49 protein-coding genes (1 of these 49 running past the window's edge) are annotated in these 57,062 nt (G+C 70.9%); 28 read left to right on the top strand and 21 right to left on the bottom strand.

Annotated elements, in window-relative coordinates:
• Positions 1–221 precede the first annotated feature (221 nt).
• The 3 genes from ABD844_RS21900 to ABD844_RS21910 form a co-directional block, all read right to left on the bottom strand.
• Complete coding sequence (locus ABD844_RS21900; RefSeq protein ID WP_344880777.1) at positions 222–1,469, bottom strand: C39 family peptidase; 1,248 nt, start codon at positions 1,467–1,469, stop codon at positions 222–224.
• Positions 1,470–1,555: 86 nt separating this feature from the next.
• A complete protein-coding gene (locus ABD844_RS21905; protein WP_344880780.1) occupies positions 1,556–2,002 on the bottom strand; it encodes a helix-turn-helix domain-containing protein in 447 nt (148 codons plus the stop codon).
• 436 nt (positions 2,003–2,438) lie between these two features.
• Positions 2,439–2,672: a hypothetical protein gene (locus ABD844_RS21910; protein ID WP_344880782.1), complete on the bottom strand. Its 234-nt coding sequence runs from the start codon at positions 2,670–2,672 to the stop codon at positions 2,439–2,441.
• A 996-nt stretch (positions 2,673–3,668) separates the two neighbouring features.
• Here ABD844_RS21910 and ABD844_RS21915 point away from each other — a divergent pair.
• Entirely contained in the window at positions 3,669–4,265 is a 597-nt protein-coding gene (locus ABD844_RS21915) for a hypothetical protein (RefSeq protein ID WP_344880785.1), read from the top strand.
• A gap of 274 nt (positions 4,266–4,539) precedes the next feature.
• Here the strand turns inward: ABD844_RS21915 and ABD844_RS21920 are convergent, their stop codons facing one another.
• Both ABD844_RS21920 and ABD844_RS21925 read right to left on the bottom strand, forming a co-directional pair.
• Complete coding sequence (locus ABD844_RS21920) at positions 4,540–5,679, bottom strand: acyl-CoA dehydrogenase family protein (RefSeq protein ID WP_344880788.1); 1,140 nt, start codon at positions 5,677–5,679, stop codon at positions 4,540–4,542.
• Between the two features lie 17 nt (positions 5,680–5,696).
• Complete coding sequence (locus ABD844_RS21925; protein ID WP_344880791.1) at positions 5,697–9,053, bottom strand: indolepyruvate ferredoxin oxidoreductase family protein; 3,357 nt, start codon at positions 9,051–9,053, stop codon at positions 5,697–5,699.
• A 173-nt stretch (positions 9,054–9,226) separates the two neighbouring features.
• On the opposite strand from ABD844_RS21925, the gene ABD844_RS21930 reads away from it, so the two are divergent.
• Positions 9,227–9,673 (top strand): Lrp/AsnC family transcriptional regulator, encoded by a 447-nt coding sequence (locus ABD844_RS21930; RefSeq protein WP_344880794.1) that lies wholly within the window; start codon positions 9,227–9,229, stop codon positions 9,671–9,673.
• Positions 9,674–9,675: 2 nt separating this feature from the next.
• Here ABD844_RS21930 and ABD844_RS21935 read toward each other — a convergent pair whose 3' ends face one another.
• Positions 9,676–10,968 (bottom strand): DUF11 domain-containing protein, encoded by a 1,293-nt coding sequence (locus ABD844_RS21935; protein WP_344880797.1) that lies wholly within the window; start codon positions 10,966–10,968, stop codon positions 9,676–9,678.
• A 254-nt stretch (positions 10,969–11,222) separates the two neighbouring features.
• On the opposite strand from ABD844_RS21935, the gene ABD844_RS21940 reads away from it, so the two are divergent.
• The gene (locus tag ABD844_RS21940) at positions 11,223–11,993 is read left to right on the top strand and encodes a class I SAM-dependent methyltransferase (protein WP_344880800.1); all 771 of its coding nucleotides are present in this window, start codon (positions 11,223–11,225) and stop codon (positions 11,991–11,993) included.
• Between the two features lie 67 nt (positions 11,994–12,060).
• A complete protein-coding gene (locus ABD844_RS21945; protein WP_344880803.1) occupies positions 12,061–12,816 on the top strand; it encodes an SDR family NAD(P)-dependent oxidoreductase in 756 nt (251 codons plus the stop codon).
• 24 nt (positions 12,817–12,840) lie between these two features.
• Here the strand turns inward: ABD844_RS21945 and ABD844_RS21950 are convergent, their stop codons facing one another.
• From ABD844_RS21950 to ABD844_RS21960, 3 genes are all read right to left on the bottom strand, one after another.
• Complete coding sequence (locus ABD844_RS21950; RefSeq protein ID WP_344880806.1) at positions 12,841–14,172, bottom strand: glycoside hydrolase family 30 protein; 1,332 nt, start codon at positions 14,170–14,172, stop codon at positions 12,841–12,843.
• Between the two features lie 163 nt (positions 14,173–14,335).
• A complete protein-coding gene (locus tag ABD844_RS21955; RefSeq protein ID WP_344880809.1) occupies positions 14,336–14,911 on the bottom strand; it encodes a hypothetical protein in 576 nt (191 codons plus the stop codon).
• Between the two features lie 259 nt (positions 14,912–15,170).
• The gene (locus ABD844_RS21960) at positions 15,171–16,424 is read right to left on the bottom strand and encodes a lamin tail domain-containing protein (protein WP_344880812.1); all 1,254 of its coding nucleotides are present in this window, start codon (positions 16,422–16,424) and stop codon (positions 15,171–15,173) included.
• Positions 16,425–16,591: 167 nt separating this feature from the next.
• Between ABD844_RS21960 and ABD844_RS21965 the strand changes: the two genes are divergently transcribed.
• On the top strand, positions 16,592–17,230 hold the full coding sequence (locus ABD844_RS21965; protein ID WP_344880815.1) for a GOLPH3/VPS74 family protein: 639 nt from the start codon (positions 16,592–16,594) through the stop codon (positions 17,228–17,230).
• 98 nt (positions 17,231–17,328) lie between these two features.
• On the opposite strand, the gene ABD844_RS21970 is transcribed toward ABD844_RS21965, so the two are convergent.
• Both ABD844_RS21970 and ABD844_RS21975 read right to left on the bottom strand, forming a co-directional pair.
• Positions 17,329–17,547, bottom strand: a complete 219-nt coding sequence (locus ABD844_RS21970) for a DUF397 domain-containing protein (protein ID WP_344880817.1) — start codon at positions 17,545–17,547, stop codon at positions 17,329–17,331.
• Positions 17,540–18,364 carry a helix-turn-helix domain-containing protein gene (locus ABD844_RS21975; RefSeq protein WP_344880821.1) on the bottom strand — a complete coding sequence of 275 codons (825 nt, stop codon included), beginning with the start codon at positions 18,362–18,364 and terminating at the stop codon, positions 17,540–17,542. Before ABD844_RS21975 ends, ABD844_RS21970 begins: the two co-directional genes overlap by 8 nt.
• Before the next feature lie 202 nt (positions 18,365–18,566).
• Between ABD844_RS21975 and ABD844_RS21980 the strand changes: the two genes are divergently transcribed.
• Positions 18,567–19,013: an ATP-binding protein gene (locus tag ABD844_RS21980; RefSeq protein ID WP_344880824.1), complete on the top strand. Its 447-nt coding sequence runs from the start codon at positions 18,567–18,569 to the stop codon at positions 19,011–19,013.
• Between the two features lie 53 nt (positions 19,014–19,066).
• Here ABD844_RS21980 and ABD844_RS21985 read toward each other — a convergent pair whose 3' ends face one another.
• A complete protein-coding gene (locus ABD844_RS21985) occupies positions 19,067–20,560 on the bottom strand; it encodes a multicopper oxidase family protein (protein WP_344880827.1) in 1,494 nt (497 codons plus the stop codon).
• Positions 20,561–20,882: 322 nt separating this feature from the next.
• On the opposite strand from ABD844_RS21985, the gene ABD844_RS21990 reads away from it, so the two are divergent.
• From ABD844_RS21990 to ABD844_RS22010, 5 genes are read left to right on the top strand one after another with little or no spacing between them, the layout of a single operon-like run.
• Complete coding sequence (locus ABD844_RS21990) at positions 20,883–21,884, top strand: LacI family DNA-binding transcriptional regulator (protein ID WP_344880830.1); 1,002 nt, start codon at positions 20,883–20,885, stop codon at positions 21,882–21,884.
• Positions 21,885–21,900: 16 nt separating this feature from the next.
• Positions 21,901–23,166 (top strand): sugar ABC transporter substrate-binding protein, encoded by a 1,266-nt coding sequence (locus ABD844_RS21995; protein WP_344880833.1) that lies wholly within the window; start codon positions 21,901–21,903, stop codon positions 23,164–23,166.
• On the top strand, positions 23,163–24,035 hold the full coding sequence (locus tag ABD844_RS22000) for a carbohydrate ABC transporter permease (RefSeq protein WP_344880836.1): 873 nt from the start codon (positions 23,163–23,165) through the stop codon (positions 24,033–24,035). The genes ABD844_RS21995 and ABD844_RS22000 overlap by 4 nt, the downstream gene beginning before the upstream one ends.
• A complete protein-coding gene (locus tag ABD844_RS22005) occupies positions 24,035–24,841 on the top strand; it encodes a carbohydrate ABC transporter permease (RefSeq protein ID WP_344880841.1) in 807 nt (268 codons plus the stop codon). Before ABD844_RS22000 ends, ABD844_RS22005 begins: the two co-directional genes overlap by 1 nt.
• A 28-nt stretch (positions 24,842–24,869) precedes the next feature.
• The gene (locus tag ABD844_RS22010) at positions 24,870–26,237 is read left to right on the top strand and encodes a sulfatase family protein (protein WP_344880844.1); all 1,368 of its coding nucleotides are present in this window, start codon (positions 24,870–24,872) and stop codon (positions 26,235–26,237) included.
• Between the two features lie 70 nt (positions 26,238–26,307).
• Here ABD844_RS22010 and ABD844_RS22015 read toward each other — a convergent pair whose 3' ends face one another.
• Positions 26,308–28,269, bottom strand: coding sequence for a glycosyl hydrolase family 18 protein (locus ABD844_RS22015; RefSeq protein WP_344880847.1), 1,962 nt, complete (start codon positions 28,267–28,269; stop codon positions 26,308–26,310).
• A 319-nt stretch (positions 28,270–28,588) separates the two neighbouring features.
• On the opposite strand from ABD844_RS22015, the gene ABD844_RS22020 reads away from it, so the two are divergent.
• From ABD844_RS22020 to ABD844_RS22050, 7 genes are all read left to right on the top strand, one after another.
• Positions 28,589–28,945: a luciferase domain-containing protein gene (locus ABD844_RS22020; protein ID WP_344880850.1), complete on the top strand. Its 357-nt coding sequence runs from the start codon at positions 28,589–28,591 to the stop codon at positions 28,943–28,945.
• Positions 28,946–29,135: 190 nt separating this feature from the next.
• The gene (locus ABD844_RS22025; RefSeq protein ID WP_344880853.1) at positions 29,136–29,627 is read left to right on the top strand and encodes a hypothetical protein; all 492 of its coding nucleotides are present in this window, start codon (positions 29,136–29,138) and stop codon (positions 29,625–29,627) included.
• Between the two features lie 58 nt (positions 29,628–29,685).
• Complete coding sequence (locus ABD844_RS22030) at positions 29,686–31,068, top strand: hypothetical protein (protein ID WP_344880856.1); 1,383 nt, start codon at positions 29,686–29,688, stop codon at positions 31,066–31,068.
• A 5-nt stretch (positions 31,069–31,073) separates the two neighbouring features.
• The gene (locus tag ABD844_RS22035; protein ID WP_344880859.1) at positions 31,074–32,423 is read left to right on the top strand and encodes a VWA domain-containing protein; all 1,350 of its coding nucleotides are present in this window, start codon (positions 31,074–31,076) and stop codon (positions 32,421–32,423) included.
• 12 nt (positions 32,424–32,435) lie between these two features.
• The gene (locus ABD844_RS22040; protein ID WP_344880862.1) at positions 32,436–33,551 is read left to right on the top strand and encodes an ATP-binding protein; all 1,116 of its coding nucleotides are present in this window, start codon (positions 32,436–32,438) and stop codon (positions 33,549–33,551) included.
• Positions 33,548–36,325 (top strand): DUF5682 family protein, encoded by a 2,778-nt coding sequence (locus ABD844_RS22045; protein ID WP_344880865.1) that lies wholly within the window; start codon positions 33,548–33,550, stop codon positions 36,323–36,325. The genes ABD844_RS22040 and ABD844_RS22045 overlap by 4 nt, the downstream gene beginning before the upstream one ends.
• Before the next feature lie 276 nt (positions 36,326–36,601).
• Positions 36,602–39,097: a serine/threonine-protein kinase gene (locus ABD844_RS22050; protein ID WP_344880868.1), complete on the top strand. Its 2,496-nt coding sequence runs from the start codon at positions 36,602–36,604 to the stop codon at positions 39,095–39,097.
• Between the two features lie 261 nt (positions 39,098–39,358).
• Here ABD844_RS22050 and ABD844_RS22055 read toward each other — a convergent pair whose 3' ends face one another.
• The gene (locus tag ABD844_RS22055) at positions 39,359–40,411 is read right to left on the bottom strand and encodes a polysaccharide deacetylase family protein (protein ID WP_344880872.1); all 1,053 of its coding nucleotides are present in this window, start codon (positions 40,409–40,411) and stop codon (positions 39,359–39,361) included.
• A 326-nt stretch (positions 40,412–40,737) separates the two neighbouring features.
• Positions 40,738–41,700 carry an alpha/beta hydrolase gene (locus ABD844_RS22060; protein ID WP_344880875.1) on the bottom strand — a complete coding sequence of 321 codons (963 nt, stop codon included), beginning with the start codon at positions 41,698–41,700 and terminating at the stop codon, positions 40,738–40,740.
• Between the two features lie 182 nt (positions 41,701–41,882).
• Between ABD844_RS22060 and ABD844_RS22065 the strand changes: the two genes are divergently transcribed.
• Together ABD844_RS22065 and ABD844_RS22070 are read left to right on the top strand one after the other, a co-directional pair.
• A complete protein-coding gene (locus tag ABD844_RS22065) occupies positions 41,883–42,362 on the top strand; it encodes an RrF2 family transcriptional regulator (protein ID WP_344880878.1) in 480 nt (159 codons plus the stop codon).
• Positions 42,363–42,617: 255 nt separating this feature from the next.
• Positions 42,618–43,745 carry an MFS transporter gene (locus tag ABD844_RS22070; protein WP_344880881.1) on the top strand — a complete coding sequence of 376 codons (1,128 nt, stop codon included), beginning with the start codon at positions 42,618–42,620 and terminating at the stop codon, positions 43,743–43,745.
• A 40-nt stretch (positions 43,746–43,785) separates the two neighbouring features.
• On the opposite strand, the gene qcrB is transcribed toward ABD844_RS22070, so the two are convergent.
• The gene (gene qcrB, locus ABD844_RS22075; RefSeq protein ID WP_344880884.1) at positions 43,786–45,258 is read right to left on the bottom strand and encodes a cytochrome bc1 complex cytochrome b subunit; all 1,473 of its coding nucleotides are present in this window, start codon (positions 45,256–45,258) and stop codon (positions 43,786–43,788) included.
• A gap of 112 nt (positions 45,259–45,370) precedes the next feature.
• A complete protein-coding gene (locus ABD844_RS22080; RefSeq protein WP_344880887.1) occupies positions 45,371–46,021 on the bottom strand; it encodes a hypothetical protein in 651 nt (216 codons plus the stop codon).
• 195 nt (positions 46,022–46,216) lie between these two features.
• On the opposite strand from ABD844_RS22080, the gene ABD844_RS22085 reads away from it, so the two are divergent.
• Together ABD844_RS22085 and ABD844_RS22090 are read left to right on the top strand one after the other, a co-directional pair.
• A complete protein-coding gene (locus ABD844_RS22085) occupies positions 46,217–47,377 on the top strand; it encodes a L,D-transpeptidase (protein ID WP_344880891.1) in 1,161 nt (386 codons plus the stop codon).
• 299 nt (positions 47,378–47,676) lie between these two features.
• Complete coding sequence (locus tag ABD844_RS22090; RefSeq protein WP_344880894.1) at positions 47,677–48,564, top strand: LysR family transcriptional regulator; 888 nt, start codon at positions 47,677–47,679, stop codon at positions 48,562–48,564.
• A 46-nt stretch (positions 48,565–48,610) separates the two neighbouring features.
• Here the strand turns inward: ABD844_RS22090 and ABD844_RS22095 are convergent, their stop codons facing one another.
• From ABD844_RS22095 to ABD844_RS22110, 4 genes are all read right to left on the bottom strand, one after another.
• Positions 48,611–50,656 (bottom strand): glycosyl hydrolase family 28-related protein, encoded by a 2,046-nt coding sequence (locus tag ABD844_RS22095; protein ID WP_344880897.1) that lies wholly within the window; start codon positions 50,654–50,656, stop codon positions 48,611–48,613.
• A 194-nt stretch (positions 50,657–50,850) separates the two neighbouring features.
• Positions 50,851–51,207 carry a hypothetical protein gene (locus ABD844_RS22100; protein WP_344880900.1) on the bottom strand — a complete coding sequence of 119 codons (357 nt, stop codon included), beginning with the start codon at positions 51,205–51,207 and terminating at the stop codon, positions 50,851–50,853.
• 2 nt (positions 51,208–51,209) lie between these two features.
• Positions 51,210–52,247: a hypothetical protein gene (locus ABD844_RS22105; protein ID WP_344880903.1), complete on the bottom strand. Its 1,038-nt coding sequence runs from the start codon at positions 52,245–52,247 to the stop codon at positions 51,210–51,212.
• A 127-nt stretch (positions 52,248–52,374) separates the two neighbouring features.
• The gene (locus ABD844_RS22110) at positions 52,375–52,707 is read right to left on the bottom strand and encodes a putative quinol monooxygenase (protein WP_344880906.1); all 333 of its coding nucleotides are present in this window, start codon (positions 52,705–52,707) and stop codon (positions 52,375–52,377) included.
• A 118-nt stretch (positions 52,708–52,825) separates the two neighbouring features.
• On the opposite strand from ABD844_RS22110, the gene ABD844_RS22115 reads away from it, so the two are divergent.
• The 6 genes from ABD844_RS22115 to ABD844_RS22140 all read left to right on the top strand — a co-directional run.
• On the top strand, positions 52,826–53,143 hold the full coding sequence (locus tag ABD844_RS22115) for a P-loop NTPase family protein (RefSeq protein ID WP_344880909.1): 318 nt from the start codon (positions 52,826–52,828) through the stop codon (positions 53,141–53,143).
• A complete protein-coding gene (locus ABD844_RS22120; protein WP_344880912.1) occupies positions 53,136–53,336 on the top strand; it encodes a hypothetical protein in 201 nt (66 codons plus the stop codon). The genes ABD844_RS22115 and ABD844_RS22120 overlap by 8 nt, the downstream gene beginning before the upstream one ends.
• Complete coding sequence (locus ABD844_RS22125; RefSeq protein WP_344880915.1) at positions 53,333–53,992, top strand: NADPH-dependent FMN reductase; 660 nt, start codon at positions 53,333–53,335, stop codon at positions 53,990–53,992. Before ABD844_RS22120 ends, ABD844_RS22125 begins: the two co-directional genes overlap by 4 nt.
• A gap of 109 nt (positions 53,993–54,101) precedes the next feature.
• Positions 54,102–55,322, top strand: a complete 1,221-nt coding sequence (locus ABD844_RS22130) for an endonuclease/exonuclease/phosphatase family protein (RefSeq protein WP_344880918.1) — start codon at positions 54,102–54,104, stop codon at positions 55,320–55,322.
• Between the two features lie 652 nt (positions 55,323–55,974).
• Entirely contained in the window at positions 55,975–56,802 is an 828-nt protein-coding gene (locus ABD844_RS22135) for a hypothetical protein (protein WP_344880924.1), read from the top strand.
• Between the two features lie 89 nt (positions 56,803–56,891).
• A protein-coding gene (locus ABD844_RS22140; protein WP_344880927.1) for a hypothetical protein crosses the window boundary here: on the top strand, positions 56,892–57,062 show its 5' portion. 75 nt of this gene lie beyond the right edge of the window; only the first 171 of its 246 coding nucleotides appear in the window; its start codon is at positions 56,892–56,894; its stop codon lies off the right edge, out of view.

Below are 57,062 nucleotides of genomic sequence, written 5' to 3' on the forward strand. Positions count from 1 at the left end.
ACCCCCACCCGCCGCAGGACTCGCGTACGGCCCCTGCTGCCGCCGTCGGTCTTGTCGTCTTGGTTTGCCTTGCGCGGCTCCGAGGCCGCGATCGTCGAACCGTTCATGGCGTCCACGATCACCGACCGCCCTGACACCGGGCCGTCGCCGTACTGACACGGCCGCTGACACGACCTCGCCGCAGACCTGATCGCCGCCGGTGCCTGCCCGCGCGGGGCCGGTCACCAGTTGGCGGGCAGCCCGGGCGTCGTCGGGGGCAGCGGGTGGTCCGGCGGGTGGATGACGTACGCCACGCCTCCGCTGCTGGAGCTGCGCAGCCACACGTTCTCGAAGCTCGCGCGCGGATACACGTGCCGCACGGCCGCGTTGCTCGGCGACGCCGGGTCGTTGGCGATCACGTCGCCGCCGGGGGTGAAGCCGACGACCGCCATGAGGTGCCCGTTCGTGCCGTACCCCGCCCCGGGCAGCTCCCCCTTCTTGAACGACTGCGAGGTGATCACCGGGATCCCCGCCTTGACCAGCGCCTCCAGCTCGGTCAGCGAGCGCAGCCGGGTGACGAACCCGTCGAGCCCGTAGCGGCCCGCGTAGGCCGTGTTGAACGGCCAGTTGCCCGCCCCCTGGTAGGCGTGGTCGTAGGTGTGGCGGGCGGCGTAGTCGACCTCGGGGTTCGGGTCGGACGGATCGACCCACGACGTGTCCCGCGCGCTCGGCCACCGGCCCCAGTAGCCCAGCACCATGGTGGTCGAGGTCGGGCTGCACCACGCCTCGCCGCCGCCGTCCCATTCGGGGTAGTGGCCCTGGTGCACGTTCTGGGAGCGGCGCGGCACGGCCAGCTCCGTGCCCCACGCGCCGCCGCCGGGGCTCACCGGCACGGTCTTGCGCTCGGGCACGTTGGAGGTCATCACGCCGGACGTACGCACCCGCGGCGCCACCGACGAGCCCGGCTTGCGGTAGAGGGTCAGCCGGAGCTGGTAGCCGGTCAGAGGCTTGCCCACCGCCGCGACCAGCGTGTCCACCGACACGGAGGCGTCCGCGTCACCTTGGCCGGGTACGGACGTCCGCAGGATGTCGCCCTCGGCGTAGGACCAGCGGCCCAGCGAGTACCACGTGGTCAGTCCCTCGGCGTTCCTGCCCCGGGCCTCGACCTGCAGCCAGCTCCCCTGCGGGACGTCCGCGGTCCAGGACGCGATCAGCTCGGTGGCGGGGAAGCCGATGGCCCGCTCGGGGCCGGTCCAGCGGGCGTACTCCCAGGTCTTGGTGCCGAGCGCGTCGGTGTGGGAGACGGTGCCCGCCGCCGAGCCGAACGCCAGCCCGTCACCCGCCGTCGTGCCTTCGGCGGTGCCGGTGGAGAAGTCGGCCCGTTCGAAGACGACGTCGGACGTGGCGGCCGCCACCGGTTTCGCCCGGGCGGGATCGCCGGTGGCCGTCGTCAGGAGCAGGGCCGAGAGGAACACGGTCAGCACACGCATGAACCCACCTTCTCCGAAACCGCTCGATGCGGCCGACATTAGGCACACCGGGTTCGCAAAACATCGGCAGATCTACGTATCGCGCCCTACCGGGCCAGGGAACGGCTGCACGGGACCACCAGCGAGCTCAGGAAGGACTCCAACCGGCTCGGCTTCTCGCGACGCGGATTCGTCTCCGGCCCCGGCACGCGAAGGAGCGGGAATGGCCAGTGCTTGGGACGTGCGCGTCGCCGCTCGGCCCGCCGCTGGGCGTGGAACGACCGGTAGGTCCAGCCGACCTTGGGCATGGGCCGTCTGTTGCGGCGGATCTCCCGGCTCACGGTCGACGGGCTTCGGCCCAGCTCCGCGGCGACGGCCCGGATGGAGGCACCCTCACGGATCCAGTCGGCGATGTGGATACGCTCGTTCTCGTTCAGGTACCGCGAGGAACGGAAGGGCGAGCCCTCCAGGTCGGCCGGGTGCCCGGCCTGCTCGTGGTGGATAGGGGGTTTCGGTTTGGGACCCTTGCCGGGCGAGTGGTGACCGTCCTTCACTTCGTGCCGGTCCGCAGGTTGATTCCCACGATCCGGGCCGCTTCGCGCGTACTGGAGCCCTGATCCATGAGCCGGAAGTATTCCTCCGCTAACGGACCAGGGCTCGTGGCCCCCGCGGTTTCCGATCGTTTCGGATCTCGAAGGCCATCGCACCCCTTCAAGCTGGGGGTGTTGCGATGACCACTAGAACGGAAGCCTGCCGGGGGCATTGTCATATCCACCGACGGCACCGCAGGGGTGTTCGCACCGGGGCATCTGAGAGAGCTCACGCAGGTCTTGCCGTTCGAGCTGGTGGACGCGGTGCTGGCGGAGACGCGGCATCACCTGCACGATCCCGGAAGGGAGCGACCAGATACGACAAGCTCGCCGTCCGTTACGGAACTACCGTCCAGATCGCCATCATGACCGACTGGCTGACCTGCTGTTGGAACAAACCCTAGTACGCCAGGGCGTAATACTTCTTGCCGGCGATCGTGGTCGTGGTGCAGTAGTAGCCGGGGCCGGCCACGTTGGCGTCGGTGTTGCACTGCCGCGCGCCCGTCGCGGTGTACGAGTAAATCCGGCTGATCGTCTGGGCGGAGGCAGCGCCCGGCAGCAGGGTGACGGCCACGGCGGTGGCTGCGACAGCGGTGGCCATCCCTGCGGACAGGCGCTTAATGGTGGTCTTCATATGTTGGTCCCCTTTTGAACGATAGCTGTATCGAGATCTGGTGATATGGGCACCGGGCACCCATGGGGACAATCTCCGCAAAGCACGTATAGCGCCCGCAAGATCATCATTGGGGATGATATCGGCTTTACAGCTACATGTCAGCAGAGTGTCTCGGGAATCGAACGACCCGAACCCCGCCCTCTATCCGGCCAACTGGTGCTAAACGGTATGAAACTATCTTAAATTGCACAAATATGGCATCAATGGGATATTCTTCGCGGTCACCTTGAGAGTGGCCGCGCGGGCACTGGAGCATGGAGCCTCTCCATCGCATCCGGGATGTGATCTACCGCGAGCGCATCCGGGACCTGGCCTACCGCGAGGACGCCTGCAAAGTGAGGACCGGCGCCGCTTCCCGGACCCCCGCCATGGTCGGCCCCTTGACCCCGACCGGATCAAGTTCCTGGCCACCCCGCGTATCGTGCGCCGTTCGGTCACCGACCGGGCGGCCCTTCCGTCTGCACCCCACGGCACCCTCTGGACACGCACCGTTCACCAGGCCGGCCGGCCTCGCAATCGCAACCTCTCCCGCCGACACCGCAGCTACCCCCGAGCCGTCAAACGCACCCGACGAAGCGGCTGCAGGGAACGCCGCCCCTCCGGCAAGGGCACCCGGCGCGCAGGACCGCCCACCGTCGCGCTCTTGTCGCGGCAACCTCGAACCAGAGCATGATCATTAATTGGACGGCATTGGCACGGCTAATGGAGAACAATTTGTCGATCGGAAACCTCAAGCGTCCAGCCGGGCCGCTCGACCATCTCTAGCAAGCGGCCCGAGGCCCTCGCATACGCCCATCAGTCATTGAAGCGCAATTCCCGCCCTCACAAGCAGCGCAGTATTCATATCATGGCCGGGCCGGGGTCGATGCCCAGCCACGATCAATCCTCATGATTGCGCGGTAAGTTTTGCGTCTGAGCCTCGGAGGTCTCATGCGATATATCGTCAGATCGCTGATGGCGTTCACCACCGCGATCATGCTCATCGCCGGAATCGCGCCCAGCGCGTCGGCAGCGGTGAACCACTACCCAATAATCGGCCTGCCGAACGTGCAAAGCGCCAACAACGGCGTGTCTTGGTTCACCCAGGCCGGTCGGTGCCACCACCAGAGCAAGTTCACGATCGCGGCCGGCGGTGTCGGGACCGGCGGCGGGAGTACGTCGGACCTGTGGGTCTACGGCAAAATGTTGTCCGGGTACCCACGGGCGGCCAACGGCAAGCCCAACTGCCGGGTGTCGGTGGATGTCGAGTTGTACGACTGGACCCGCAACACCTTCGACCAAATCAGCGTCATCATGGAGCCCTATCCAGACCCTAACAACGAATCCACCACGTATACGGATAACTTCAACCTTTTCACCGCCCGGAAGTTGGGCGACTACATCAGGTACAAAGGGCTGACACTGATGGGAGTCACGGTGAGCGTCGTTGACCTCAGTAACTCCCTCTGGAGGACCACGTACACCGGCAAGTGGTATGACACCCGCATGTGCTTGGGCGGCCCGCGGGAGCGCTGGGACTGCGGGCATTGGATGAAGGGAACCCTCCCTTAACCAACCTTGGACAACAGGCCTCCGTCCCGTCGGCGGTGGCCTGTTTTCGTTCTGATGCTGATTGACCTGGCCAGGTTTGCATCATGGCTGATTCGTCTACAACGCCGGGTGACCAGAACTTTCGGTCACCGGACGCTTTGCAGGGAAACGTTCAGATCATGCGTACCGGGCACTTACGGTGAAGAAGCTATCCGTCCCCAATGGCTTCTGCACTTTCAGCACACAGTAAAGGGCCGCCTCCGGTAACCGGAGACGACCTTCCATCTGGATGGGGCTACTCGGCCAAGTGCCTGCTGATCACCAGGCGCTGGATCTGGTTGGTGCCCTCGAAGATTTGCATGATCTTGGCCTCGCGCATGTACCGCTCCACCCGGAACTCCCGCGTGTACCCGTACCCGCCCAGCACCTGCACCGCGTCCGTGGTCACGCGCATCGCCGTGTCCGTGGCGACCAGCTTGGCCACGCTCGCCTGCCGTCCGTACGGGACGCCGGCGTCGCGGCGGCGGGCCGCGTCCAGGTACGTCGCCCGCGCGCTGTCCACCCCCGCCGCCATGTCCGCGAGCAGGAACCCGAGCCCCTGATGGTCGATGATCCGCTTGCCGAACGTGCGCCGCTCCTTGGCGTACGCCACCGCCTCGTCCAGCGCCGCCTGGGCCAGGCCGGTGGCGCAGGCGGCGATGCCGAGGCGGCCCGAGTCGAGGGCGCTGAAGGCGATCTGCAGCCCCTGACCCTCCTTACCGATGAGCCGGTCGGCGTCCAGGACCGCGCCGTCCCAGTGCGCGCTGGTCGTCGGCACCGCGTGCAGGCCCATCTTCTCCTCCGGCCGCCCGAACGTCAGCCCGTCGGCCGCCCCCGGCGCGAGGAAGCACGACACGCCCCGCGAGCCCGTGCCGGTGCGCGCGAACAGGGCGTAGAAGTCGGCGATGCCGCCGTGCGTGATCCACGCCTTGTTGCCGGTGATCCGGTAGCCGGTCTCGACCCGCTCGGCCTTGCAGGTCAGCGCCCCGGCGTCGGAGCCGGCCTGCGGCTCGGACAGGCTGTAGCCGCCGATCAGCCGCCCGGCCAGCATGTCGGGCAGCCAGCGCGCCCGCTGCTCCTCCGTCCCGTACCCGAACACGGGGAAACAGGCCAGCGTGTGCACGCTGGTGGCCACCGCGACGGCCGCCCAGCGCATCGCCAGCTCCTCGACCACCTGCAGGTACACCTCGTACGGCTGCCCGCCCCCGCCGTACTCCTCCGGGTACGGCAGCCCGAGCAGCCCCGCCGCGCCCAGCGTGGCGAACAGCCCCTCCGGGTACGTCTCGGCGCGCTCATGCTCGTCCACCCGGCGGGCCAACTCCTTGTCGGCGATCTCCCGGGTCAGCTCGATGAGGTCCTTGGCGTCCTGGTCGGGCAGCAGGCGGTCGACTGTCACGGTCACTCCTGGGGGTGTCAAGGGACGAGGTTCTCCAGAGCCTTCGCGGCGCGTTCGCGGTAGTCGGCGACTCGGGCGAGCTTGATGTCCTCGTACCCGCGGATCAGCTCGGGCAGGCCCGCGACCTCCTCGACGGCGCCGGCGGTGGCCGGGGTGAGCCGGTCGAGCGCGGTACGCACCAGCTCGCGGTACTCGGCGACCAGCTCGCGCTCGACCCGCCGCACCTCGGCCCGGCCGAACACGTCGAACGCCGTGCCGCGCAGCACCCGCGCGGCCCGCAGCCCGCGGAACAGGACCCCGGCCGAGCGGCGTACCTTGATCTTGCGTTTCATGCCCATCGCGCGCAGCACGGGCGGGTGCAGCAGCACCGACACGACCGCGTCCGCGCCGAACTCGCGCTCGCGCCGCGCCTTCTCGACGGGGTCGAGGTGCAGGCGGGCGACCTCGTACTCGTCCTTGTAGGCCATCAGCTTGTGCAGGCCGCGGGCGTAGGCCAGGGCGATCGCCGTCCCGGCCGCCTCGCCCGCCCGCTCGACGGCCAGGGCCGTCACGTGCCGTACGTCGTCGGCGTACGAGCGGGCGTAGGTCGCGTTCTGGTAGCCGGTCAGGTCGGCCACCCGCGTGGCCACCACGTCGTCGAGGCCCTCGGGCTCCGGCTCGGAGCCGGGCAGCACGGCCCTGCGCACCGCCTCAGGGTCGGCCACGGCGGCCCGGCCCCAGCGGAAGGCGGCCAGGTTCTGCTCCACGGCGGCCCGGTTGAGCGTGATGGCCCGTTCGATGGACTCGGCGCCGACCGGCAGGCAGCCCTGCTGGTAGGCGGCCCCGAGCAGCAGCAGGTTGGCCGGCATGTGGTCGCCGAACAGCGCCTCCGACAGCGCGTGGGCGTCCACGCAGACCTGTTCCCTGGTGGCGGAGGCGACCCGGGCCACCGCGTCGGCGTGCCCCGGCACCGGTACGCGGCCGGTGACCATGGCGGCGGTGGGCACCACGGAGGTGTTCAGCACCGCGACCGTGCGCTCGGGCGAGGCCACGGTCAGCGTCGTCTCGGCCGCCGCGCCCAGCACGTCGAACCCGATCAGCACGTCGGCCCCGCCCCGCGAGGCGCGTACGGACCCGTTCGGCGCGTGTTTGCCGATCCGCACGTCGCTGACGACGGGCCCGCCCTTCTGCGCCAGCCCGGTCTGCTCCAGCCCGGAGGCGTTCAGCCCGTCGAGGTGGGCGGCCATCTGCAGGATCTGGGAGACGGTGACCACGCCGGTGCCGCCGATGCCGGGCATCCTGATCAGTACCTCGTCCGCGGCGGGGAGGATCGGCTCGGGCAGCGTCACCGGCAGGGGCGGCGCCTTCCTGACCTCCTTGGTGCCCGGCTCGACCAGCAGGAACGACGGGCAGTCGCCCTTGAGGCAGCTCAGGTCCGTGTTGCAGGACGCCTGGTGGATGCGGGTCTTGCGGCCGTACTCGGTCTCGACCGGCTGCACGGACAGGCACGTCGAGACGTCGCCGCAGTCGCCGCACCCCTCGCAGACCCGCTCGTTGATCAGCACCTTCTGCGTGGGCGTGGGCAGCTTGCCGCGCTTGCGCAGGCGCCGCTCCTCGGCCGCGCAGCGGTCGTCGTGGATCAGCACGGTCACGCCGCCGAGCGCGGCCAGCTCCTTCTCGACCTCGGGCAGGTCGTCGCGGTGCCGTACGGAGGCGATCGGGGCCAGCCCCACCCCACGGTACGTCTCCGGCTCCGGCGTGGTGACCACGATCCGGCGCACGCCCTCGACGGCCAGCTCGTGGGTGAGCGCGGGCACGTCGAGCCGCCCCTCCGCGCGCTGCCCGCCGGTCATGGCGACGGCGTCGTTGTAGAGCAGCTTGTACGTCATCGACACCCCGGCCGCGATCGCGGCCCTGACCGCCAGGGAGCCGGAGTGGTGGAAGGTGCCGTCGCCCAGGTTCTGGACGAAGTGCCGGTCGTCGGTGAACGGCGACAGCCCGATCCACTGGGCGCCCTCGCCGCCCATCTGGGTGATGCCGACCTGGGTGCCGCGTCCGTGCCCGTCCAGCGCGATCATCGCGTGGCAGCCGATGCCCACGCCGACCAGCGTGTCGTCGGAGGTGCGGGTGGAGGTGTTGTGCGGGCAGCCCGAGCAGAAGTACGGCGTGCGCGCCGCCACCACCGGCAGCAGGCCGCGCCGCGTCTTCGGGCGGGGCCGTTCGATGCCGAGGCAGGCGGCGATCGCCTGGGCCACGTCGTCGGCGCCCAGCGTCCCCCTGGCGGTGAGCAGCTCCCTGCCCACGACGGCAGGAACGCGTTCGCGACCGTACAGGGCCTGCTTGAGCTGCCCCTCCAGGAACGGCACCTTGTCCTCGACGACCAGCACCCGGTCGAGGTCGGCGGTCAGCGCCGCCAGCTCTTCGTACGCGAGCGGGAACGGCATGGCGAGCCTGATCAGCCGCAGGCCGTACGCGTCCCTGGCCGCCTCGTCGATGCCGAGGTCGGCCAGCGCCCGCTCGACCACCGCGTACGTGGCGCCCGAGGCCACGATGCCCAGGGCGGTGTTGCCCGCCCCGGACATGACGCGGTTCAGGCCGTGCGCGCGGGCGTACTCGCGGGCCAGGTCGAGACGGCGGGTGAGCATGTCGTGCTCGGCGTCCAGGGCGGCCGGGCCGAGCAGGATGGGCGCGGGACCCCTGGGGTCCCGCGCGGGCACCGGGACGTCCGCGCGCAGCGGCCCGAGGTCGACCGTGGCGGAGGCGTCGGCGATGTCCGCGACGATCTTCAGGCCCACCCACAGGCCGGTCGCGCGCGACATGGCCACCGCGTGCAGCCCGAACTCGATGATCTCGGCCACCGAGCCGGGCGCCAGCAGCGGCATGGACAGGCTCTGGCACATCGGCTCGCACGAGCTGGGCAGGGTCGAGGACTTGCAGCCCGGGTCGTCGCCGATCCAGGCCACCGCGCCGCCGAGCGGGGTCGTGCCCGCCACGTTGGCGTGCCTGATGGCGTCGGCTGCCCGGTCGAGGCCGGGGTTCTTGCCGTACCAGAAGCCGGTCACGCCGTCGTGGCGGCGGCCGGGCACCTGGTCGAGGAGCTGGGTCCCGGCCACCGCCGTGGCCGCCAGTTCCTCGTTCAGGCCGGGACGGAACACCACGCCCGCCCGCTCCAGGAACCGGGCCGCCCGCCCCATCTCCAGGTCGACCCCCGCAAGCGGCGAGCCCTGGTAGCCGGTGACGAACGCGCGGGTGTCCAGCCCGCGCTCCTCGTCGAGGCGGCGCTGCTCCAGCGTCAGGCGGACCAGGGCCTGGACACCGGAGATGAGCACCCGGCCGTCGAGCGCCGTGTACTTGTCGTCGAGCGACACGGGGGCGGGAGTCTCGCTCACGCTCACGCGAACCTCCTGGCTGTCTTAGCTGCTCGCTGGATGTGTGTGATGATTCCCAGCACAGCAACGCGGGCATGATATGCGCAAGTATTAGATGGGAAACTGGGCCGAAGACGCAAACAATATGAGTTCATGGGCTGGACGGCTGATGTTATTTGCGGCTGAAGGGGGAGTTCTCCGTGGCTGAGGTCGACGAGATCGATCACCACGTGCTGCGACTCCTTCGGGAGGACGGGCGCAGGACGTTCTCGGACATGGCCGACCGGGTCGGGCTGTCGGTCGCGGCGGTCAAGCGGCGGGTGGACCGGCTCCGGGAGATCGGCGTGATCACCGGGTTCTCGGTGCAGATCGACTACGGCAAGCTGGGCTGGGGGATCGAGGCGTTCACCGAGCTGCGCTATCCGGGCACGACGCCGGTCAGCGAGATCATCCGCACGGCCACCGACGTGCCCGAGGTGCAGGCGGTGTTCACGATAGCGGGTGATCCCGACGCGCTCATCCACGTACGGGTGCGAGATCTTGGACACCTTCAGCAGATTATCGACCGGCTGCGCAGAGCCGGCGACGTCACGGGGACGAAGACGCTGCTCGTGCTCGGATCGTGGACCAGGGACCTGTCCGCGTGAGGTCAGGAGGTGCGCCGGCCCTGGCGGGCGCGCCGGCTGTGACGGGTCCGCCGGCCCTGGCGGGTGCGCCCGTCCTGGCCGGAGAGATAGCGTACGAGCAGGCCGATCGCGAGCAGCACCGCCACGCCCAGGCAGAGCATCCAGAGCGACGCGCCGGTGAGGGGGAGCGAGCCGCCGGAGTGGTGCGCGGGAGGGGGCACGTCGTCCGCCGCCGCCCCCGCGGCCTGCCGGACCCGTCCCTGCTCCTGCTGCGGCGCCTGCTCCGGCAGGAGGACCTCCTGCCCCGGCCCGTGTGCCTTGCCCTCGCGGTCCCAGCCGGACGTCGTCTCCGGCGTGGGCGACGGCTCGGGGGTGGCGGTCGCGCCGGGCGTGGCGGCGGGCGGCCTGGGGGCCCTGACCTGGGTGTCGGCGCAGGAGCGGTTGTCGGCGGGGTTCTCCTCGCGGCCGGCGGCGGTGACGGTCGCGCAGTTCTCCAGCACGCCGGTGACCTCGGGGGTGACGCCGAACGTGTACGTCCTGCGCTCGTCCGGGGCCAGCGCGCCGACGGGGCACGTCAGGGCCTCGCCGGGGCTCGGGCACTCCGACGGCCGCTCGGTGATCGCGGCCTGGCCGGCGGCCACGGGGCTGCGCAGGGTGACGTCCGTCGCCCGCGAGGGGCCGTGGTTGACGACCGTCAGGGTGTAGGTGATGGGCTCGCCCGAGTTCACGACGGGCGGGGCGGTCATGAGCAGCTCGACGTCCACCGCGGACCGGGCGCGGGTGACCAGCTCGGCCTGGTCGCCGGCCGTGCCCGAGGCCGTGACGTGGGCCCGGCTGACCAGGGTCAGGCCGTCCTGTAGCGCGGGGTCGGTCGTGACCGGGACCTCGTACGCGATGCTCTGCCCGGCCGGGACCGTCAGCCCGGGGCCGCCGCAGGCGAGGCCCCGGTCGGCGGGGGCGCAGCCGCGGGGGAGGGGGCCGGGCGTGAGGTTCCGGTCGAGGAAGGCCGTGACGAAGACGTCTTCGGCGTCCTGGTCACCGGTGTTCGTGATGGTCAGGGCGTAGCGTGACTCCGCGCCGATGATCACGGGGTCGGGGGTGAGGGCCGTGCCGACGCGCAGATTGGCGCTCCGGTGTGCCTGAGGCGCCCCGGGGTCGCCCGGTCCGTGGTTGTTTCGCCGCTCCCCAGCCGTGTGCACGGCCGGGTGAACGGCCGGTGCCGCCGGTCGGCCGTCGCCGGACGCGTCCGGTGCCGCCGACCAGCCGACGCCCAGCGCGGTGAGCGCGATGATCGCCGCGATCCCGGGCCTGCCCATGTGATACCCCCGCGTCTTCCCGCCCGACCCGGTGATGATCCTCCTGCACGTCGGTGGCCGCGCGAGGCCGGCCAGACTCTCACGATGCCGCGCCGTGGCGGACTCTTTGCACCTGACCGGAGGCAGGCTCGATTCCGCCTCTGTGCCCCTGGCCCGAGGCGGGGCCTGATTCCGCGCTGACCCGAGGCGGGCCTGATTCCGCGCTCGACGAACAACCCCGGGGCGGCTGCCGAGGTGTGCGTAAGGTCGGAGGCATGGCGGGCGTGGCGCGTTACGACGAGATCGCGGACTTCTACGCGAGCGGCTGGAGCGACCTCATCGACGACCCGGCCTCCCTGCGGCTGCTCGACCTCGTGGGGCCGGTCGCGGGCCGCCGCGTGCTCGACCTCGCCTGCGGCCACGGCCGGGTCAGCCGTGAGCTGGCCCGCCGGGGCGCCGAGGTCGTGGGCGCCGACATCTCGGCCGCGCTGATCGAGAAGGCCCGCTCCGCCGAACGCGCCACCCCTCTGGGCATCCGCTACGTCCACACCGACGTGACCACCGGCCTGCCCCCTGACGCCGCGACCGGCCGGGCGGGCCATGCCTCCGGCACCGGGGCCACGACCGGCCCCGGGGCCTTCGACGCCGTGGTCTGCGCGTTCGGGCTCTCCGACATCGACGATCTCGACGGGGCCGTGGCGACCGCCGCCGCGGCCCTTCGTCCCGGCGGGGTCTTCGTGTGCGCGATCCTGCATCCGTGCTTCCCCGGTGGCCGGGGCGTGTCGGGGTCGTGGCCGGGTGATGCGGGCTACCACGCCGAGGGCTGGTGGCGGGCGGACGGTGAGCTGTCGTCGCTGCGCCGCCAGGTGGGCGCCAACCACCGTACGCTCTCGACGTACGTCAACACCCTTCGCCGCCACGGCCTGTGGACGGACGAGCTGGCCGAGCCCGAGCCGGCCCCCGCCTGGGCGGCGAAGCGGCCGGACGCCGCCCGGCATCCCGTCTTCCTCGTCATGAGATGCCTCAAGGCCGACAGCGGCCCGTGACCCCGCAGGCTCCTACCTGGCAGGACGCCGTGTCACAGCCGGGTGGGGGCACGTCGTCTTAGAGGGCATGACGAACTCGGAGCAGACTTCGCAAGAGACCTCGGTGCTGGTCACCGGAGGCAACAAGGGACTGGGTCTCGAGGCCGCCCGGCGGCTCGGGGAGCTGGGCTGGACGGTCTTTCTCGGCTCGCGTGACGAGGGCAGGGGGCGGGTGGCAGCCGACAAGCTGGCCGCCGATGGCGCGAAGGTGATCCTGGTCCCGCTGGACGTGACGTCGGACGAGTCGGTGGCAGGCGCCGTACGGCTCGTCCGGGAGCACACCGACCGGCTGGACGTGCTGATCAACAACGCCGGCGCGCCAGGAAGGGTCGTCGCGCCCGCGGACGCGACGGCCGAGGAGATCCATTCCGTCTACGACACCAACGTGTACGGACCGGTCCGGGTCACGCATGCGTTCCTTCCCCTGCTGCAGGCGGCGGAGCAGCCGCGGGTGGTGATGGTGTCCAGCGCGGCCGGATCCTTCGCGGTCATGACCGATCCGGACCAGCCGGCCTCGAAGATGCACGAACTCGCGTACACCTCGTCGAAGGCGGCGCTGAACATGATCACCATCCGGTACGCCCAGGCGCTTCCGCGGATCAAGTTCAACGTCGTCACTCCCGGTGAGGTCGCCAACCACAAGTTCACCGCCACCGACATGAACCGGCACACCGGCGAGCTGACGGTCACCGAGGGCACCGACCCGATCGTGAGACTCGCGACGATCGACGCCGAGGGGCCGTCCGGGATCTTCGTCGACCGTCTCGGCCCCGTCGGGTGGTGACCGCCGCCCCATCGGTGACGGCGGTCAGCGCTGGACGATCGTGGTGAGGGCCCGCGGTGCCAGCCTCACCGTGCGGCCCGTCACCGCCGTGGGCGTGAGCGAGTTGGCCTCGTCGGTCACGTAGGCGGTGGCCCGCCCGCGTACGCCCTGCCACGTGACCGGCGCGGTGCCGGTGTTGAGCACCTCGATCACGCGGGAGCCGTCCACGTTGCGGAAGGCGGAGACCTTCAGCGCGGGGTCGGCCGCCGCCGCCTCCAGCCGCACCGCCCCGGGCCGGATGAACCTGCTGTACGCCGCCAGCGCCCACAGCCGCTTCGACACGTGGTATTCCCCGGCCGCGTCGTCGAGTTGCAGCAGCGCCCTGGTGGCGCCGCGCGAGCCGCCCAGCCAGTAGACGTACGCGCTGACGTTGCCCAGCGTGAGCGCGTCGTGGACGGCCCGCGCGATCGTGAGGCCGTCGTAGCCGCTGCCGTCGTCCCAGCTCTCGTTCCACGTGCCGCCGTCGGGGTTCCACTCCGACATCCAGCTCTTCCTGGCGGTCGGCAGCGGGCCGTCCACGGGGCTGGCGTACGTGTGGCCCGTGTGCGTCTTGACCCAGCGGCGGGCCTCGGGGTCGGCCTCGATGGCCGCGGTGTACGCCTTGGCCTCGTTCCAGCCGAAGGAGTCGCAGCACACCAGCTTCGTGTCCTTCGCGACCGGGCCCAGGACCTTGACGAATCCGGCGGCCTGCTCGGGGGTGAAGCGCATGGAGGCGTACGTGGCCGTCCAGTCGGGCTCGTTCGTGAACCCGAGGTCGGTGATCTTGATGCCCTCCCTCGCGTAGAACCTCGTGTAGGCCACCAGGTAGTTCGCGTAGGCGCGCTGCCACTCGGGCAGGAGGGTGCCGCCGTTCTTGTCGTCGCCGTTGTCCTTCATGTACCCGGGTGCGCTCCAGGCGTCGGCGAAGAAGCGCTTCACGCCGTACCGCTGGGCCTCCTTGGCCACCCACACCTGGCTGTTGTCGTCGCCGTCCCAGACGTAGCGGGGCGGGGCGTCCGGGCCGCCGGGGTTGTCGGGCTGGATCGACACCATGTGGTCGTACGGGCTGCCCGCGGGGGAGCTGCCGATGCCGAGGCGCAGGATGCTGAGCCCGGCTCCCTTGTCGCGGTCGAACCACAGGTCGAGGACCTCCCGCTGCTTGTCCTGCGGCAGGGCCTTGAGCAGCTCGTTGCGCCGGAACGCCTGCGAGATGCCGAAACCGTCGATCTCCTGGTGCCGGACGCGTTCGTTCACGGTGATGGCCGGTGGGCCGGCGGGATGTGCCGGGGTCAGCGCGGGGAGGCCGAGCAGGCCGATCGCGACGAGTCCTCGTAACATGGCGCCTCCGAAAGTTTCGGCATCGTGACGATATATTTCGCCGATCGCCGGAACCGTAAGCATCCGGAGGCGCCCGCGTCAACAGTGCTCACGTCAACGGGGCCCGCGTCGATCGGCCCCGCCCGCCTTCGAGTGAGGCTGGCGGGGCCGATCGGCGGGGCGGTCAGCGGGCGGACTCGGCGCCCTGCTTGACGGCCAGCATCTGGCGGCGCATGCCGACGAAGTCGCCGACGTCCGTCGTCGCCAGGTGCGCGGTGCCGCGCACGGTGGGCGCGGCACGGACGCGCACGCGGAACACCATCCGGGTACGCCCGTCCGCCAGGTCGCGCAAGGAGATCGAGCACGCGGTGGTGGCGTCGGGACCGCGCAGGGCCAGCACGAGCGTGTGCGGCGGGTCGATCACCTCCACGGCGTAGCCGCTGCCGTCGGGCCCCGGGTGCAGCACATCGCCGACCTTCAACTCCCGGTGCCCGGCCGGATCGTCCTGCGCCGCCTGCCCGGAGGCGCCGCCGGGCCGGTACCCGCCGAGCCGGACCACCCAGGCCCAGACGACGGCCGGTGGGGCCTCGACGGTGACCGCTCGGGTGGCCTGGTACTGCGGGCGCGGGACGAGGTCGTCGCCGGGCATCTCCGCGTGGACCTCCCGGTCGTCGGCACCCCAGCGCAGGTGCCACGGGCGGACGGCGAACAGGTAACCTGCCGCCGCACCGGCCGCCAGCCTGAACAGAGAGCGCGGCATGAGCATGAACATACGTCTCCTACTTTCACTGGTCAGGACGCTATTGCTGGATCTTCGGCCGAGGCGCTTTCGTCGGCCGGGACGCCCGGCCTTCCGATGTGCAAGCCCCGCGGATCAAGCCATCATGCCGCGTTTTCGCGCTGCGCCGCCTCCGATTCGCCTGACCAGGCCCCCACCCGGCCGAAACCCGGGCAGCGGTGGGGCGCTGACGTGCGGGCCGTGCTCCGGCTGGGGTGCTGTGGAGGGGCGGGTCCGGAGGTCAGCGGGCGAAGTGGATGGTGCGGCCCGCCTTGACCTGGTCCCGCTTGTACGTCACCCGGTCGATCGAGGCTCCCTCCGGGTCCACGAGGATGATCGTGTCTCCCTGGTTGCCGAGTTGGAGGGCTCCGTCCAGGGCCACGCGCAGGGCCGCGCCGCCGTCGATCGTGCCGGTCAGGGGCTTGCGTGCGCCGGACTTGTCCGCCAGGGCCCAGCCCGGCAGGTCGATGGCGCGGGAGGTGAGGTTGAGGAGGGTGACGGTCTCGTGCCCGCGGTCCGCGCCTGCCGGGTCGGGCAGGGCGGCCACGATCAGCAGGTCACCGGTGGCGACGAGCGGCGGACGTACCGGGGCGCCCGGCGGCGCCGGGTCCGGGCTGATGACGAAGTCCTCCGGCCACATCGTGAGCTGAATCTGCTGCCCCGACGCCCGTACCACGTCGTGCAGGTTGCCCCGTTCGAGCCGCGGGATCAGGAACAGTTCGTCGTCCCGGTTGACCGGGTCGGCGCGCAGCCAGGCGTCGAAGCCGTCGAAGTCGGTGAACCCCGCCGCCAGGTACGGCACGATCCGCCGGAACAGCTTCGGCCACGTCACCAGCCGCTCCAGCCCGTCCAGACCCGGTACGACGGCCGCCTCGTCGGGGTCGGCGATCGACCGCGGCCAGATGCCGACGGCCTTGCTCCGGGCGGCCCGCGACACCTCCGCCAGGTGCGTACGCAGCTCGGCCGGCAGCGTCGCGTAGAACGCCGGGTAGACCAGCCCGCCCGCCAGCAGTTGCCCGTTCGCGGAACGATCCACGAGCGGCCCGTCGACGAACACGGTGGTCCCGTCCGCCCCCGGGTGGTCCCCGGCGTGGACGAATGCGATCAGGCGGCCGTTGCCGTCGATGCCGTTGGTGAGGACGTGGCCGCGGACGGTGTCCAGGTCGGCCGACTCGACCTTGTTGGGCAGGTCGGGCCAGAAGCGTACGTTCGTGAAGCCGAGCAGGCGCAGCAGTTCGTCGCGGGCCGCGTAGGCGCCCTCCTGCTCCTGGTGGGTCTCCGCGAAGTGGGTCTCCAGCGCGTCGACGGCCTCCAGCCGTACGGAGATGCCGCGGCCGTTGAGGTCCGGCGGCCGTCCCGAACGCCGGGGCAGCGCCTCCACCAGGGCCGGTGTGTCGGGCAGAAACTTGACGGTGTCGCCGTCCGGCTCGGGACCCTGTCGCGGCAGATCCGGATACCGGATCACGAAGCTGCCGCGTAAGAGTGTGTAGCTCATGATCGCCCCCCATCGAAGCTCATGGCTGTCCCCCGAGTGGTAGCCAGCGGAGCGTAACTCGCATAGAGGGCATCGTCCACATATCCGCATAAACGCTGGTATTGGCGAGAAGGGAGGCTCAAGGAGACGGCGCGCGGGAGACGGGCCGATGCGCCATCCTGGAACCCATGGACCTGCTCATCGCGGAAGAAATCCTCTTACTCGCTTACAGGCCCAAGGGCACCCCGCTCGTCAACCTCGAACTGCTGGACCACACGCTCAGCGCGGCGGTGCTGTCGGAGCTGTGCGTCCTCGACCGGCTCGTGTTCGAGGGCGGACGGCTCCGGCCGATCGGCTCGGGGCCGGTGGGAGACGCCGAGCTGGACACGGCCCTCGCGCAGCTCGCCGTGCCGGAGGAGCCGCCCGAGTTCGGCGAGTGGTGGCAGGCCATGTCCACCACGCCCCGGCGGCGGGAGCGCCTGCTCGGGCGGCTTGAGGAGCGCGGCGCGATCAGGGCGGAGACGCGTACGTATCTCAGGCTGTTCAAGGAGGAGGTGTTCGCCGAGGCCGATCCGGCGTTTCGCGACTCGGTCAAGGAACGGGTGCCGGCGGCGCTGGCCGAGGCCGAGCCCGACCGGCGGATGGTGGCTCTCGTGTCGCTGGCGCACGCCGCCGGGCTGGTCGCCAAGGTGTTCCCCAAGGCCGATCGCAGGCGGGCGGCCGACCTGGCCGGGCGTGACCGGCTGGGCGCAGTGGTGGCGGTGGCGTTCAAGAACGCCGCCGCTCAGAGCGTCGGGAAGATGGCGGGCGGCGTCGGCGGCGGCTGAACGCGGCCCGCCCCGGAGGGATCCCCTGATCGGGAATGTGGCACGGTGGGAACGCGAAAGGCCCTCCACGAATGCGGAGGGCCTTCGGAGTCGGGGGATCAGAAGTCGAATTCGCCGTTCTTGGCACCGGCGACGAAGGCGCGAAGGACGGCGCCGCGCACCACCCACGGTGCCAGGTCGGGCCGCTCGGTGTCACGGACGCCGAAGCGGTCCCCGCTCAGCGAGGCCACCTCGATGCAGTCTCCGCCGTCGGCGCCACTGAAGGAGGACTTGCGCCAGTGTGCGGCTTCCAGTTCGGCGGCCAGTTCGTCATTCACTTGAATACATCTCCATCTTCGTGCGTATTACCTGGGCCGTCTCGTTGACCGGCCTGGCATATGACCGGATGGCGTCGAATTTGATACTAACGCTGCGCACGCGGTCCTCGCGATCGGTTACCTCGCCGCCCGCGGCGGTGTCCAGATAGGCCGTGTCCGGTCCTTGCGGCTGCTGGGCGATGACGAATCCGCCCAGCAGGCCGATCGTGGGCACGGCGTCCATGGGAACGATTTGCACGGTGACGCAGGGGTGGGCCAGGGCTTCGAGCAGATGGTCGAGTTGCTCGCGCATGACCTGCGCTCCGCCGATGGGGCGGATAAGGATGCCCTCGTCGATCACCGCCGCATAGAGTGGCGGTTCGGGACGGTCGAACACCGTCTGCCTGGCCAACCGGGCTTCGGTCAGTTCCTCGACGCGTTCGTCGGTGGTGCCCGGTTGCCCGCGCAGGATCGCGCGGGCGTAGTCGCGGGTCTGGAGCAGCCCGGGGACGACCAGAGGTTGCCAGGTGCGCAGGCTGTGCGCCGTTGCTTCGATCTTCGGCCACTGGCGGAACCATTTCGGCCCCGATCTGACCACCAGGGGCATGAGACGCAGCAGCGGCTCGCCTTTGAGGTCGAGCAGCCTTTCGACCTGTTCGGCGAAGTCCCATTGAGGGGTGCGTTTGGCGTTCTCGATCTGGCTGACCAGGCTCTTGCTGACGTGGGCGTAATCCGCGATCTCTTCCTGGGTTATGCCCTTTTCCTCGCGTAGCCTCCTCATCTCGGCTCCGAAGAGAGCCAGCGGGCTGGCTCCTGGGTCGAGTTCACTGCCTGTCATGGATCACCGCCCAGTAAGTTCACACGTTCACACACATGGTGAACGGGATGTGTGGAGCAGCCGTGTTACCGCACGACTACTAAAAGTAGCCGTCAAGCGCCACCCTGGGGAAGGTCTTCAGAAAAGCGAACCGATCCCGCGTTCACACGATGTGCCTGTCTCGTGGACCGGACGGTCGATCCCCGAACGGTCGGTGATGTCTGTGCCAGCGGAAACCCTCCCCACCCAGCCACCGGACGTCGCCCGATGGCAGGGCGCGACGCTGCGGCGTGGCGCCAGGGCGCCGCGCGAGGCCAGGCAGGTGGTCCGGTCATGGCTGGCCGACGCGGACCCGGAGGTGCTTGACAACGTGGTGCTGGTCGTCTGCGAGCTGGTGACCAACGCCGTTCGGCATGTCCCGGCGGGGCCGGACCGGGACTGGGTCGAGGTGCGGCTCGGCGTCGTCGACGATTTCGTCCGGCTGGAGGTGATCGACCCGGGGACGACGACTCCGGAACCCCGCTTCACGCCGCTGGAGCCGGGGTCCATGCGGCAATCAGGGCGTGGCCTCGGTCTCGTGGCCGCCCTGTCGGTCCGCTGCGGCACCCGGCGCATCGCGGGTGGCCACCGTGTCGTGTGGGCCGACCTGGCCCGCGCCGGGGGCCGCTGACGTCGTCCGGGACGCCGCCGAACGGCTCACCCCGAGCCACTCGTGAGCGCCCCTCAGTGGTGGCCCTTTCTGGTCGGGTCCTGGCGTCGTTTGTCCGTGCGATCCGCGCTCGGCTTGCCCGTGCCCGAGTGGGACATGCCAGGGCGGTGGGGAGGGGGGTCGCCGTAGCCGAGGACGCCCATCATGCCCTGTTCCTGGTGGTAGAGGTTGTGGCAGTGGAACATCCACTCGCCGGGGTTGTCGGCGTGCACGTCGATGTTGAGGCGCTCGTGCGGCTTGAGGTTCACGGTGTCCTTGCGCGGCCCGCGCCGGTCGTTCACCCGGACCTGGAAGGTGTGGCCGTGCAGGTGCATCGGGTGCCACATGGGCGACTGGTTGTGCAGGACGATCCTGATCGTCTCGCCCCGTTCCACGCGTAGCCGGTACGGGTCGGAGGCGAGGCGGTCGTTCAGGGTCCACTCGTTGCCCGACGGGCGCATGCCGAGCGTCACGGTGACCGTTCTCGACGGGGGACGCAGGTAGTCGGAGCGGCGCGCGTCCAGGTCCTGGTAGGCCAGCATGCGCCGGTTGAGCTGGGGCACCTCGGCGTCGGGCGACGGCGCGGCGGCCCGCCTTGACGTGCGCACCACCGCGAACGCCCGCCCGGCCTTGCCCTCGGCCAGCGCCATCAGGGGGAACGCCCCCGGGAAGAGCGTCGTGACGAAGTCGTAGCGCTCGCCCATGCCGATGAGGAACGTGTCCACGGTGACGGGCGCGCACGGGAACCCGTCGGTGTGGGTGACGGTCATGCGGTGACCGCCCAGCGCCACGCGGAAGGCGGTGTCGGCGGCGGCGTTGATCACCCGGAATCTGACCCGCCGGCCCGGACGGCTGACGAACGTGGCGGGCGCGTCCGCCGTACGCCCGTTGACCAGGTAGTACGGGTACCGCATCTCACCCGTCACCCCGCCGAGCACGTGGCTGCGCAGGGAGTCGTCGTGCTCGGTGGAGGCGTTCAGCTTGCGCAGGGCGTCGTCGGGGGTGCCGTCGACGCCGTCCAGCCAGTCGTCGAGCACGACCGTGAACTCCTGGTCGTAGCCGAGCGGCTCGCGCGGGTCGGTCACGATGAGCGGGCCGTACAGGGCGCGGTCGTTCTGCATGCCGACGTGCGAGTGGTAGAAGTACGTCCCGGGGTCGGGCACGGTGAAGACGTAGTCGAACGTGCCGCCGGGCTTGGTGGGCGGCTGGGTGTAGCCGGGGGCGCCGTCCATCCGGGGGTCGATCCTGATGCCGTGCCAGTGCACGGTGGTGGGCTCGGGCAGGTCGTTGACGAGCCTGGCCCGTACGGTGCCACCGGCCACGGCCTCGATGAGCGGGCCGGGCAGCAGGTCGTTGTAGGCCCAGGTGGAGACGGTACGCCCGCCCAGCGAGACGGTCGCGGGACGGGCCCGCAGCACCACGCCCCTGCCCGGCTTCCCGGCCGCCGCTCCCGCCGCCACCCCTGGGACCGCCGCCGGTACGGCTCCCACGGCGGCGAACAGGCCCGTGACGAACGTCCGGCGGGACACGTTCCCGCCCCGGCCCCACACACGTGCCGAACCACTCACTGCACATCCCCCCGTTCACCAGGAAAGGTAACGGAGAGTGATCGGGAATCCGGGACGCCACGCTGATGATCACAAGCGGGCGGATGATCACGGCCGGTCGTGGCTCGGCCTGATGTGACCGCACCTCTTGATCGGGGTGGTATGTGAGGAATACGGTGTTAATCGTTTCACACTGGCCGATGGCCCACGAGTGACGATCCTCCATACGCTGACCTGCTCTCCGAGTTCAAAGGCGCACAGTTTCCCCGTATACCTATAGGGAATGCTAGGTTATTCGACTAACATGAGACCAACAGCGCGACAAGTGGCCGAGCTGGCGAACGTGTCAGTGGCGACCGTCTCCTACGTGCTCAGCGGCCGCGACCGACCCGTGGCCGCCGAGACCAGGCAGCGGGTGCTCGACGCCGCCAGGCAGCTCGGCTACACCCCCAACCAGGCCGCCAGGAGCCTGCGCAAGCGCCGTACCCAGCGCGTCTGCCTGGTGCTCAGCACGTTCGGCGGCGTGCCGAGCGACGAGCGGCTGGCCACGGACCTGCACGAGATGGCCGACGCGCGGGGCTACTCCGTGGTCTCGCTCGCCGTCTACTCCGAGGCCCGCGCCAAGGCGGCGATCGAGGCGCTGCGCGGCGGCATCGCCGACGGCGCCCTGATCAACGTCAACGGCGACCACCTCGCGCACGACCTGCTGTCGGGGCTGGCCGCCACCGGCCTGCCGATGGTGGTGCTCAGCAACGAGAGCGGGCTCGACGGCTGCGACGTCGTACGCACTCCCGAGACGCAGGCATGCGCCGAGGCCGTCGAGCACCTGCTGGCCACCGGTCGGCGGCGCATCGCGTACATGGCCCACCGGTACGAGGTCTACCGCGACAGGCTCGTGGGGCGGCTGCTCGGCTGCACCACCGCCCTGGAGCGGCACGGGGTGACCGAGCGGATCGTCACCGGGGGAGCGGACGACCGCGTGGCGGCGTACCAGACCGCGACCGAGCTGCTCAGCTCGCCCGACCGGCCCGACGCGATCTTCGCCGCCTCCGACCGGGCCGCGATCAGCGCCATCTGGGCCGCCAGGGACCTGGGGCTGAGCGTGCCCGGCGACGTCGCGATCGTCGGCGTCGGCAACATCGACGAGGGTCTCATCAGCAATCCGCAACTCAGCACCGTCGGCCCGCTCCGGCACGACTACACCGACGTCGTACGCCTGCTCTTCGACCGCCTCCAGGCCGAGGAGCCGCCGCCCGCCCGCGAGATCGTCCGTTCGTGGACCTTCGTGCGGCGGGGCTCGTCCTAGGAAGGGAAACCCCCAGATGCATGCCCAGCCCTCACGCCGTGACCTGCTCCGGCTCGTCGGAGCGGCCGCCGCGGTGCCGGTCCTGTCGTCGTGCGCCGGCGCGCCCGCCCCGCAGAGCGCCGCGCCGGGCACCTTCACCGTCTACTGGAACGCCGGCCACGACTACCAGGCCTACCGCAAGGTGATCGCGGAGTTCGAGCAGGCCCACAAGGTCAAGGTCAACCTGCAGAAGTATCAGTGGCCCGACCTGCGCACCAGGCTGCTGGCCGACTTCGCCTCCGGCACCGTGCCCGACCTGGTGGAGGAGCCCGGCGGGTGGGTGCAGGAGTTCGCGGTCTCCGGGAACGCGCGCTCGCTGCAGGACTTCGTCGACCGCGACGGCCAGGCCATGGGCTTCCCCTCCGACTGGCAGCCGGTGACGGTCGAGCGCAACTCCTACCAGGGCAAGGTGTACGGCGTCCAGCTCCACCTCACCTGCAACACCCTGTTCTACAACCGGGCCATGCTCAGCGCAGCCGGCGTGGAGGCGCCCACCACCTGGGAGGAGTTCCTCGACGCGGCCAAGAAGCTGACCAAGGACGGCGTGTACGGCGTCGCGCTCAACCAGGACTACCTCTACCTGTGGCCGTGGATGGTCCAGGCCGGCGTCACCCCGTACGACCCGCGGACCGGCAAGGTCATGACCCCGATCGAGGACGCGGTCGCCGCCATGCAGTTCCAGGCCGACCTGGTCCACAAGCACAAGGTCGCCCCCGTGCCGGTGGCCGGCACCGACTACTCGGGCCCGCAGAAGCTCTTCTCCGCCAAGCGCGCCGCCATGATCTTCACCGGCCCGTGGGACCTGGACCCGATCAGGAAGACCAGCCCGGACATCGACCTGGGCGTCGCGCCGCCGCTCAGGCACAAGACGCAGGACACGCAGGCGGCGGGCGTGAGCATGTTCGTGCCCGCCAAGGCCGCCCGGCCCGACCTGTCCTGGGACTTCATCAAGCGCATCACCACCATTGAGGTCGAGCAGGCCGCCACGAAGGAGACGGGCATGCTCATGCCGCGCGTCTCCTGGACGAAGCTGCCCGAGGTGCAGTCGGACGAGATCGTCAAGGTCTTCGCCGACGCGCTGCCGTCCGCCAGGGACTCCTCCCAGCAGGTGCGCCTGACCGGCCACCTGGGCGAGTGGGAGGAGCAGCTCAAGGTCATGTACCAGCAGGTGCTCATCCAGAACCAGCCGGCCGACGAGGCCCTGCGGAGGTTCGCCGAGACCGCGGAGGGCTTCCTGAAGTGAGGCCGCGCACGCTCCAGGGCCGCTACGCCAGGACCGCGTACCTCTTCCTGCTGCCGGCCATCCTGTTCTTCGCGGCCTTCTTCTACCTGCCGATCGGCAACGCGGTCGCCACGAGCTTCCGTACGGGGCCGATGGCCGACCAGTGGGCGGGCCTGGACAACTACACCCGGGCCCTGACCGATCCGGCGGTGCGGCACTCGTTCCTGGTCACGGTGGTCTTCGCGGTGGCCGTCGTGGTCGGCTCGATCGTGCTCGGGCTGGTGCTGGCGCTGGCGATCGACCAGCCGCTCAAGGGGCGGGTGGTCTTCCGGGTGCTGCTGCTGGTGCCGTACCTGACGTCGGTGGCGATCGTCGGGCTGCTGTGGCGCAACATCCTCGACCCCGAGCTGGGCGTGCTGAACCGGATGCTGGACGCCGTGGGGCTGCCCGAGCAGCAGTGGCTCAACACCGCGCCGCTGCTCACGCTCGCCGCCGTCACCCTGTGGCAGAACGTCGGCTACACGATGGTGTTGTTCCTGGCCGGACTCCAGGGCATCCCGGCGACCTACCACGAGGCCGCCGAGATCGACGGGGCCGACGCCTGGCGCCGGTTCTGGCGGATCACGCTGCCGCTGCTCGCGCCGACCACGCTGTTCGTGTCGGTGATGGCGGTGATCTCCGGGCTGCAGGCGTTCGGGCAGGCGTTCATCATCACCGGGGGCGGACCCGGTGACGCCACCGACCTGTCGGTGTTCCACATCTTCAACGTGGCCTTCCGCGCCAGGGACTTCGGTTACTCGGCGGCGCAGTCGGTGCTGCTGCTGATCGTGATCGTGGCGTTCACGCTGGTGCAACTGCGGGCCGGGCGGCGCGGGGAGGTCACGTACTGATGCGCAGGTGGCTGCTCTACACCCTGCTCACGCTGGCGTGCCTGGTGACGGTGCTGCCGCTGCTCTACATGCTCTCGCTGTCGCTGCAGACCGAGGCGGAGACGCTGGCGGCCGACGCCGTGATCTGGCCCGAGTCGCCGCAGTGGGGCAACTACGGCGAGCTGTTCGCGCGGGCGCCGTTCGGGAACTTCATCGTCAACAGCCTCGTCGTGGCCGGCGCCATCACGCTGGCGCACCTGGTGTTCGACCCGCTGGTCGGGTACGTGTTCGCCAAGTTCCGCTTCCCGCTGCGCAACACGTTGTTCGTGGCGCTGCTGGCCACGCTCATGGTGCCGTTCTTCGTGCGGATGATCCCGTTGTACGTGCTGATGGCCAACCTGGGGTGGCTCAACACGTACCAGGGGTTGATCACGCCGTTCCTCATGGACGCGTTCGGGATCTTCCTCATGAGACAGTTCATCCAGCCCATCCCCGACGACCTGATCAGCGCGGCGCGCATCGACGGGGCGTCCGAGCTGCGCATCTACCGCAGCGTCATCCTGCCGCAGACGCGGCCGGCGCTGGCCGTGCTCGGGCTGTTCACGTTCGTCTTCCAGTGGAACGAGTTCCTCTGGCCGCTGGTCGCCACCACCACGCCCGAGATGCGGACGATCCCGGTCGGGCTCACCCTGTTCAACCAGGAGTACTTCACGCTGTGGCACCTCACGGCGGCCGGTTCGGTGATCCTCTTCGTCCCCACCGCCGTCCTGTTCGTCCTGACCCAGCGATACTTCGTCCGCGGGATCGCGCTGACCGGCCTCAAATAAGCGAATCAGACAGATCGGAGACTTCCTGTTGCGCCCGAACGTGATCGTCGTCTTCACCGACCAGCAGCGGTGGGACACCGTCGGCCCCTTCACCCCCAACCTCGACAGAATGGCCAGGAACGGCACGCAGGCCACGGTCGCGCTCACCCCGCAGCCGGTGTGCGCGCCCGCCCGCGCGGCCCTGCAGACGGGCCGCTACGCGACCACGACCGGCGTCTACCGCAACGGTCGCGTGCTGCCGCCCGAGGAGCGTACGCTGGCGCACCACTTCGGCGCGGCCGGCTACGCCACCGGCTACATCGGCAAGTGGCACCTGGCCGGCAGCGAGCCCGTGCCCGAGGAGCAGCGCGGCGGCTACCGGTCGTGGCTGGCCGCCAACGTGCTGGAGCACACCTCCGACGCCTACCGCACGATCGTGTACGACGAGGCGAACGAGCCCGTCCACCTGCCCGGCTACCGTTCCGACGCGCTCGTGGACGCCGCCGTGCGCTTCGTCGCCGACCACGCCGGCGAGCCGTTCTACCTGTTCCTGTCGTTCCTGGAGCCGCACCACCAGAACGAGGTGGACAACTACCCGGCGCCCGACGGCTACGAGGAGCGCTACGAGGGCCGCTGGATGCCGCCGGACCTGGCCGCGCTCGGCGGCACCGCCCACCAGCACATGGGCGGCTACCTGGGCCAGGTCAAGCGCCTGGACGAGGGCCTCGGCCGGCTGCTGGACGCGCTGCGCAGCATGGACCTGCTCGACGACACGATCGTGGCCTACACCTCCGACCACGGCAACCACTTCAAGACCCGCAACGGCGAGTACAAGCGGTCCTGCCACGACGCCTCCCTGCGGGTGCCGCTGGCGCTGCGCGGTCCCGGCTTCAACGGCGGCGGCGCGATCTCGCGGCCGGTCAGCACGCTCGACCTGCCGCCGACGCTGCTGGACGCCGCGGGGCTGCCGGTGCCGGAGGAGATGCAGGGGCGCTCGTTCCTGCCGCTGGTGCGCGACTCCCGGGCGGAGTGGCCGGAGGAGGTGTTCTTCCAGGTGAGCGAGTCGGAGGTGGGGCGGGGGATCCGTACGTCGCGGTGGAAGTACTACGCGGTCGCCGAGGACGCCCACCCCTGGGACGACCCGTCCGCCGGCCGCTACCGCGAGCAGGCCCTGTACGACCTGGACAACGACCCGTACGAGCTGGTGAACCTGGCCGGGTACGCGTCCCACGCGGAGGTGGCCGCGGGCCTGCGGGAGCGGCTGGTGCGGCGGATCGTGGCGGCGGGCGAGGCCGAGCCGGTCGTCGAGGCCGCCGAGGAGCGGGCGGGACGCGCACAGGCGATGCCCGACCCGGGTGTACGGCTGCGCGGCCCGAAGCCGGTCCGCTTCGGCCACCAGCCCCGCACCGGCCCCTGACCCGCAGGACCTCTTCTGGAGGGAAGGGGAAGAGCCGGCCCTCCCCCGGTGGAGGGCCGGCTCTCCGTGATCAGCCCAGGCCGTTCCTCATGGCCGTGAGCAGCTCGGCGTTGGTCGTGTCGCCACTCAGCTCCCAGAAGAACGCGCCGCCGAGGCCCTGGTTCTTCGAGTAGCTCATCTTGCCGCCGATGGTGGCCGGCGTGTCATAGCTCCACCACTGGTTGCCGCAGTGCGCGTACGCCGTGCCCCCGACGGTCCCGTTGGACGGGCAGCGCGTCTTGAGCACCTTGTAGTCCTCGATGCCTTGCTCGAACGTCCCCGGCGCCGGACCCGTGGCCGTGCCGCCCGGCGCGGCCTGGGTGACCCCGGTCCAGCCGCGGCCGTAGAAGCCGATGCCGAGCAGCAGCTTGCTCGCCGGGATGCCCTTGCCCTTGAGCTTCTGGATCGCCTGGTCGGAGTGGAAGCCGGCGATCGGGATGGGGACGTAGGAGTTGAGCGGCGAGTGCGGGGCCGTGGGACCCTGCGCCGCCCAGGCGCCGAAGAAGTCGTAGGTCATGACGTTGTACCAGTCGACGTACTGCGCCGCGCCGGCGTAGTCGGCCGCGTCGATCTTGCCGCCGTCGGTGCCGTCGGCGGTGATGGCCGAGGTGACCAGGTAGTTCGGGCCGAAGCGGGCGCGCAGCGCCGACATCAGGTTCCTGTACGCCGCCGGGCCGCTGGTGTCGCAGGTCAGGCCGCAGGCGTTCGGGTACTCCCAGTCGATGTCGATACCGTCGAACACGTCCGCCCAGCGCGGGTCCTCGACCAGCCGGTAGCAGGACTCGGCGAACGCGGTCGGGTTCTGCGCGGCCTGGGTGAAGCCGCCGGACCAGGTCCAGCCGCCGAAGGAGAACAGCACCTTCAGGTTCGGGTACTTCTGCTTGAGCTTGCGGAGCTGGTTGAAGTTGCCGCGCAGGGCGCCGGCGTCCCACGTGTCGGCGACGCCGTCCACGCTCTCGCCGGCCTGGTAGAAGCGGTCGTAATCGGCGTAGCTGTCGCCGATCGTGCACTGCCCGTTCTGGACGTTGCCGAAGGCGTAGTTGATGTGGGTCAGCTTGGCCGCGGAGCCGCTGGTGTCGATGTTCTTGACGTGGTAGGCGCGCTGGTAGACGCCCCACTGGACGAAGTAGCCCATGACCTTGTTCCCGCCGCCTCCGCCGCCGCCTGTGGTGGTGGCGGTGACGCTGTTGCTGTTGGCGGAGCGGTTCGCGGCGGCGTCGCGGGCGCGGACGGTGTAGGTGTAGGCGGTGTTGGCGCTCAGGCCGGTGTCGGTGTGGGTGGTGCCGGTGACGGTGGTGACGAGGGTTCCGCCGCGGTAGATCTCGTAGCCGGTGACGGCGACGTTGTCGGTGGAGGCGTTCCAGGCGAGGGCGACGCTGTTGTTGGTGACGCCGGTCGAGCGGAGGTTGCCCGGCACGGTGGGCGCGGTGGTGTCGCCTCCTCCGCCGCCTGTGGTGGTGGCGGTGACGCTGTTGCTGTTGGCGGAGCGGTTCGCGGCGGCGTCGCGGGCGCGGACGGTGTAGGTGTAGGCGGTGTTGGCGCTCAGGCCGGTGTCGGTGTGGGTGGTGCCGGTGACGGTGGTGACGAGGGTTCCGCCGCGGTAGATCTCGTAGCCGGTGACGGCGACGTTGTCGGTGGAGGTGTCCCAGGCGAGGGCGACGCTGTTGTTGGTGACGCCGGTCGAGCGGAGGTTACCGGGCACGCTGGGTGCGGTGGTGTCGCCTCCGCCGCCGCTCGCGACCTTCCACAGCGCCGCGACGTTCGGGGGCTCCCAGCCGGGCTGGGAGGTGTGGCTCTGGAGGCATTCGTACTCGACGCCGTTGTAGGTGACGCGCGTGCCCGCCGTGTAGGCCGTCCACGGCGCCCAGTCGGCGAAGACTGCCTGCGAGGCGGACGCGGCGAGGGCCACCGGCGGGGCGGTGACGACGGCGGTGAGCGGCAGCACTAAGGCCGCCAGCCCGGCGAGGACCTTGCTCAGGATGGTGTTTCTCATGATGCTCCGACATCCGGTTGGGGGGTGTACAGGGGGTGGGATGTTGGGATGCGCAGGAAACTATTAGTAAAGTTTCCTTTTAATTATGCAACGACCGTAGCTCCAACCAGCGGAACTCGTCAATACGTTGCTCTCAGATCGTGAACCCGCGCGGTCAATCCGAGGGCCGGGGGACGCGCTCTCCGCGCGCCTCGCCCGTACCCCGTGGGCAGGCGGTTCGCCCCGGTCAGGCGGTCGCCGCCGGGCCGATCGGGTCCGGCGGATAACGGTTGCGGAACGGACGCAGACGCGGAGGACGTACGTGGCGCAGCATGGAGGTGTGGCAGGGATTACCGTCCGGCGGCGGACGGCTGAACGGCGGGGGCCCTACGTGGCCCGTGCGGTGGCCGAATTACGGTCGTGGCCCGCGTTGGTGGTGAGCGACACCCGGCGAGGCACGGTCGTCGCCGTACGCGGGACCGAGATCCTCAGGTTGACCGGCGCCGCCGAGGTGCAGGTGCGCCTGACCGCTCCCGCGATCGACCGGCTCGGGCCGTACCTGCGCGACTGCGACCAGGTGCACGCGTGCGCGGACCGCGCGTGGGTGGCCGTCCAGGTGGACGCCGAGCCGGACCTGGAGCTGCTGCTCGCGCTGACGAGCGTGGCGATCAAGGCCCACGTCCCGGCCGAGACCTGACCGTCGCCCCCGTATGCGTTGCGTGAGGGCCCTGCCGTGCCTGCCTGCGGGCGGGCGGGCGGTTTGATCGTTTGAGGAAGATCTGTCGGTCCCCTCCGGTAAGTTCCCGGATCAATTGATCAACCGGCCGCGAGGCGTGGGCACCCCCGCCCATGCCCGCGAGCCGGCCGGGGCGGGAGGTTCTGAGGTCGTGGACGCGGACAACACCGCGTGGGAGCAGCGCAGCGTGGTTCGGGTGGTGCCGCCCGTCGAGCCGCGCAAACTGGCCAAAGTGCCGTTTGTCGAGCTGGCCGACGGCCGGCTCCAGGGCGTCGTGTCGAGCGGATCCGACATCGAGCGGGTTTACGTCTCCTCGATCACCGCCGGCACTCACACGCTGAGCTGCAGCACCAACAACAACAGGCCGTGCGGCGCGCTGCACGGCTACGCGTGCAAGCACATCCGCCAGCTCGCCGACGAGGCCGTCGTCCAGTACGGGCTCGACCGGGTCGCCCGCTACCTGCGGGTCGAGGTGCCCCCGGGCGAGTCCCTGATGAGCCACGTCAAGGGCCACGTCGAGCGCACACCGGCGGCGGTCGTGTTCAGCCGGTTCCTGCGGCACCTGGCCTACCTGGAGGTGCCCGACAGCACCGAGCCGCTGACCGAGCTGCACTGGTTCCCGGCGACGGAGGCGGTGCGCTGATGCCCGATCGGCCTGGAGGCCAGCCTGCGGGCGGGCTCGACGACAAGGTGGTGTGCTGATGCTCGACGTACAGCTCGGCGAGTTGCTCGCCGACGGCCCCGCGGGGCTCGATGCGGCGCTCGACCTGGTGGCGGGGTTCGACCATGCGCTCACCCACGGTTTCGCCCGCATCACCGAGGAGCAGGGCGAGGCCCTCGCCGCCTTCGCCGGCGCGCTGACGGGCAGCCCGATCGGCGAGCGGGTGAGCGAGGCCGTGGAGAAGGTGTCGGCCGGTTCGATCGACGACGAGCACCTGGCGGCGCTGGCCGGAGGCCGGGGTGCGCTGACCGGCGCGGTGCACGACGCCCTGCTCGGCCGTCTCGACGCGGCGCTGGGCCGCACGCGCGCCGCGTGGGAGCCGGTGGACGACGAGGTGGAGGTGGCCGGCAACCTGCTGGCCGGATGCCGGGGCTGGCTGCGCGAGCTGGCCATCGCCGGCTGGCGCGGCGTGGACCACGACCTGGTCTCCTCCGCCGACCAGACGATCGAGGCGTTACTGGCCGTGCCCGAGCTGCGCGGGGCGGCGGTGCTGCTCGACGGGCTGGCGACGGAGCTGCGCGCCTCGTGCCCGGTCGCCACGATGGAACGCGTTCCGGCCCGCAGGTGGGCCGACCTCTGGACGCGCGCCCTGCTGCTGTCCCAGCGCGGGCCCTGGCGGAGCGAGGGCGAGCAGGTGTCGGGGCGGCTGCTCGTCCTGGGCGCCGACGTGCACGAGCACGCCACCGTCGTACGCGTCCAGGTCCACGGCATCCTGGAGCAGGCGGGCGGGCCCGCCAGGCTAGTACGCACGAGCGTGGCCGCCGCCAAGGTCGACACCATCGTCGGCCCCACCGTGTGGCGGTTGTTCGGCGGCCATCCGGCGCTGCTGGCCGCGCTGGCCGGGCACCGCAGCCTGGAGCTGACCGACATGCCGCTGCTGCCCGGCGGCGACCTGGTGTGGCACGACGACCGGGCGCGTCCCGGCGACGAGGCCGACCCGTTCGCCGTGGCCAGGGTCCAGCTCGGGGGCGCGACGGCGGCGCCGGTGACACCGCTCGACCGCCATCCCGTACGCATCGCCGAGCCCGTTTTCGTCGAGGGCTACAAGACCGACGGCCAGGCGATCGATCTGGGCGGCAACACGCTCAGGCTCGACCTCGACCGGCTGCCGTCCTGCGGCCCGCTCACCCGCCAGCTGGTCAAGTCCTCCACGGCCTGCGTCGGGCTCGTGCGCTGGGACGGCGGCCAGTGGTCCCTCCAGCCGCTCGCCGTCCAGGCGACGGTGAAGAAGAATCCGGTCGGCGTGCACACCGGTGACTGGGCGCTGGGGCCCACCGACCCCAAGGTGGTCAAGGCCGAGGCCAAGGCCGGGGACGTGGTGGCCGTACTGCGCGAACGGGCGGGACGGCTGCTGCGGAAATGACCGACATGACCGAAGCCACGAAAGCCGCGGAGGCCGCGGAAGCCGTGCCGACCGCCGACCAGCCCTTGCAGACGGCCGACCAGACGCGGCGTCAGGTGCTCTACTGGCGCCTGCTGTCCCGGCTGTTCGGCCCCGACGAGCAGCCCGCACTCGAGACCGCCAGTCTCGGCATCGTCGGCGACCTCGGCCTGCCGCTCGCGCTGCTCGACCCCGGCGTGTCCGTCGACAACCTGGTGCAGCGCTTCCCCGAGCTGGCCGCGGAGTTCCAGGGCCTGATGACGGAGGACGAGCACGAGTCCGGCGACGAGGTACGCCGCGCCGCCCTGGTCTCCAAGCTGCTGCTCAACGTGTTCGCCACCGGCTCGGGCGACGTCACCGCGACCCAGCTCGAAAGCTGGAAGTCCGACGCCGCCTGGTTCGAGCGCGGCATGGGCTGCGAGCCCGGCGGGCTGCGTCACCGCGTCGGCGACGAAGAGCTGGCCAAGGTCCTCGCGGGCCTGGAGGGCGACCTGGTCAAGCGCATGCACCTGCGCGAGGTGCTCGCCGACCCGGCCCTGGCCAGGCAGCTCACGCCCAGCATGTCGCTCATCGAGCAGCTCCTGCACGACAAGTCCAACCTGTCGGGTGTCGCGCTGGCCAACGCCAAGGCGCTGATCCGCAAGTTCGTCGACGAGGTCGCCGAGGTGCTGCGTACGCAGGTGGAGAAGACCAGCGTGGGCGTCATCGACCGGTCGGTGCCGCCGAAGCGGGTCTTCCGCAACCTCGACATCGAGCGCACGATCTGGAAAAACCTCACCAACTGGAGCCCCGAAGACCAGCGGCTCTACGTCGACCGGCTCTACTACAAGCAGACCGCCCGCCGCACCACCCCGGCCCGCCTGATCGTGGTGGTCGACCAGTCGGGCTCGATGGTGGACGCCATGGTCAACTGCACGATCCTGGCCTCCATCTTCGCGGGCCTGCCGAAGGTCGACGTGCACCTGATCGCCTACGACACCAGGGCGCTCGACCTGACCCCGTGGGTGCACGACCCGTTCGAGGTGCTCCTGCGCACCACGCTCGGCGGCGGCACCGACGGCACGGCCGCGATGGCGCTGGCCCGGCCGAAGATCGCCGATCCGCGCAACACGGTGATGGTGTGGATCTCCGACTTCTACGACAACCGTTCGCTGATCAACGACTTTGAGGCGATCCACCGCTCGGGGGTCAAGTACATCCCCGTCGGCTCCGTCAACAGCTCCGGCCACCAGAGCGTCGACCCGTGGTACCGCCAGAAGCTGAAGGCCCTGGGCACACCCGTGATCTCGGGCCACATCCGCAAGCTCGTCTTCGAGCTCAAGAACTTCCTCACCTAGGAGAACGCGACAATGAGTGACGACATGCTGCGCGCACCCGCAGAGGCCAAATTCGCCGAGGAGCTCGACTACCTCGAGTCCATCGACGACAGCCCCAAGCCGTTCTCGTGGCGCCTGAGCCCGCGCATGATCCGCGTGTTCATCCTCGGCTCCGAGCGTTCCGACGGGATCGACAGGGAGATCTCGCAGAAGTGGTTCGGCGACCGCAGCTTCGTCGAGCGCAGCATCGTGACCCTGGCCTCCGACCGGGGCCTGCTGCTGATCGGTGACCCCGGCACCGGCAAGAGCTGGCTGGCCGAGCTGCTGGCCGCGGCGATCTGCCGCAACTCCACGCTCGTGGTGCAGGGCACCGCCGGCACCACAGAAGACCACATCAAATACTCCTGGAACGTCTCCATGGTCATCGCCAAGGGCCAGTCGCGCCAGTCGATGATCCCCTCGCCGATCATGACGGCGATGGAGCGGGGCGTGATCGGCCGCTTCGAGGAGCTGACCCGCTCGACCAGCGACGTGCAGGACGCGCTCATCTCCATCCTGTCGGAGAAGTACGTCTCCATCCCCGAGCTCGACGACGACAACATCGTCTTCGCCCAGCCCGGCTTCTCCATCATCGCCACCGCCAACAGCCGCGACCGGGGCGTCAACGACCTGTCGTCGGCGCTCAAGCGGCGCTTCAACTTCGTCCGCATCCCGGTGGTGACGAACAAGAAGAGCGAGGCGGAGATCGTCCGCTTCCGTACCGAGGAGCTGCTGCGCAGGCACAGGATCGAGCTGGACCTGCCGCCCACGCTGCTCGACATCCTGCTGCAGAGCTTCGCCGACCTGCGCTCGGCGGCGGCCTCGGCCACCAGCGACGACGACAAGCTGGAGTCGGCGCTGTCCACGGCCGAGCAGATCGGCGTGCTCGAAGACGCCATCCTGCACAGCCACTTCTTCGGCGACCGCGTGCTGCGCGCGCAGACGCTCGCCGGTTCGCTGGTCGGCTCGCTGGCCCGGCGCAGCCCAGAAGACCTGGCGATACTCAACAAGTACTGGCACGGCGTCGTCGAGCCCCGCAGCAAGAAGGACGGCGGGGAGTGGCCGGAGTTCCTCAAGGGCGGCCGCGAGGCCATCGCCACGCTCTCATGATCGATCAGACGAGCCCCTTCGGCTCGCTCCGCGAGCAGCTCCTCGGCGCGGCCGAGCAGTTCGCCGACGGCCCCGTCGCCGTCTCCGGCATCCTGTCGGGCCTGGTCGACGACGTCGACCGGGCGCTGCGCGAGGAGCTGGAGATCTTCCCGGTCTGCCACCACTCGCCGGCCTCGGCGCTGGCGATGGTGCGCAGGCTGCGCGAGAAGCAGCCGAAGGTCATCTATCTGGAGCTGTGCGAAGACCTGCGGCCGCTGCTGACCGAGCTGCGCAACTGCCGTCTGCCGGTGGCCGTGCAGGCGTTCGCCACCGACCTCGACGGCTTCCCCAAGTCGCTGGCGCCGCTCAGCGTGGTCGCGCCCATCACCGAGGCGTCGGCCGAATACCAGGCCATCTCCTACGCGCTCGACACCCCGGGCGTCGAGCTGGTGCTGGTCGACCGCTCGACCGACCACGTCTTCCAGTGGGCCCCGAAGGAGGAGCAGGAGCCCCAGGCGGCGGGGGAGAAGGAGGAGGCGGGCCTGCACGGCGACGCCGTCGGCGTCGAGATCGGCGACCTGCGTCCCCGCTTCGCCGAGCTGGAGGAGCACCTGCTGCACCACGGCAAGGTGCGCCACTGGTCGGAGTGGTGGGACCAGTACGTCGAGCAGCCCCTGTCAGACGCGGACTACGACACCTACCGCCAGGTCATGGTGCTGATCGGCAGCCTGTTCCGGCGGCTGGGGCCGGGCGGCGGCCGGCTGGCCGTCGACGAGGAACGCGAGCGCTACATGTGGACCAGGATGCGCGAGCACCTGGCCGCCTCCGGCGCCGACCCCGCCGACTGCCTCTACGTGTGCGGGGCCTTCCACGCCGCCAGCCACGTCGAGCAGTTCGGCCTGGCGTCCACGGCCACCTACGAGATCAGCCCACGCACCGGCACCAAATGGCTGTACGGCCTCATCCCCTCCAGCCACTCGGCCATCGAGGCGCAGTTCGGGCTGGCCTCGGGCTCGGTGTCGATCGCGGCGGCCACCTGGGCGAAGGCGCTCACGCGCGGCAAGTTGACCCCGTTCCAGCTCGCCGGGCAGAAGGGCGCGCGCAAGCGCACCGCCAAGCTGCCCGCGCCCGTGCCGCAGGGCGAGGTGGCCGACAAGCTGACCGGCTACCTGTCCAGCCCGCCCGCCCTCGACTCGCTCGACGAGGCCGAGCTGCTCGACTGGTCGGTCGACATCGTCCGGCTGGCCCGTCGCAACGGCTACCTCGCCAGCACCGCCGACGCGATCGCGGTCTACGAGACCTCGATCCTGCTCGCGGGCATGCGCAACCGCGCCAGGCCCACCCCGTACGACTTCCAGGACGCCGCCGTCACCTGCATCGAGAAGGACGTCGTGCCGGGCAGGCGCGACGTGCGGCGGCTGTGCGAGATCCTGCTCGGCGGCGACCGGGTCGGCGAGGTCGGCTACGACGCGATGCCGCCGCTGGCCAGAGACGTCTACGACCGGCTCGCGCCGCTCGGGCTCGACCTGGACAAGCGGACGATCCAGCGGGCCCTGCTCAATCTCAACGCCGAGCCCGAGCTGGTGCCCTGCTCCGACCTGCTGTGGATGCTGCGCTACCTGCTGCCGTCCGACGCGGTGCGGCCCATCATGGGGGAGCGCCGGCTGGGCGAACGCTCGATCCAGGAGAGCTGGGACCTGGCGTTCGGGAAACACCAGCGCTCGATCATCGAGCTGGGCTACGAAGGCGTCACCATCGAGCAGGTGCTGGAGCAGCGGCTGCGGCGCTCGGTATGGGACCAGAAGGCGACCGCGGCCGTCGCGCTGGCGGCCGTCGAGGACGCGGTGCTGTTCCTGGGCAGCCGCCGCTTCGCCGACGAGCTGGGCGCGCGGGCGGTGGAGCTGCTCGCGGCCGAACGCACCGTGGACGACGCGCCGGAGGTGGTACGCCGGATCCGGCGGCTGCTGGCCCACTACCGGGCCACGGAGCCGGAGCTGCCGGCCTGGTGCGAGGCGTTCGTGACCGCCGGTTACGCCCACTACTGCACGTTGCTGCCGACGGCGTTCGTCGACGACGACACCGGCGTGCGGCAGGTCGGGGCCATGCTGGGGTTCCTGTTCTCGATGGAGAGCCTGGCGCTGGCGCTCGGCTGCGACCGGGCCCAGCTCGAACTGGCGGTGCAGCAGTCGCACCCGGAGACCCCGGCCAAGGTCGCGCTGCTGTGGGCGGCCCACCACCAGCTCGGGCTGCTGCCGCTGGCCACGCTGCGGGAGCGCTGCGACGAACTGCTCGCCAACCCGCTGGTCATCCCGTCGTTCCCGCAGTACATCAGCGGGTTCATGCAGGCTATAGAGCCGGTGCCGGCGTTGTCCGGGTTCGTGGTGGAGGTGATCTCCAAGGCGTTCGGACGGCTGCCCGACAGCGTGCTGCTGCCGTGGCTGCCCAAGCTGATCACCACGCTGCGTGACGGGGGCGGGGAGCTGGTGCCCGTGCTCGTACGCGAGGCGGGGCGTACGTTCCCCGGGTCGTTGACGGCGGTGGACGCCTGGGTGCCGCCGTGGACCCCGCGCCAGAAGCCCGCCGCCGCGACGGCGTCCGGCCCCGTGGCCTCCGGGCCGGTGCCCGAGCTGCTGCTGGCGCATCCGGACGCCTGCGACGCGGTGGCCGGGCTGCTCGGGTGCGAGGGGGAGTGGCGTACGGCGGGGCCCGCTGGCGGAGCGGGCCATCCGGAGGTCGGCGCGCTGCTGGCCGCGCATCCCGAACCCGTGCTGGCGGTGGCCGGCCTGCTGGGCTGAGCACTGCGGCGACCCGCTGCCCTCTCCGGGGCGGTGGGTCGCCGTCGTGCGCCGTCCGTTGGAGGAGGGCGCGTCCAGCCCGCGCGTTCCAGGAACGCCTGTACCGGCGGAGTGCTCGGGAGATGAAGAGCCGGGAAACGGCTGATGACCTCTCGTCGGCCATTCCCCCGGAAACCGGTCAGGAGCACCAATATCGCTTTCCCGGGTAATCCGGTGGGCCGCGCCGAATCGTAGTATCCGTGCAGGCGCGTGCTGATGTTGGTGAATGGGGTGGGCATGTCACGTCCGCGGCCGGAAGAGGACCTCGGGCGGATCGCTGGATACCGGCTCGCCGGGTCTCTCGGAGAGGGCGGGCAGGGGGCGGTCTACCTGGGCTTCAGCCCGTCCGGCGACCAGGTCGCGATCAAGGTGCTGCACGCCAGGATGTCGTCTGACCCCGAGGCCCGCCGCAGGTTCTTCCGGCAGGTCGAGCTGGCGCGCCGGGTCGCCCCCTTCTGTACGGCCCGGGTGCTGGACATGGGGATGTACGACGATCGGCCGTACATCGTGAGCGAATACGTACGCGGCGACTCCCTGGAACGCGTCGTCCGGCAGGACGGGCCCCGGACCGGCGGCGGTCTGGAGCGGCTCGCGGTGGCCACCGCGACCGCGCTGGCCGCGATCCACCGCGCCGGGGTCGTGCACCGCGACCTCAAGCCGGGCAACGTCATCCTCGGGCCGGAGGGGCCGGTGGTGATCGACTTCGGCATCTCCCGCGCCCTCGACCACACCGTCACCCAGACCGGGGCGGTCGGCACACCCGGGTACATGGCGCCCGAACAGGTCAGCATGGAATCGGTGGGCCCGCCGGCGGACGTGTTCAGTTGGGCCGCGACCATGGTGTTCGCCGCGACGGGGCGGCGGGCGTTCGCGGGCGACTCGGTGGCGGCGGTGCTGCGGTCACTCCTGTACGACGAGCCGGACGTGACGGGGGTGCCGGGCTCGCTTCGGCCGCTGGTGGTGACCTGCCTCGCCAAGGACCCGGCGCTCCGGCCCACGGCCGACACCCTGGTCCGCACCCTGACCGGCGGCACCACCCCATCCCTCGACCCCACGCCGCTTGACCCCACGCCGCTTGACCCCACGCCGCTTGACCCCACGCCGCTTGACCCCACGCCGCTTGACCCCACGCCGCTTGACCCCACGCCGCTTGACCCCACGCCGCTCGATCCGCCGCCCCTGGACCCGCCGCCTCTGGACCCCGCGCCCGCGCCTTCCCCCACCTCCCCGCCCACGTCCCCGCTCACCTCCCCGCCCAGCTCCCGGCCTGCCTCCCCGCCCACGGCGGCACCGTCGCCGACGGTGCCGCTCACGGTCCCTGCGTCCGTCACCACGCCTGATCCCGCCTCTGAGCAGCCGCCCGCCTCGGCGCCGCCCGCTTTTGGACAGCCACCCGTGCCTGCGTCTGCGGCGCTGCCTTCGGGCGGGCCCGTGGCGGGGGCGGTCCGGGGTAAGGACCTGTCGCCGGGCTCGCCGGGCTCGCCGGGCTCGCCGGGCTTGGCGGGGTCATCGGGCTTGGCGGGTTCATCTGGTTCGTCGGGTTCGTCTGGCTTCTTGGGGGAGGTCACGGCTGCGGTGGCGCCTCCCGAGGCGTCCTACTCCGCGACGCCGTCCACGCTTGAGCCGCCCCGGCGGGCGCGGGTGCCGCGGCGGGCGGTGCTGGCGGTCGGGGTGGCGGTCTGCACCGGGGCCGCGGTGCTGGCGGTGGCGATGTGGCCGCGCGCCACGGAGCCGGGGCCCGCCTCCTCCGGTGCCGCCACGTCGCCCATCACGTCGCCCAGCACCTCGCCCGGTACGCAGGCCGGGCCGCCGCTGGCGGGTCACACCAATGACGTACGCGCAGTGGCGATGGGCACGCTCGACGGTGTGCCCATCGCCCTGACCGGCTCGGACGACGAGACCGCCCGCCTGTGGGACCTGCGTACCTCACGGCAGATCGGCTCCCCGCTCACCGGCCACACGGAATGGGTCAGGTCGGTCGCCCTCGACCAGCTCGACGGTACGCCGATCGCCGTCACGGCGAGCGACGACGACACCGTCCGCGTCTGGGACCTGCGTACCGGCCGGGCCCGCGTCCTGACCGGCCACACCGGAGACGTCAAGTCGGTGGCCACGACCCGGATAGGTGACCGGCACGTCGCCGTGACCGCCTCCACCGACGGTACGGCCCGGGTGTGGGACCTGCGGACCGGCAAGCCGTACGGAGATCCGCTGTCCGGCCACGACGGGCCCGTGTGGGCGGTGGCGGCCGGGCAGGTCGGCGGCCGGGCCGTCGCGGTCACCACGGGGGACGACCAGACCGTACGGGTCTGGGACCTGGCCTCCGGCGACCAACTCGGCGCACCGATGACCGGGCACGCCGGGTGGGTGCGTTCGGTGGCACTCGGAAACCTGGATGGCGTGCCGGTGGCGATCACCGGCGGCGAGGACATGACGGCGCGGGTGTGGAACCTGAACACCCGCAAGCCCTTCGGAGCCCCGCTCACCGGGCACGCGGGTCCCGTGTGGTCGGTGGCGATCAGCAACCTGGGCGACGTCCCGGTGGCGGTGACGGGCAGCGAGGACAAGACCGCCCGGGTCTGGGACCTGCGGACCAGGAAGCTGCTCGGGGCGCCGTTCACGGGTCACGACGACTGCGTCTGGTCGGTGGCCACCGGCCTCCTCGACGGCCGCCCGGTCGCTCTCAGCGCCAGCCGCGACCAGTCGGCCCGCATCTGGCCCCTGACCCGCTGACCGACCTGCGCCGACCCACTCGCGCCGAACCTGATCCGCACCGATCTGAACCCACCGATCTAAAGCTGACCTGCTGGCCTGGGATGTTGGCACAGCCCGCGCGGGCCGGTCCGCTCGGCCCGCGCGGTGTCCCTGCTGCCGGTGCCGCGGTCCCTTTCTGGTCGGGGTCCGAGCGCGACTCACCGCTCACATGGACGGATACGGCGACCGCGCGGCCGGGGTTCACCGGCACGCGAAAGAGGTTCGGATCACGCCCGCCGATCAGGTCAGGCTCAGCAGACCGCCGCTGTGGACGATCCTCGGAGGCTTGCCGCCGAAGAGGCGGGTGACGGTGACGAACGTGTAGCCGCGCTTGGACAGGGTCCTCAGCACGCGCGGTATGGCCCGCACCGTCGAGGGGTGGATGTCGTGGAACAGGATGATGCTGCCGGGGCGTACCGACGCGATCGTCTTGCGGGCCACCTTGGCGCTGTTGCGGTGGCGCCAGTCGAGGGTGTCCACGTTCCACAGCACCATGGGCCGCTTGGTCTGCCTGCGTACGGACGCGTTGAGCGCCCCGTACGGCGGGCGGACGAGCTTCGGCGTGACCCCGATGGCCGCCTTGACGGCCCGGTCGGCACGAGCGAGCTGGTAACGCACTCGCGCGGGTGACAGCCTCGTGAGGTCGGGATGTGACCAGGTGTGGCTGCCGATCTCGTGCCCGGCCCGGTACGCCCTGCGCACGACCTCGGGGCGGGCCACCACGTTCCGGCCCACCACGAAGAACGTCGCCTTCGCCCGGTAGGCGGCCAGATGGCGCAACAACGCGTCCGTGTACGGTCCCGGCCCGTCGTCGAACGTGAGCGCCACGCACTTGGCACGACGGCAGTCAACCGGTTTGCCCCCAACGACGCTCACCGCGCCCGCCGCGCCGACTAACTGCTCGTCGTTCCCGGCCGAACCGGCCGTGTTCACTGCGGTGAGCGGCGGTCGGGTCTGGGCCTGCGCTGCGGTGAGCGGCGGTCGGGTCTGGGCCTGCGCTGTGGTGAGCGGCGGTCGGGTCTGGGCCTGCGCTGTGGTGAGCGGCGGTCGGGTCTGAGGCTGGGCCGTGGTGAACGGTGGCTCGTGCGGGGCCGCCGGTAACTCGCGCGGAGAGGTCTCCACTGCGGCGGCTCGTGCCATCCCGGCGCCGGTGCCCATACCGGCGGTGGTGCCGGGGGCGAGGTGGCCTGTGCCGCACGCGGCCGTCACCAGAACGGCCGTGGCGAGGACCCTCGCCGTTCCTTGCGTCGCCCCGGCCCGGGCAGGCCGCCGCGAACTCATGCCGATGTTCATGCGTCCCCCTTGTGCACCGCCCCCGGTGCGTCCCCTCGCGCACCGCCCCCCGGTGCGCTTTCCGAGCGAAGGGTCCGGCGATGTGCAGGACCGTTCCAGGGGGTTGGACTACTGTCGTTCGCCCATGGTTCGCGGGAGATCGCTATTCGGATGAACCCTCGCCGAAGGGGGGCAGATGCGGCCGACCTCGCGGCAGCCTCGTCAGTGCGGCACCGCCAGGGTGAGTTCGCGCCGGGGCGGCCCTGCCAAGGCGGCCTCGGTGAACGCCACACGGTGACGGTGACGAGTCCGAAGCCTGCTCGCGGAAGACCGCCATCTCCTGCCCGTCAGCCGCCGATCTTCTCCTTCAGCAGGTCGGCGAGCTGGTGGGTGGCCTCCAGGCACCGCTTCGAGTGGCGGGTGAACTGGATGAAGCCGTGGGTCAGGTGCGTGTGGTGGACATAGGTCAGGTCGTTTCCGGCGTGGGCGAGTTTGCGCGCGTAGGCATGGCCGACGTCGCGTAGCGGATCGAAGCCGTTGGTGACCAGGATCGCAGGCGGCAGCCCGCGGTGCGAGGAGGCGTAGAGCGGTGAGATCAGTGGCTGGCGGGCGTCCTCGTGGTGGGGAACGTAGTTCCAGGCGAACAGCAGCACGCCGTAGGTCTCCAGGTAGTAGCCGACACGGTTCTGACTGCCGGAGTCGGTGTCGAAGGGCAGCGCCGTCTCCGGATAGAGCGGAAGCTGGAGGGCCAGCCGCGGTCCGCCCTCGTCACGAAACTTCAGCGTGAGAGCGCAGGTCATGTTGCCTCCGGCGGAGTCCCCACCGAGGGCGATTCGTTCCGGATCGACGTTCTGCTCGGCCGCGTGCGCGAAGAGCCAACTGACGACGAACCCGCATTCGTCGAGTTGGACGGGGAACTTGGCCTCCGGAGCGAGCTGGTAGTCGACGGCGTACGTCTTGATCCCGGCCCGCTCGGCGAAGATGCGCATGGGGATCTCGAACTCGTCCAGCGTCCCCACGGTCCATCCGCCGCCGTGCAAGTAGACGAGCGCCCCGTACGGCCCGCGACCTGTGCTCGGCGTGTGCACCCGTACCGGGACCGACCCGTGCGGCCCGGGGACGAGGAGGGTCTCCACCGACCCGATGGGAGGCCAGGGCCCCTCGGCGAGTACGCGATGCGAACGCCGGGCATCGGCGATCCGCTCGTCCGCTCCGAGAACCGGCCCACGGGGCAACCAGTCGGCCAGTTCCTTGTCCAGCTCGTCCCGTCCTACCTTCTCCGGAACATTGTCGCTGTCGTAGATGGGCATCGCAGGCACCTCCTCCGCGTACGCCTGCCCGCCGCGCCCGCCCGCAGCGCCAACGGGCCGCCAGGACAATGCCAAGACCTCGGCACAGACCCTTTCTGCCGTACGCTTCGGCCGCGCGAGCCGCAGGGCGGGAGCCGGGGGCGGTATCCAAAATCGGGACATGTAATATCCCGGTTATGCGGATGGGTGAGAGTGTCGAGTGGGGGCTGCACTGTTGTGTGACCCTGGGGTGGCTGGCCGATCGGGGGCCGGTGTCGATCCGGCGGCTGGCCGCCTGGTTCGACCTTCCGCAGGAGTACCTGAAGAAGCGACTGCAGCCGCTCGCCCGAGCGGGGATCCTGGGGTCCAGTCCTGGGGTGCACGGGGGCTGGTCGCTGGCCCGGTCACCGGACGAGATCACGGTGATGGACGTCGTCACCGCCTTGGAAGGTGCCGTCGAACCGTTCCGGTGCGCAGAGATCCGGCGGCGGGGAGTGGGGGCGCGTGGCGCCGGTCCGGAGTTCGACCGTCCCTGCGGGGTGACCACCGTGATGCGCCGTGCCGAGTTGGCCTGGCGACGTGAACTGGCCGCCCACACCATCGCCGAGCTGATGGCGAGCCCGGAGAGCGCGGAGCGCACCCGCCGCAACTACGAACGCATGATCGCCTCCGTCGTCGAATGATCGACCGCCCCTGGCAGGGCGGTTCCCGGGCCGGGCCTCTTTGTGGAAGGAAAGGGGACATTGAATATCCCGATATGTCGGGCCGGAGGGTGTGCCGCCCCCGGCGGTGCGGCTGCGGGCGAAACCGCTCCTGGCGGGACCGCTCCGGGTGAAAGTGCTCCGGGTGAACCCGCTCAGGGCGAACCCGCCCCGACGGGCGACAGCGCTCCGAGTGAAGTCGGGCGGAATGGTGGGTCGCGTGGTCTCCGGCGGACTATGGTTCTCGCTCTCGGCACCTTCGCCGTCGGTACCGACGCCTACGTGGTGGCCGGTTTCCTCCCCGCGATGGCGAGTTCCCTGAACGTGTCGACGGCGACGGCGGGGCAGTCGGCGACGGTCTTCGCGATCGCCTACGCCGTCCTGTCGCCGATCCTGGCCACGGTCCTGGCCCGGGTGCCGAGGCGCGGGCTGCTGGTCGGTGCTCTGGTCGTGCTGGCGCTGGCCAATCTGGGGACGGCGCTGGCGCCCGACTTCACCGTGCTGATGGTCACGCGCGTGCTGGCCGCGTTCGGCGCGGCCGCCTTCACCCCGAACGCCGGCGCGGTCGCCGCCTCGCTGGTCGCGCCCGCCCACCGCGCCCGCGCCCTGGCCGTGGTGATCGGTGGCCTGACCGTCGCCACCGCGTTGGGCGTCCCGCTGGGCAACCTGGCCGACCAGCTCCTCGACTGGCGTGCCGCGCTCGGATCGGTGGCCGTGTTGTGCGCGGTGTGCGCGGTGGGGACGCTCGCCGCGATGCCCGCCCTGCCCGGCAGCCCCGCGGTCCCGCTGCGGGCCCGGCTGGCCGCGCTCGGCCGCCCCGGCGTGCTCGCCCTGCTGCCCCTCACCGTGCTGGGCATGACCGCGAGCTACGGCCTGTACGCCTTCGCCATCCCGATCCTGCACGCCCTGGGCGCCACCGGCTCGGCCGAAGCCTGGCTGCTCTTCCTGTACGGCGTGGGCGCCGTCATCGGCAACCTGGTGGCGGGCTCGCGGGTGGACCGGTACGGCCCGGTCCCGGTGCAGGCCGTCGGGTTCGGCGCGCTCGCGGTGACGTTGACCGCGTTCACCTGGGCGGCGGCCACCGGCACGGACCTGCTCGCGCTGACCGCCGTGCTGATGATCGCCTGGGGTGCGACCACCTGGTTCCAGACCCCGGCCCAGCAGGTACGGCTCATCCGCGCGGCCCCCCAGGAAACCGCCGTGGTGGTCGGCCTGAACTCCTCGGCCCTGTACGCCGGGATCGGCCTGGGCACCGTCCTCGGCGGCGCCCTGCTCCCGGTCGGCGTCCCCGTGGCGCTCGGCACCTGCGCGGCGATAGCCCTGCTCTGCCTGCCCTACCTGGGCCTGACCCGCCACCACCGCTGACAGGAACCCCACCGCTGACAGGGAAGAGGCGTCGGGGTCGTCAAGGTCTCCGCCGCCCCAGTGCCCGCCGAGCCACGGCGCCGACCGCGACGGGAGCGGGCGGTACGAGCACCGCCCGCTCCTCCTCGCTCACCGGCCGCTCGATCTCGGCGAAGCCGCCCTCGACCCCGCGTACGATCACCCCGGTCTCCACACCGTGCTCGACGGTGTGCCGGTCGCGGGCCTGCAGCCCCAGGCAGATCCACCGGGCGACGAAGAAGCCGAGCACCGGCCCGGCCAGCACCGCGACGCGGAAGATCCAGGTCGTCGCGTTCAGCGAGATGTGGAACGTAGTGGCGATCAGGTCGTTCCCCCCGGCCATCCACAACACCCCGTAGAACACGATCCCGGCGACGCCGACGCCCGCCCGCGTGGGCACGTCGCGCGGCCGGTCGAGCAGGTGGTGCACGGCGTGGTCGCGGGTGATCCACCGTTCCACGAACGGGTACAGCGCCAGCCCCGTGAACAGCAACCCCGGCGCGACCAGCGCCGGAATGATCACGCTCATCGTCACCGTGTGCCCGAACAGCGTGAACTCCCACGGCGGCATGATCCGCAGCGCGCCCTCCAGGAAGCCCATGTACCAGTCGGGCTGCGAGCCCGCGCTGACCGTGCTCGGCACGTACGGCCCGTACAGCCAGACGGGGTTGATCTGGAACACGGTGGCCAGCGCCGCGACCACCGCGCACACCCACAGGAAGAACACCGTCGTCTTGGCCAGGAACGACGGGAAGAACGGCGCGCCCCGCACCACCCGGTCGCTCAGCCCCTTGGCCCTGAACTGGGTGTGCGTCTGCCGCCAGGTCAGCACCACGGCGTGCAGCGGTATGAGCAGGAGCAGCAGCCCCGGCACGAGCAGGACGTGGATGCTGAAGAGGCGGGCGATGATGTCGTCGCCGGGGAACTCCCCGCCGAACAGGAACGCCGCCACGTACGTCCCCACCAGCGGCACCGACAGCGTCACCCCGTGCAGGATGCGCAGCCCGGCCCCCGACAGCAGGTCGTCGGGCAGCGAGTAGCCGAACAGCCCGTTGAGCATCACCAGCACGAACAGGGCCACGCCGATCAGCCAGTTCAGCTCGCGGGGCTTGCGGAAGGCGCCGGTGAAGAAGTTGCGCAGCAGGTGGACGACGATGGCGGCGAGGAAGACCAGCGTGGCCCAGTGGTGCATCTGCCGCATCAGCAGCCCGCCGCGCACCTCGAAGCTGATCTCCAGCGTCGAGGCGTACGCCTGGCTCATCGTGACGCCGCGCAGCGGCACGTACGCGCCGTCGTAGACCACCTCGGCCATCGACGGCTTGAAGAAGAACGTGAGGAAGACGCCCGTGACCAGCACGACCACGAAGGCGTACAGGGCGATCTCCCCCAGTAAGAACGTCCAGTGGTCGGGGAAGACCTTGCGCATGGCCTTCCTCAGGAACGCCGCTCCGCCGACGCGTTCGTCCAGCGCCCTGGCCAGTGAGCTGCCCTTCATCGCCATCCCGCATCCGGCTCGGTTGCATCGTCACAACCTTGACGAGACACGGGCGGCGAATGTGACACTCACCGGCCGATGAGATGTCTCCGGCGGCAAGTCGGGCGGTTGATCAAGCGAAGCGCTCCACGGTGACCGGGATGAGGCCCTGCTCGCGTACCGCCTGGCGGTGGTGGTGCAGCAGGGCCCCGAGCGCGGTGGCCGGGCCAGAGCCGAGCCGGGCGGTCACGTCCACACACCAGGCGATGCCCGCGCCGATGCGGCGCAGCTCCCAGGTGAAGCCGTGCCCGCCGGCGCTGGCCGAGGCCGTGCCGACCACGCGGGGGTCGGCGGTCGGCTCCAGCCGCAGCGCCGTACGCGCGTTGGCCAGACCGTCGGCGCCGAGTTCCCCGGCGAACAGGATGCGGTAGCGCCGGGAGCCCGTACTGCGTGCCAGGTTGAGCGGGGCCGTGGTCGGCAGGTGCCGGCGCTCCTGGAAGAGGGTGCGCAGCCCGGCCTCCTCCGGCAGCACACCGCCCCCGAGGAGCGCGAAGGCGTCGCTCGCCTCCTGCCTGCTCACCGGGGTCACCCGGCCACGCAGCGCCATGTCGGCGCGGATGGCCCGGCTCAGCTCCGCCGACGCGGACCAGGCCCCGTTCTCCGTTCTCCACTCGGCGCCGTCGATTCCGGCCGCCGTGTAGTCGTCGCACAGGACGAACTCCTCCACCAGGAGTCCTGAGGGGTTGCGATCGCCAGCCCTCGCGGCGATCAAGTAGTAGTCCACCGGCCCATGATTGTGGTCCGCAGAACACCAGATCAAGATCATTGACTCGCGCCGCGCGCGCCGTGCCCGCATGGGCGGACTCAATCCGGGCAGGTGTCCGCCGGATCACCAGAAACGGACTAATGTGGAGGATTATCGACATGTCGGGCACTGGAGGCATCGGCAATGGGGAAAGGCCGGACCACCAGAACACTCGTGAGCACCTTGGCGGCGGCGCTGGCCGTCACCGCCGGCTGCACCTCGGGCGGTGGCTCCCCCGGGTCTCCGGGCGGGTCGCCGCAGGCGCGGGCCCCGGTCGCGAAGCTGTCGATCACACCCGCCGACGGGACGAAGAAGGTCGCGCCCGACGCCGGGATCAGTGTCAAGGTCACCGGCGGCCAGGTCACGAAGGTGGCCGTGGCCGACGCCAAGGGCCGCGCCGTGACGGGCGCGGTCGCCGCGGACGGCCTGTGGCGGCCCCGGTGGCCGTTGCGCCCCTCGACCACGTACACGGTCAGCGCGCAGGCCACCGGCACGGACGGCAAGCAGGTGGCGGGCCGCGCCACGTTCACCACGCTCAAGCCCGCGCGGGTGCTGGAGAGCGGCATGGCGCCCCTGGACGGCGAGAAGGTCGGCGTCGGGATGCCCGTGCAACTCCTGCTGTCGCAGTCGATCACCGCGGGGAAGGACCGGGCGGCGGTCGAGCGGTCGCTGGAGGTGCGCATGTCGCAGCCGGTCGAGGGCGCGTGGAGCTGGGTGAGCGACCGCGAGGTCCAGTTCAGGCCGCGCGAGTACTGGCCGGTCGGCGAGAAGGTCACGGTCGTGGCGCACCTGACCGGCCTGCGCGCCGGCTCCGGCCTGTGGGGGACGAAGGACCGCAGCCTGACCTTCACCGTCGGGGACGAGCACATCACCAAGGTCAGCGCCACCGCCCACGAGGCGGTCGTCCGCGAGAACGGCCGGGTCGTCAAGACCATCCCGGTCAGCCTGGGCAAGCCGGGCGACGACAGCTACTCCGGCGTCATGATCGCGCAGGAGAAGGCGGCCGACATCGTCATGGACTCGGCCACGATCGGGGAGCCCGGCGAGTACCGCATTCCCACGAAGTGGAATGTGCGCATGACCTACAGCGGCACGTTCTTCCACGCCGCGCCCTGGTCGACCGGCGCGCAGGGCAACTCCAACGTCAGCCACGGCTGCGTGAACGCCAGTTCGGCCGACGCCCGCTGGTTCTACGAGTTCACCCAGCGCGGCGACATCATTGAGGTTTCCGGAACGTCGAGGAAACTGCGCTTCGGCAACGGGCCGACGCCATGGGCCAAGTCATGGGAGGACTGGCTGGCCGGCAGCGCGCTGGGCAAGCCCGTCAACGGGTAAGACGGCGGTGTGCGCGCGACCGGGTTCAGGGACACAGACTGGGGGATGACACCGCCGTCGAGGGAAGGCGTTGTGGTATCGGGTGCCTGCTGACGGAAGCGGGCGGGGGCTGATGCGGCTCCCGGCCGTCGCACTCTGGCTGCTGGTCTGGATGCTGAACTGCTACGAGTTCCTGGTGACCTTCTAGGCTCCACCGGCTCCGAACTCGTCCGCGGAACCACCAGCGGGGCTCAGTCGCGGGCTGGGGACACCGGCTGCCAACGCCGGGATGAGTCGGCGGGTATTGATATACAGCCCCTATGAATCTCCAGCAGCTCCGCTACGCCGTCGCGCTCGCCGATGAGCTCAACTTCGGCCGTGCGGCCCAGCGCGAGGGCGTGCGGCAGCCGCCGTTCAGCCAGCAGATCGGCAAGCTGGAGGAGGAGCTGGGCGTGCGGCTGTTCGAGCGTACGACCAGGCAGGTACGACTCACTCCGGCCGGTGAGGCGTTCGTGGCGCAGGCCCGTACCGCGCTGGCGCACGCCGAGCTGGCGGTGGAGGCGGCCAGGCGGGTGGGCAGGGGAGAGGAGGGGCGGCTGGCGATCGGGTTCGTCGGGTCGGCCACCAACCTCACCCTGCCGAGGGTCCTGCGCCGCTTCCGCGCCCGCTACCCGGGCGTCCAGGTGGAGCTGCGCGAGCGGACCAGCGCGCAGCAGGCCGAGGAACTGCGGGAGGGGCTGCTCGACGTGGGCCTGCTGCACGCGCCGCTCGCCGGGCCCGCCGCCGAGGTGCTCTCCACCCGTACGGTGGCGCGTGAGCTGCTGCTCGCCGCCCTGCCGACCGGCCATCCCCTCGCCGCCCGCGCGCCGCTGCCGACGTCGGCGCTGGCGTGGGAGCCGTTCGTGATGTTCCCCCGCCGCCTGGGCTCCGCCCTGTACGACCAGGTCATCGGCGTGGCGCGGGCGGCCGGGTTCGAGCCGCGGGTCGTCCAGGAGGCCGTGCAGATGCAGACCATCGTGGGGTTGGTGGCGGCGGGCATGGGGGTGTCGATCGTCCCGGAGTCGGTGGCCCGGCTGCGGCGCGGCGACGTGGTCTTCCGTCCCCTGTCGCCCGCCACCAGGGTCGTCACCCTGGACGTGACCTGGCGTACGGACGACCCGAACCCGCTCGTCCGCAACTTCCGCGACCTCTTCCCGCCGCTGCCCTGACCCCCGCCGCCGTGCCGGGAGGCGGGCGGCGGGGGGCTCGGGCTGACTACCAGGGAGACGGGGCTGGGGGCGGGACGACCGGCGGGCGGTCGTCGCAGGTGATCGTGTTCGGGAGCAGCCACGGGGCCAGCCACCCGCCGTCGTTCCCGCCCCCGTCGGTCAGCGAGAACTCCGACCCCGTGGACGGGAACCCGAACGACCCGCAGTTGTTGACCCCCACCGCACCCACGTTCCGCGCGTCCACGTTCTCGAAGGTGGCCGAGCCCTTCACCCGCGCGCTCACCACCGAGGTGCCGGTCCCGTCCACCCGGATGTCCTTGAAGCGCACGTTCGTGATCGAGTACAGGTCCTTCACCGACCACTCGCTGACCAGCATGATCGCGTTGTAGGTGTTGTCGAGGAAGTCGTTTCCGGTGACCCGGATGTCGGCGGAGATGTCCTTCTCCAGCGCGTAGAACCAGATCGCCCCCAGTCCGATGTTCCAGTTCAGCTCGTACGTCCCGGATCGCACCGTCGTGTTCCCGGTGATGTCCAGCCGCCCCGTGAACGGTACGGCGCCGAAGCGCGAGCCCACCTGGAGCGCGCTGCCCTCCCTGATCGGATCGGCGATCAGGTTGTTGGAGATCGTGTTGTCCGCGCCGCCGTAGACGGCGATGCCGTTGGCCAGCACGGGCGTCTGGACGGTGTTGTGGTCGAACGTGTTGCCGGAGTTCGCGCTCTTCTCCGACCACATGGCCAGCGCGTCGTCGCCGGTGTTGCGGATGAAGTTGTGCGAGACGAACGAGTCCGTGACGCCGGTGTGGAAGTTGATCGCGTCGGCGATCTGGTCGACGATGACGTTGCCGGTGATGCGCACGTTCGTCATGGGTCCGTCGAACCACATGCCGACCTTGGTGTGGCGGATGTGCAGGCGTTCGATGGTCGAGTCGCTCATCGCGCCGCCGACGCCGTTGACCTGGTCGGTGTCGATGCGCTCCCGTACGTCGCCCTCGATCGCGAAGTCCGACAGGTGCACGTTGCGGCTGCCGCCCTCGGCCGCCGTCCGGCCGTAGAAGCCGACGCCCGTGTGCACCGAGCCGTCGGGGGCCGGGCTCGGCAGCGCGACCTCGCGGCCCTTGATGATCGTGTACCAGTTCCCGGCCCCGGTGATGGTCACGTCGTCCACGATGATGTGCCGGTTCACCTGGTACGTCCCCGGCGGGAGGTACACCTTGAGCCGCTTGCGCTTGGCGTACGCGATGGCCTTGTCGATCGCCCCGGCCGAGTCGCGCCGCCCGGTCGGGTCGGCGCCGAACGCCAGCACGTTGGCCGCCCCTGCCTCGACCTTCGGCGGCCCGACGAGCTCGGAGTCGAGCAGGTCGACGACCGTCCAGGCGGCCTTCGACGCGGCCGGCACGGTCAGTCGCACCCGGTCACCCGCCCGGTACGTACGGCCGAGCAGCAGGCGCTGCTCGTCGTAGAAGTGGCTGGGCCGGAACGGCTTGGAGATCACCGGCGGGGGAGTGGTGGCGTTCGGCACGCACGAGCACTCGGTGATCCACCAGTCGGGGTGCAGCAGGTCCGCGCCGGGGTCGTTGGAGAAGGGGTACTGGTTGTACAGCCACGCGTACTCGGAGGTCAGCGTCATCGTGGTACGGCCCCGGCCGTTGACCGTGACGTCGAGCGGCGCGGTGATGCCGCCACCGCCGGGCGCGTCGGGGATGCTGTAGCGCACGGTGACGGCGTTGGCCCTGGACGGCAGCGTGAACTCCACGTACTGGCCCGGGGTCAGCCTGACGGCCTTGCGCCCGGACGCCTCCGCGGGCAGCGTGTACGCGCTGCGGTCGGGCCCGATCACCGTGCCGTTGGTGGCGGCGTTCTCCGCCTCCTGCTCCAGGAAGGGCACGTCGGCGCCCCGGCCCGCGACCAGCGCGGGGTTCAGGGCCGCCCGCGTCACGACTGGAGCGGTCCCATGCGAGCCGCCCGTGGTGGGCGCGCCGGAGCTGCCAGAAGCGGTGGTGACGGCGGGTTCGGCCGAGTCGGCCGTGGCCGGGGCGGTGAGGCCGCAGGCCAGCGCGGCGGCCAGCAGCGCCGCGGTGAGGGTTCGGGGCATGCGTGCTCGTTTCTCTTGGGGGGTGAGGCGACAGTAGGCCCGCCGCACACCGCTCCACAAGGGCCTGTGAACTACTTTCGGCGATACCTCAAGTTCTTGCGCCATGACCGCAAGCCACTTGCGTCCGCTTGCGGCGGTCGAAGGTGGGGAGGTCGGCGGAGCGGGCCGCCCGTCGTGGGTTCCGTGGTGCCGGGCTATCTGGCCCAGGGGGTGTCGTCCGAATCAGGCGCGTGCTGTTCCGCCACCTGTTCTGGCGCCTGTTCTGGCACCTGTTCCGACACGGCCTGCTCGCGCAGGAGCCTGGCGCGGCGGCGTAGGTTCTCGGCGGTGGCCAGGCACGAGTCCGCCAGATCGTCCATCTCCCTGCGCAGCCGCAGGACCTGGGTGAGGAAGCGCTGCGCGGCCAGGCCGCGCCAGAAGAACTCGCAGTCGGACGGGCGCGTCGGGATCCCGTCGAACGCGTCCGGCAGGCCGCGCGCGTAGCGGGTGAAGGCGGCGGCGAGCGACTCCTTCTCCGCCGCCTCGCGGAGCAGTCGGTGCCTGTCGTGCATGCTCAGCCGTCCCCCATCTGCGGGCCCATCCGCGGGTCGATCCGCAGGCCGGAATTCTGGACGGCTTTCTGGACGGTCCGCGGATCGACCTGTGGCGCGGCAGGTGGCTCGGCCCAGGGGACCGGGTCCATCGTGCGGAGGTTGGTCAGCGCCCGCGCCCGCAGGCCGTCGGCGCCGGTGTCCGGTGCCAGCGCCGCGCGGAGCGTACGCTCGCTCGCGGGATCGCCGGTGGCGGCCTCCAGCAGCACGCGGGCCTCGCGTGGGTGGTCGGCCAGCAGTTGCTGGAACGCCAGCGGGCGGCCGTCGTACGCCGCGACCAGGTCGCGTGGGCTCCAGCCCGGCTCCGGCGTACGGCCCAGCAGGGCGACCGCCACCCGGTCGAGGAACGTTCCCGACTGCGTGGCCAGGGTCACCAGGCTGGTCAGGGCCGTGGCGGGGGCGTCGTCCACCAGGGCGTACCACTCGTCGCCGAGCCGCCCGGTGCGTTCCGCTCCGGCGAACGCCTCGGCGATCACCCGCTCCCCGGCGTCGAGGAGGCGGGTGACCGCGTCCGTGCCGAGCGCCGCCAGCAGGGCCGCGGCGAAGGCGGGATCGCCCACCTGGCTCGCCATGTCCGCCGGCACCCGCGCAGGACCGCCCGGCTCGTCCTCGTCTTCGGGGGTCGCGTCTCCGGGGGCTGCGTCTCCGAGGGCCGCGTCTTCGAGGGGGGCGCGGAGGGGGGTCGCGGCGGTCTGGGCGACCTCGCGGGCCTCGGCCTCGGAGGTGAAGGGGAAGTCCGCTGTGAGCAGGCCCCTCTCGCGCACCGGCACGAGCTGCTCGACCGTGTCGACGCGCCACCTCAGGTCCTGTTGGGACTCATGGAAGAACGCCACGGCCCGGTGCAGGGCCGTGCTGCCCTGATGTCCGGCCCAGTCGGGCCCCGCCTCCGCGATCGCCGCGTCGAGCCCTGACCGTGTCCTGCTCAGGAATCCCTCGCCCGCCTCCAGCCGGAGGATCAGGACTTGTGCCCCACGGGGGTCGATTCCCACGAACTCCCCCATGAACTCTCCCAGAGGGTGTGGTTACCAGGCGGGAGTCAAGCACACCGGGGAGATCGTCCGACACGTGTTTGCCAGAACGGGAATCGGTGAGGGGCGTCGAGCCCGTTCGGCGTGCGGCCCGGGCCGGTCAGCCGCGTTCGGGGACGGCCATCTCGCCCAGCTCGGACCAGTCGTCCTGGGCGATGGTGGTGTTGACGATGCGGGGCGTCTCCGCGAGGTAGGGCGGCAACGTCTGCTGGGCCTGCCTGAAGTGCGCCGACTGTACGTGCGCCGCCCCCGCCTCGCCGTCTCGGAACGCCTCCACCAGGACGTACTCGTTCGGGTCGTCGAGGCTGCGCGACCAGTCGAACCACAGGCAGCCCGGCTCGGCCCGCGTTGCGGCGGTGAACCCGGAGGCGATCTCGGGCCAGCGGTCGGCGTGCTCGGGCAGGATGCGGAACTTCGCGGTGATGAAGATCATCGGAACGGCTCCCTCGACGGTCGTCTGCGTTACGGGGACGACACTAGCGGTGGATAATTCTCTGTATCTCATGTAGGAAAAGTTGACTTTAGCTCGGGGGGCTCGTAGTTTCGTACGCATGAGCCAGGGCCTCCACCTCAGCCTGCGGAGCGGGCCGAGCGACGCGGTCACCGTGCCGCCCGGCGTCGCCCGGCGGCCCGCGGCCCTGCCCTCGACCCCGGTGTGCTGCTGTTGGACGACGTTCGCCGGGCTGGACGTGCGGACGCGCGAGAGGCTGCAGGAGACCCTCGCCCGCGTCCCGCAGCACACCGGTAAGACCATCGTCCTCGTCACGCGCGACCTCGACGAGGCGATCCCCCAGAGACGGCGGCGGGCCGTCGCGATGGAGGTCGCGGAAGTGCCCTTCGAACGGAAGGTGGCGGCCTCCCATGGCTGAGACGACACGCCGGTACACGGCGACGGACGACCGCGAGGGCGACGTCCACTGGTACGACCTGCCGGACGACGAGACGGAGGGCGACCTCGCGCTCGTCCTGGAGGCGGACGAGGAGACCGCGCCCGGCCACGTGAAGACGTGGAGGCAGCGTGCCCTCGGCTGGGCGCGCGGCGAGGCGGCGGTGGCACGATGAGCGTCGTCGCGCTGGTCGGCAACCCCCGTGAGGGCTCCAGGACGCTGACCGTGGCCGTCGAGGCGGCCCGCGCGATCGGCCACCGGCTCGGGCTCCAGCCCCCCGGCGCCACCGTGTCCGGCGCGGACAGGGACAGGGCGGCCGGGGTCAAGGCGGCCGGGAACGGCTCCGCGGCGCTCGGGGCCGCGGAGCCGCCCGGTGCGCCGGGGGAGGCGTACGACGTGGTGGACCTGTCGGCGCTCGGGCCGCACCTGCTCGCGCCCGGCTCGCACCCCGGCGTGGAGGTGGCGCTGGAGCTGGTCTCGGAGGCGAGCGTGCTGGTGGTGGCCAGCCCGACCTACAAGGGCACCTACACCGGGCTGCTCAAGGCGTTCCTCGACCGGCTGCGCCCGCAGGCGCTGGCGGGGACCACGGCGCTGCCGCTGCTGGTCATGGGCGACCCCCGGCACGCGCTGGCGGTGGAGGTGCACCTGCGCCCGCTGCTGGTGGAGCTGGGCGCGACCGTGCCCACGCCCGGCCTGGCCTTCCTGGAGTCGGAGTTCCCGCGCCTGGAGGAGGTCGTGGCGGCCTGGGCGGACCGGGTCGCGCCCCAGGCACAGACGCGCGCCGTCCCCGCGGTGGCTGAGCAGGCAGGCGAGGCGGCGGCGCTGCGCTGAGGGAAGTGTTCACCGGGACGTAGTGGTGCGTCTCCGTCGCGAGGTGCCATGATCCGGCCACGGGTCCGCGTCATGGGTCCGCGTTACGGGCCCGCTTTAGGGGAGCACCATGATCTTCCGTAGTGTCCTGGCCGTTGTCGTGGCAGCGGCGGCTCTGACGTCCTTCCCGGCTCAGGCGCAGGCCACGGGCCAGGTCAGGTTCGCCACCTTCAACGCCTCGCTCAACCGGGGCGCGGACGGCCAGTTGGTCGCCGATCTGTCCACCACGGGCAACACCCAGGCCAAGGTCATCGCCGAGATCGTCCAGCGGGCGCGCCCCGACGTGCTGCTCATCAACGAGTTCGACTTCGACGCCGCGGGCACGGCCGCCCGCCTCTTCCAGGACAACTACCTGTCGGTCGGGCAGGGCGGCGCGCGGCCGATCGAGTACCGCTACCGCTTCACCGCGCCCAGCAACACCGGCATCGCCTCGGGCCTCGACCTCAACAACGACGGCAACGTGGTGACCACGCCGGGCGCGGCGGGCTACGGGGACGACGCGTTCGGGTTCGGGGCCTTCCCCGGGCAGTACGGGATGGTCGTCTACTCGAAGTACCCGATCGACACGCGCGAGGTGCGTACGTTCCAGAAGTTCCGGTGGAAGGACATGCCAGGGGCCGCGCTGCCCGACGACCCCGCCACGCCGGAGCCGGGCGACTGGTACTCGGCCGAGGAGCTGCGGGAGGTCCGCCTGTCCTCCAAGAGCCACTGGGACCTGCCCGTACGCGTCGGTCACCGTACCGTGCACTTCCTGGTCAGCCATCCGACGCCGCCCACGTTCGACGGCGCGGAGGACCGCAACGGACGGCGCAACCACGACGAGATCCGGCTCTGGGCCGACTACACCCAGCCGGGCCGGGGCGGCTACCTCTACGACGACCGGGGCAGGCGCGGCGGGCTGGAGCCGGGGGCGGCCTTCGTGATCGCCGGTGACCAGAACGCCGACCCGAACGACGGCGACAGCTACCAGAACGCGATCCACCAGCTCCTCGACCACCCGAAGATCGACGCCCGGTACGCGCCGTCGAGCGCGGGCGCGGCCGAGGCGGCGACGCTCCAGGGCGGTGCCAACGCCGCCCACCGCGGCGACCCGAAGTACGACACGGCCGACTTCGCCGACACCGCGCCCGGCAATCTCCGCGCCGACTACGTGCTGCCGTCCAAGCGGCTGCGGGCCGCGGGCGGCGGGGTCTTCTGGCCGCCGCAGGCCGACCCGCTGTCCCGCCTGACCGGCGTCTTCCCGTTCCCCAGCTCCGACCACCGTCTCGTCTGGCTGGACGTCAGGCCGTAACCCACCGCCACGGCAGGCAGCGCACGGCCGTCACGGGGGCGGGGAAACCCGCCTCCGCGTGCGCCGCCGTGCCCGCTGTGGCGAAGGGACGGCGGCGGTGTGATCGTCCCGGCGGGCAATTCACCACTAATGTCATTTGCCGCGGCCGTCCCGATGCGGTGAATCTCCTGCCGCGCGACGGGGGCGGAAAATCGGTGTCGTTCCGCCGGGAAGATTTCTCAACTTTCGGCTCGTGGAAATTCCCGCACTTCTCAAGCGCCTCCGAACTCATGACGTCCCGCTGGTTCTGTCCAGGGGCGGCGAGCCGGTCCGGAACGACGCGGAGCTCCACCGCGCGTCCACAGCGCCAACCCGAAAACTCAACTCACGTGGACCATTACCGGCGATCAACGCACACAGCCGGGCTCGATCGCCGGCACGCCCGCGGGCGCTCCGGGAAACCGGCACACCCCAAACCTCGCCACGCAGCAATCCCCGCAAAACACCGGAGAAAGCTCGAACCGGCGAACGTATTAGATCTTCGGCTGTCTGTGCGAACTCCGGAATGATCATTTGATGTTCGTCGCCACATCAAGATCAAGAAATGTCAATGGAATACTCGGTGGCCGAGTGCGATTGACTTGAGTAAGGCTTGGTCGGGGGTGAGTCGCATATGCCGGAGCCGGTCGACGACGCGGAGCTTGAGCGCCACATGCGCGAGACGCTCACGCTCGTGGCGTCGCTCCACGCGGGGGAGACGCCCCCCACGCACGTGCCCGAAGCCCCACGCGCCTACGGCGAGGCCGAGGATGGGCGGGTGCGGGTGATCGTCCGCGCCGGGATGGTCGAGGCGATCACCATGGAGCCCCGGTTGCTGCGGCTGCGCCCGAGCAGGCTGGGCGAGCTCGTGCGGGAGGCCGCCAACGCGGCCATCGCGGGGCTACTCGGCGAGGCCTCCGCTGCCGCGCCCGACCTGGCGGCGCTGGCCAGGGCGCTGCACCAGGTCAGGGACGAAGCCCTGCACCAGATGGACGTCATCGCGCGATCGATGGCCGAAGCGATGGCCAGGATCCGCGAGCGCACTTCCGTCGTCGGCGACCCCTACCCTCATGGTCTCGCGGACCTCCTCGAGACGACCTGCAGGAACCTCGACGAAGCGCTGACCGGCGTGGACGGCGCGGCGGAGCCCACGCACGGTGAGGGCGTGGCAGGGCGGGGGCGGGTACGCGTCGTGGTGAGCGACGGCTGGGTGGAGTCGGTGGAGATTCATCCCCAGGCGCTGGCCGTGGGCTCGTACGAGCTGGCCGGGCAGCTCTGCGAAGCGATGAACGCCGCGTTCGACGACCTGACGCGAGCCAAGGTCCGCCAGGGTACGGCCGCCGTGGATCTGGCGGAGGTGGCCGCACGGGCCAGGAAGACGCAGAGCGCCAGCATCGCCCAGATGCACGCGGCCACGTGGGCGCTGCGCGACATCATGACCAGCATTCAGGAACCGGAGTGAGGTACCCGGTGGGGGAAGAAATCGTTTACCGATCCGGGCGCACCCATCGGGCCGCCGAAGGAGTGGCATCCTCGGCGGAGGAACTGCGCGTGCGCCTGGAGGCCTTCGATCGGGAGCTGATCGGCGACGGTGACGCGTTCGGCGTCGACGACCTGGGCGCCGTCATCGCGACGATCTACGGGGCCATCCACCAGATGGCGTTCGAGTCCTATGGCGATAACGTCGGCGAGCTGGGCACGTACGCGGAGACCCTGCAGGCG

Origin of the sequence: Nonomuraea antimicrobica, assembly GCF_039536965.1 — a bacterium.
Taxonomy (GTDB): Bacteria; Actinomycetota; Actinomycetes; order Streptosporangiales; family Streptosporangiaceae; genus Nonomuraea; species Nonomuraea antimicrobica.

Bases quoted from the DNA above. Each gene is read 5' to 3' on its own strand.
- ABD844_RS21900 (WP_344880777.1), bottom strand. From the start codon at position 1,469: ATGCGTGTGCTGACCGTGTTCCTCTCGGCCCTGCTCCTGACGACGGCC.
- ABD844_RS21910 (WP_344880782.1), bottom strand. From the start codon at position 2,672: ATGAAGACCACCATTAAGCGCCTGTCCGCAGGGATGGCCACCGCTGTC.
- ABD844_RS21915 (WP_344880785.1), top strand. From the start codon at position 3,669: ATGGCGTTCACCACCGCGATCATGCTCATCGCCGGAATCGCGCCCAGC.
- ABD844_RS21935 (WP_344880797.1), bottom strand. From the start codon at position 10,968: ATGGGCAGGCCCGGGATCGCGGCGATCATCGCGCTCACCGCGCTGGGC.
- ABD844_RS21940 (WP_344880800.1), top strand. From the start codon at position 11,223: ATGGCGGGCGTGGCGCGTTACGACGAGATCGCGGACTTCTACGCGAGC.
- ABD844_RS21945 (WP_344880803.1), top strand. From the start codon at position 12,061: ATGACGAACTCGGAGCAGACTTCGCAAGAGACCTCGGTGCTGGTCACC.
- ABD844_RS21950 (WP_344880806.1), bottom strand. From the start codon at position 14,172: ATGTTACGAGGACTCGTCGCGATCGGCCTGCTCGGCCTCCCCGCGCTG.
- ABD844_RS21955 (WP_344880809.1), bottom strand. From the start codon at position 14,911: ATGCCGCGCTCTCTGTTCAGGCTGGCGGCCGGTGCGGCGGCAGGTTAC.
- ABD844_RS21960 (WP_344880812.1), bottom strand. From the start codon at position 16,424: ATGAGCTACACACTCTTACGCGGCAGCTTCGTGATCCGGTATCCGGAT.
- ABD844_RS21965 (WP_344880815.1), top strand. From the start codon at position 16,592: ATGGACCTGCTCATCGCGGAAGAAATCCTCTTACTCGCTTACAGGCCC.
- ABD844_RS21975 (WP_344880821.1), bottom strand. From the start codon at position 18,364: ATGACAGGCAGTGAACTCGACCCAGGAGCCAGCCCGCTGGCTCTCTTC.
- ABD844_RS21990 (WP_344880830.1), top strand. From the start codon at position 20,883: ATGAGACCAACAGCGCGACAAGTGGCCGAGCTGGCGAACGTGTCAGTG.
- ABD844_RS21995 (WP_344880833.1), top strand. From the start codon at position 21,901: ATGCATGCCCAGCCCTCACGCCGTGACCTGCTCCGGCTCGTCGGAGCG.
- ABD844_RS22005 (WP_344880841.1), top strand. From the start codon at position 24,035: ATGCGCAGGTGGCTGCTCTACACCCTGCTCACGCTGGCGTGCCTGGTG.
- ABD844_RS22015 (WP_344880847.1), bottom strand. From the start codon at position 28,269: ATGAGAAACACCATCCTGAGCAAGGTCCTCGCCGGGCTGGCGGCCTTA.
- ABD844_RS22030 (WP_344880856.1), top strand. From the start codon at position 29,686: ATGCTCGACGTACAGCTCGGCGAGTTGCTCGCCGACGGCCCCGCGGGG.
- ABD844_RS22035 (WP_344880859.1), top strand. From the start codon at position 31,074: ATGACCGAAGCCACGAAAGCCGCGGAGGCCGCGGAAGCCGTGCCGACC.
- ABD844_RS22040 (WP_344880862.1), top strand. From the start codon at position 32,436: ATGAGTGACGACATGCTGCGCGCACCCGCAGAGGCCAAATTCGCCGAG.
- ABD844_RS22045 (WP_344880865.1), top strand. From the start codon at position 33,548: ATGATCGATCAGACGAGCCCCTTCGGCTCGCTCCGCGAGCAGCTCCTC.
- ABD844_RS22050 (WP_344880868.1), top strand. From the start codon at position 36,602: ATGTCACGTCCGCGGCCGGAAGAGGACCTCGGGCGGATCGCTGGATAC.
- ABD844_RS22055 (WP_344880872.1), bottom strand. From the start codon at position 40,411: ATGAACATCGGCATGAGTTCGCGGCGGCCTGCCCGGGCCGGGGCGACG.
- ABD844_RS22060 (WP_344880875.1), bottom strand. From the start codon at position 41,700: ATGCCCATCTACGACAGCGACAATGTTCCGGAGAAGGTAGGACGGGAC.
- ABD844_RS22065 (WP_344880878.1), top strand. From the start codon at position 41,883: ATGGGTGAGAGTGTCGAGTGGGGGCTGCACTGTTGTGTGACCCTGGGG.
- ABD844_RS22070 (WP_344880881.1), top strand. From the start codon at position 42,618: ATGGTTCTCGCTCTCGGCACCTTCGCCGTCGGTACCGACGCCTACGTG.
- qcrB (WP_344880884.1), bottom strand. From the start codon at position 45,258: ATGAAGGGCAGCTCACTGGCCAGGGCGCTGGACGAACGCGTCGGCGGA.
- ABD844_RS22090 (WP_344880894.1), top strand. From the start codon at position 47,677: ATGAATCTCCAGCAGCTCCGCTACGCCGTCGCGCTCGCCGATGAGCTC.
- ABD844_RS22095 (WP_344880897.1), bottom strand. From the start codon at position 50,656: ATGCCCCGAACCCTCACCGCGGCGCTGCTGGCCGCCGCGCTGGCCTGC.
- ABD844_RS22100 (WP_344880900.1), bottom strand. From the start codon at position 51,207: ATGCACGACAGGCACCGACTGCTCCGCGAGGCGGCGGAGAAGGAGTCG.
- ABD844_RS22105 (WP_344880903.1), bottom strand. From the start codon at position 52,247: ATGGGGGAGTTCGTGGGAATCGACCCCCGTGGGGCACAAGTCCTGATC.
- ABD844_RS22110 (WP_344880906.1), bottom strand. From the start codon at position 52,707: ATGATCTTCATCACCGCGAAGTTCCGCATCCTGCCCGAGCACGCCGAC.
- ABD844_RS22115 (WP_344880909.1), top strand. From the start codon at position 52,826: ATGAGCCAGGGCCTCCACCTCAGCCTGCGGAGCGGGCCGAGCGACGCG.
- ABD844_RS22120 (WP_344880912.1), top strand. From the start codon at position 53,136: ATGGCTGAGACGACACGCCGGTACACGGCGACGGACGACCGCGAGGGC.
- ABD844_RS22125 (WP_344880915.1), top strand. From the start codon at position 53,333: ATGAGCGTCGTCGCGCTGGTCGGCAACCCCCGTGAGGGCTCCAGGACG.
- ABD844_RS22130 (WP_344880918.1), top strand. From the start codon at position 54,102: ATGATCTTCCGTAGTGTCCTGGCCGTTGTCGTGGCAGCGGCGGCTCTG.
- ABD844_RS22135 (WP_344880924.1), top strand. From the start codon at position 55,975: ATGCCGGAGCCGGTCGACGACGCGGAGCTTGAGCGCCACATGCGCGAG.